Source organism: Tsukamurella sp. USMM236 (assembly GCF_037148755.1).
Taxonomy (GTDB): domain Bacteria; phylum Actinomycetota; class Actinomycetes; order Mycobacteriales; family Mycobacteriaceae; genus Tsukamurella.
In genome coordinates this window covers 225,937-283,607 of sequence record NZ_JBBCSS010000001.1, presented here as the reverse complement: position 1 = coordinate 283,607, position 57,671 = coordinate 225,937, and the positions used below count along the sequence as shown (strand labels likewise).

The window sequence follows — 57,671 nt, the reverse complement described above, 5'->3', positions numbered from 1 at the left end:
GCGGTGTTGTCGGCGCCCACGTACACCGTGATCGCGACGGACCGGGCGGCCCGCGCGGGCGCCGCGGCACCCGCCGGCTTCGACGGTGCGGGCTTGGTGGTCGCGGCCTTGGCGGTCGCGGACTTGGGCGCGCGCTTCACCGCCTTCGGCTGCTTGGTGGCCCGCAGTTCCCTTGCCTCGTAGGGCAACTGATCGTCGATGCCGGTCGGCTTGACGGTGACGACGACGCCGTCGACCGCGACCACCCGGGCGGACGCGCCGGCGGCGAGCCCGAGGCTCGGCACACCCTCGACGAGGTAGACCAGCGGCTTCTTGCCCTCGGCGAGCGCCGTGGCGTACCGCCCGAGGTCCTCGGCGGTCAGGGTCTGCTCGGCCATCACTTGACTCCCTTCACCAGTGCGGGCACCACCGACTGCTCGATCGTGTCGATGGCGAGCGGCCCCCCGTACAGGAGCGCGTCCACGCCGTTCGTCTTGTCCAGGATGATGATCGGCACACCGTAGGTCAACGACGACGGGACGCCGTCGAAGCCGCCGTTGCCGCCCGCCGCGTCGGTGCGCGCGACGACGGTGCGGTCCACCTCGCTCGAGTTCACGGCCTTGTAGATGTCGCCCGACGCCAGGGTCAGCCAGGATCCGGCCCCGTCGACCGGGGTCTGCGTGGAGAAACCCAGCAGGCCCAACAGCTGGAGGGCGTTCGCCGACCGCGAAGCGAGCTTCGTCGCCTTGCCGTCGAAGTGCACGACGTCCACCTTCTTCCCCGAGAACTCGGGGTGCGCGGAGCGCAGCGCGGTGATCCGACCCTCATACGTCTTCGTCACGGCATCCGCGCGGTCCTTGGCACCGAGCGCCTCCGCGATGAAGGCCAGCTGCTGCTGCCAGGTCCACCCGGCCTTGCCCTCCGCGGAGACCGCGATCGCGCGGCCGCCCGCGAGCGACTTGAGGTCCTTGACCTTGTCGGACGCATCCGGGTCGGTGTCCAGGATCAGGTCCGGTTTCGCCTTCTCGATCACGGACGTGTCGGGGTTGGTCGAGGTGCCGGCGCTCGGCACGCCGGACAGCGCGGAGACCCACGCGGGCAGCTCCGACTTCGGGCCGTTCGCCCCGGCGACCACCTCGAAGCCCAAGGCGGAGACCAGTTCCGCGTCGCCGGCTCCCAGAGCGACGATCCGCTGCGGCCGGTCGCTCAGCTCCGTCGTGCCGTTGACGTCCGTCACCGTGCGGGCGCTCCACGCGTCCAGCGCCGGTCGGCCGTCGTCGTCGCCACCGCCGCTGACGAGGACGATGCCGAGCACCACCGCCAGCACCACGACGAGCGCGGCCGCGCCGCCGATCAGCAGCTTCTTCCGATTCGACGACGGCGATCCCGCCCCGCCGAGCACGGGCATCGACGGCGAGCTCGGCCCCATCGGGCCGCCCTGTCCCATCGGACCGCCCGGTCCCCGCGGCCCGACGGGGCCGAGCAGCCCCGTCGGCGCGCCCGGGGGCAGGCCCGGCCCGCCGGGGACCGGCGACATCGGGCCCGGCTGGTTGTGGCCGGTCGCGAGCGCCGGGTTCGACGGCGTCCCCTGCCAATTCACGCCCTGCGGCGCGGTGGGCGGCGCCATGCCCGCGGCGCCCGACATGCGGCGTGAGGCGGCGGCCAGGGCGTCGGAGAACTCGCCGGCGGTGTTGAACCGGTCCGCGGGGTTCTTCGCCATGGCGCGGCCGAGCACGTGGTCGACCTCCGGCGAGAGGTCGGGCCGCTTGAGCCGGATGCTCGGCGGATTCTGGCTGATGTGCGCCAGCATCAGCTGGCCCGAGATGGTGGTGGTGAAGGGCGGCGCGCCGGTGAGCAGGACCACCGTCGCGCAGGCCAGGGAGTAGACGTCGGCGCGGTGGTCGACGGGGTGCCCGAGCAGCGCCTCGGGGGCGGTGTACGCCAGGGTGCCGACGACGGTGCCCGCCTGCGTGTTCTGCCCGACCTCGGTCTGGGCGGCGCCGATCCCGAAGTCCGCGAGCTTGACCTGCTCGCCGCGGCGGCCGCGGTCGACGAGGAAGTTGGCGGGCTTGACGTCGCGGTGGAGGATGCCGTGCTGATGCGCGTAGTCCAGCGCGTCCGCGACCTGCTCGATCACGGCGACGGTGCGGTCCAGGCTGAACGGGCCCTCCCGCTGCACCGTCGAGGCGAGGTTGCCGCCCTCGACCAGCTCCATCGCGATCCACAGGTGCCCGTCGGACTCGCCGCGGTCGTAGACGTCCACGATGTGCGGGTGCTTGAGCCCGGCGATCAGATCGGCCTCGCGGTCGAACCGTGCGCGCACCGACGGATCGGCCGAGAGCTGGGTCTGCAGCACCTTGAGCGCGACGGACCGGGGCAGCGTGCGGTGCCGCACGCGGTACACCGTGCCCATGCCTCCGGTACCGAGGATCGACTCGATCACGTACCCCGCGATCGATTCACCGGGTTCCGACGCCACGAACACACCTCCGCTCCTGTACGTGTACAGCGGTAAGAATCTACCGCGACGGAGGTTGTCCGCTGCTTAACGCGAGGTTGGCGGCTCGTCGGAGGGGCCGCGCTCGCCCGTCTTGCCCCACCGGGGCGCGCTCGGCGGCTGCACCGGGCGGCGGCGCGGGCCGTGCTCGTCGTGGCCCTGCGAGGGCCGCACCCAGCGGTCCCCGCCCTGCTTGCGCTGGGCGCCGGTGCCCCGCTCGTAGGGCGGCGGGGGCAGCGGCCGCACCGGGCGGGGCGACCGCTGCGGCGGCACGGGCGGCGGAGGCGCCTGGTACTGCGGGACGGGCTGCGGCGGCGGAACCGGGGCGCCGGGCGCCGGGGCGCCCGGGGCCTGCGCCGCGGGGGCCGGGTAGGACACGCCCTGCGGCGGGACCGCGGGCTGCGCATGCCGCCCGGTCGGCGGCGCGGGGACGCGCGGCGGAACCGGTGCCTGCGGCGCCACGGGCGGCACCGGCGCGGCCGCCCCCGGCGCCAGGCGCGGCGGCGCGGGCACCTGGCGCGGCTGGCGCTGCGCCGGCTGCTGCAGCGCGGGGGAAGCGATGGGCTGCGCCTGCACGTCGCAGTAGCGCAGCTCCTCGTCGGTCGGGTTGAGGACCACCTCGAACGGCGCGCGACGACCGATGCGCACCCCCACCACCGACGGCGAGACCTGCGCGACGACGAGGTCGGCGTTCGCCCGCTGCGGGGCGCTGCCGGGCGCGCGCAGGGTGAGCATGGTGCGCTCGGGTACCGCGTCGGCGGGGGCACCGTCGAAGACGGTGATGTCGGCCGGGCGACCCCCGGGACCGTCGGCGATCCGGAAGCGCGCCGGGTCCGCCAGGGTCGCGGCGAGGGTGGCCCACTGGGCCGGCCGGTCGGTGTGCACCGCGACGGACGCGCCGGCGCCGACGGAGCGGAGCAGCACGAGTTGCAGCGGGATCAGCTCGGTCGCGAACTCCACCACGAGCGTCTCGGGGACGGGCGAACCGTCGAACAGGGGCAGTGCCACCGCGTCGGTCCCGGAGACGCCCCACACGGGACCCGCGGGGCCGACGGGGATCTCCACGGCGCCGAGGCCGTCCAGGGGCGCGGAGGGCAGGTCGACGACGCTGGACCCGCCGCCCGGCAGCGTGCCGCGGGCGAGCTCCATCTGGCGGCCCGGCATCGGGACGAGCGCGTCGTCAAGGTTGTCGACGATCGGCACGGCGGTGTCGTAGCGGACGAGTCCGCTGATCTCCACGGGCGCCTGCGCGTCGGCCTTGCGCATCCGCAGCACGACGGAGGTGCTGTCGCTGTCGAGGCCCCACCACCGGTCGAGCTTCTCGGTGGAGGTGCGGACCGGGTCGATCAGGTAGGTGGTGGCGAACTCGGCGCCGTGCTCGATGTTCTGCCAGGTCTCGGTGCCGCCGAGGGGATCCGCGCCGAAGGTCATGCGGGCGTCCAGGCCGGCGAGCTCCGCGGCCGGCAGCACGCGGGCGCGGATCAGGCGCTCCTGCAGCCGCTGCTCGAGCCGCCGGGTCGCGGCCATGAGGGCCTTGGGGCCTGCCGTGCGCGACGGTCCGCGGCGCACGATCCCCGCCAGGTTGCGGCGGGTGTTGACGCGCAGGATGAGCCAGGTGGAGCGCTCGGCCATCGCCGCGTAGAACCGGACGCCCTGCGAGTAGGAGGCGCGGTAGGCCGGGCCGGGCGGCACGCGGCGGCCGACGGAGGCGACGTCGATGTCCACGTCGAGGCCGTACTGCGTCATCATCGTCGCGAGCAGGTCCAGCGGCACCGTCTCCGCAGCGAAGGCGCGGCCCTCGCGCAGCCGGGTCTCCGCCGGGTCGGCGGTGAGCTCGATCGCCGAGACCAGCTCGAAGCCGTCGCCCTGCCGCACGCCGACGCCGTCGACGTCGATGACCCGGCCGGGGATGCCCCCGGTCGCGCGGCGCCGACGACGCAGGTACCGCGCGCGGGCGCCGATCTTCTCGCTGAGCACGGTGCCGTGCACCGAGACGAAGGCGATCAGGGCGCCCAGCACGATGAGCGCGATCACCGACCACAGTGGCCAGACGCCGCCGACGAGCGCGAACAGGCTCGCCGAGAGGACGGCCCAGACCAGCGCGCGGCGCAGCGAGATCCGGATGCCGACGGGCCGCCGCAGCCGCGCGACCTCGGGGTGCGTGGGGACCTCGGCGGCCGCCGCCGGCGCCCCCGTCGTCACGGTCTCCGTCATCACGACCTCCGCTTCCGGCCGGGGCGCGTCAGCGCGACCACGCCGCCGATCACCAGCAGTGCCACCGCCCCGGCGCCCGCCACGATCGCCGCGGTCCGCCGCGGCCGCGTGTCGGGGTCGGGCGGGGGCGGCGGGACCAGCAACTTCTCCACCGACTGCGGGTCGATGTCCGCGTCGATGTCGGGCACCTTCGCAGTGAGGGCCGCCACCGGATCGATGAGCCCGCGGCCCACCTTGTTGTCCGTGCCGCGGCCGGGCGCGTGCGCCGTGGCCACGAGCCGCGCGGCCGCCTGGGTCGCCGAGAGCTGCGGGTACCGCGCGCGGACCAGGGCCGCCGCGCCCGCGGCGTAGGCCGCCGCGAACTCGGGCCCGGCGAAGGGCACCAGGTTGCGCTCGACGGGGGCGCTGTTGACCACGCCGTCGCCGCCGCGCGAGTTCAGCGAGACGATGCCCGCGCCCGGCGCGGCCACGTCGAGCCAGGGACCGTTGAGCGATCCGGGCAGGGGCGTGCCCTCCGCGGTGGTGGCGCCCACCGACAGGACCTGCCCGTCGAACCAGTTCGGGGTCGCGACGGTGGTCACCTGCCGCCAGCCGCGCGGGTCGTCGGGCTGGCCGGGATCCGGGTCGGGATTGGCCTTGCAGTCGTTGGTCCCGACGGTGCCGCCCTGGCGGTCCGTCGCGCCCGCGCCGGCCACGACCAGCGCGTCCTTGGCGCGCAGGGCGTAGGCGACGGCGCCGCCGATCTCGCGCTGGCGGAACTGGTTGTCGGCCGCCATGCAGACGGGCTCGGGCACGACGATCACCTTGGCGCCGCGGTTGGCGGCGCGCACGATGGCGCGGGCGATGCTGCGCGCGTTCACCGCGGCGCGGCCGAGGTTGGGGTCCGCGTCGTCCGCAGGGGTGTTCTGCAGGGAGAAGCCGGCGGAGTCGACGCGGATCGACAGGATCCGCGCGTCCGGAGCCACGCCCACGACGCCGTCGCCCGCCGCGGGCTGCGCGCCGATGATGCCCGCGACCAACGTGCCGGTGGAGTCGCAGTCCAGCAGGCCGCGGTCGCCCGCCACCATGTTGTCGCCGGCGCCGTCGAGGCCGCGGAGGCGGGCCTGGGGCCGGACGCCGGTGCTCAGCACCGCGACGGTGACGCCGGCGCCCGTCGAGAACTTGTGCGCCTCGTCGATCCGCAGGGTGGTGGCCGGCGCGGGGGCCGCGGCCAGGTTGGAGTTCGGCAGGACGCCGGGCTCGACGCAGCGCGGATTGTTGTTGCGCAGCGGGCGCTCCGGGCCGTCGGTGTCGGGCGGCGCGCCGCCGATGTCGGCGACGGGCGGCACCACGGCGCCGGAGACGGCCGGAGCCCAACTTCCGGCGACGACGACGGTGACGGTCGCGGCCGCCGCAGCGACCGCCTTCGGGAATCGGCGCACGGTCCCTCTACTTCAGGAACGACAGGTCGAGTTCGCGCATCGCGGCGAACAGGCGGGTGCACCAGAGAGCGAGCAGGACGACAGCGAAGATCGCCAGCTTCTCGCCGGCCTCGATGCGGCCGAGGAGTCGCGCCGAGAGCGGGCGGCCGTGGCCGCCGCGGTCGGTGGAGACGCGGTCCGCGAGCAGCACGCCGCCCGCGCCGAAGCCCGCCAGCACGGCGGCGCTGAGCACGATCACGACGAGCCGGCCGAGGTCCGAGTCGAGCGCCCCGACGAGGACGATCGCGAGGCCCGCCGCGATGACGAAGCCCGCCACGAAGAAGACCGTGGCGTGCACCCGGTCGTCGAGGGTTCGGCCGCGCAGCACGCAGATCACGGAGGTCAGGGCGGCGATCGCCACCTCGCCCCAGAAGTAGTGGCTGTGCGGGACGATCACGGTGAGCGCGGAGACCACGAGGATCCCGGCGATCGCGACGTAGAAGCCGGTGAGCAGCTTGGCCGCGGTACGGGCCTTGCGCTCGAGGCCGGTATTCTCCTCGGCGCGCGCCAGCTCGGTGGTCATCTCGTCGTCGAAGGTGTCGACGTGGTACGCCGCGTCGAGCTCGGTGCGGTCGATGTCCTCGCCGGGCGGCGGGAGCGGGTCCGGCCGGACGCGGGCGAGCATGAGGGCCCAGCCCTGCGCCCAGTTCGCCAGCAACAGGCCGCCGATCACGCCGATCGCGGGGATCGCGGGCCGGCCGAGCGGGGTGTACGCGAACAGCGCGCTCGCGACGACGACCGCGGCCGCGGTGAGCCCCAGCGCGGCGAGCACCGTCGCGCCCAGGCCGCTCGCGCGGCCGAGCACGACCACGCCGATGAGGGCGAAGATCGATCCCGTGAGGACGTTCGCGGCGGTGAACGCACCGTCGACCCCGCCGTCCGGGGGGATCAGCACGAACCCCGCCGAGAAGAGCACCGGGAAGGCCGCGAGCTGCAGCGCGTACGCCACCTGCGGGGCGCCGTACTGCCGGTCCGCGGAGAGCGCGGCGAGCACCACGGCGATCGAGGCCAGGGCCGCCACCGGGAACCACCACAGCACGCTGGAGTGCGCGAACCAGGCGATGAGCACGAGCGCGGCGAAGACCGTCGCGCCGAGCACCAGCGCGAGCAGTCCCAGCGCCCGCGCCGTCGCCGATTCGAACCGGCGGAAGCGCTGGCGGCAGAACTCCTGGATCGCGTCGGCGGTGCTCTCGATGAGCGGCCGGAAGGTCTGGGTCGAAAAGGTCTCGGCCAGGATCAGGCGGTCACCGTCGAGCACCCCCGCGTCGGCGAGCGACTTGTCGCGGGCCAGCGGCGTGCCGCCCTCCCGGGCGAAGGTCCAGGCTCCGGTGGTCGAGAAGTCGTGGTCCGGGAAGATCTGCTCCAGCCCTGGGACCACGGAGTCCATCACGACGGACAGCCGCCGGCGGGCCAGCAGGCTCCGCTCGACGGAGTTCTCGCCGACCTCGACCAGGACGCGCACCTGTTCGGGGACGGCGGATCGCCCGGGGCCCGCGTTGTCGGTTCCGGCGGGCTCCGGGGTGATCGGGAAGACCATCTTGCGTCAGCGTCCCTCTGTCGTGCGCACCTGCAGCTCGGCGAGCTTCTGGGCGGCCGGCGGCTCGTAACCGGAGTTGAAGCCGTCCGCCAGGTCCGCCGCCAGCTCCTCGAACGCACGCACGGTGCGTCGGCGGAGCAGATCGATGTCGATCGGCTGGTCCGAGTCGAGGTGCGGGTCGTACGGGATCTCGTGCACGCGCAGCTTCTGCCCGGCGCGGAAGAGCTCGTCGAACTGCTCCACGGAGACGCTGCCCCGGCGCTTGGTGTGGTTGATGACCACGATCGTGTTCGCCAGCAGGCCGTGCCAGCCGTGATGCCGCAGCCAGTCGATGGTCGCGGCCACCTTGCGCACGCCGCGGGTGGTGGCCGAGGCGGGCAGGATCAGCGCGGAGGAGATCTCCAGCACGCCGGTGCCCGTCTGGGTCTGCAGGCCTCGGCCGGCGTCGACCAGCGCGAGGCTGTAGTGCGGGCGGAAGATCGAGTACAGGTCCAGCACGTCGTCGTAGTCGGTGACGTCGCGGCCGTTGAAGCGCCACGGCGTGGGCAGCACGTGCAGGTTGGTGGGCGTCACCGCGAGGTGCTTGTCCACCTGGTTGCGGTCCGAGAGGTCGCTCTGCTGGATCAGCGTGCGCGCGGTCGAGCCGCCCTGGTGCCACGCGGTCACCTGGTCGAGATCGCCACCGTCGGGGTCGAGGTCGAGCGCGACCACGTTGTCGGCGCGGGTGCGCTCGAGGATCTGGCCGAGCACGCCCACGAGCAGGGTGCCGCCGGCGTTGTCGGCGAACACGCTGGTCACGTGGAACTTGTTCTTAGGGACGCGGATGCGGTGCACCAGCTCCGCGTGCTCCTGATCGTTCGCGCTGGGGCCCACGTCGAGGCCCATCTTGCGCAGCCAGGCGCGCCAGCCCGAGACCCGCACCGCGGCGTCCGAGAACCGGATCTGCTGGTTGAAGGACGACGAGGCGGTCGACATCGGCGCCGACAGCGACTCGCCCATCGGGCGCATCGGGGCCTGCTGGTGCTGCGGCACCATCGGCGCGGGCGCACCCTGCACGGGTGCGGGCGCCTGGCCGAAGGGCTGCGGGGAGGCGGGGCGATGGATCTGGCCGGAGGCCTGCGGCGACTGGAACTGGCCGGTCGGCGGGATGCCCTGGAAGGGGGCCTGCTGCGCCTGCGCAGCAGCGGGGACGAAGCCGTTCTGGCCGCCCTGCCACTGCTGCTGGGGCTGCTGCGGCTGCGGCACGGGGGCCGGGGCGGGCACGGGCTTGGCCGCCTGCGGGGTCGACGGTGCCGCGGGCTCGGTCTTCGGGGCGTCCGTCTTCGGCGCGTCGGCCTTGGCGGCGTCCGCCTTCGGGACGTCGACCTCGGGCGCGTCGACCTTGGGCGTCCCGTTGGTCGGGGCGTCCGTCTTCGGCGCGTCGGCCTTCGGAGCGTCCGTCTTCGGCGCGTCGAGCTTCGGCTGGCCCGCCTTGGGGGCGTCCGCCTTCGCGGCGTCGGCCTTGTCGTCGACGATCGCGGGCTGCTCAGCGGTGGGGCGCTCGTCCGCGGCGACGATCACCGGCGGGGCGACGGGGGCCGTCGGCACCGCGGCGGATCCGTCGAGGTCGTCGACACCGGGGAGCTCCGGCTCCTCCCATTCGCCGCTCACGGGCTCGGACAGCGGGCCACCCGTGGGGACGGACGGTCGGACCACCGGGACGGCAGAATCGGTCGAGGGCAGGATCGCCGCCGCGGGGTCAGCCTCGTGACTGCTTTGCGGTACGAAAGGCACCCGAACGTTAGTAGCTGCGTCGCTCATGGACTGCACCTCTCTTGCTGGAAGAATCTTTTGCAGACTAATACATACCCAGGTCAGACGACCAGTGGGGGTGAGCTATCAGTTTGTTGTATCGAACCATCCGCGGCAACCGCCTCGCTCGACGAGCGCGCTGATCCCTTCGGAGAATCGCCGCCGGGTACCGGGACTGAGGGTCACGTCGACCACGCCTCGCGAGCCGCGGTCGGTGGTCGACAGGACGCGGCCGGCGGCCGTGTCCATCACGCCGACCGCCCACGTCGCGTGCGTCCGCACGCCACTGGAATCGCTACGGTGATAGACGATTTCGGCTCGCCGACCGGTGTAACGCCCCGCGTCGACCAGGATGTCGACGGTCTTCTGGGACAGCTCGTGCTCGCGCAGCCGGCTACGGACCTCCCGCTCGCCGCGGGGGCCGGTGACCTGCGGATCGAAGCTCGCGACGATCTCCGCCAGTTCGCCCGCCTCGAGGGTGAGGGACTCGAAGTCCGCGGGATCACGCGCACCCAGGACCCGCCACAGGGGTTCGACCACGGTCGATTCGAAATCCTCGCGATCGGTGCGGAAGCCCTGAACGGTGAACTGATCGTCGTTGCGGAAGGCGACGGCCACCAGGTCATCGCGGCGCACGACCGCCCCGCGGAGCACGGCGTCACCGTCGAAGACGCGGATCGCGACCTCGGCGGCCGGGGCCTGCAGGGCGCGCAGCCACTGCGCCACCTGCTGGTCGACGGTGCCGTTCGCGTCCACCAGCCCGGCGTCGACCAGCCCGGGCAGGACCGCGAGGTCCACCACCAGCTGATCGTCGGGCCGGTACACGTTGGGATGCACGGCCAGCACCACGGGCGCCAGCTCGCCGACGTCCGAGAGCCGCATCAGCAGCAGCAGCTCGTCGATGTCGGCGGCGAAGGCGGACAGCTTCGCCACCGGTTCCTCGCGCAGCACGGCCATGCGCCCCTCCCCTTCCGACGCGGCCCGGCCCCCGCGCGTGCGGTGGCCGGGCCTCGTCTCATCGTTCTCAGACTCCGTAGAGACCCGCGGCCTGCGCCTGGCCGGCCTGGTGGATCGTGGCGGCCGTCTGCAGGTTCACACCGGTCTTACGGATCGCCATGGCCAGGTTCTCGTTGGCCTTGAGGCAGATCTCGTGGACGTGCTGGTAGCTCTCCTGATCGACGCCCACCCAGTTGCCGGCGTTGAGGTTCGCGGTGTTGTTGGCCGTCAGCTCGGCGATGTTCGCGTCCGCGACGGCGGAGGCCTTGGCGAGGCCGGCCGACGTGGCGTCGTAGCTGGCGTAAGTGACTGTGATGCGCTCGGCGGAAGTCATGCTGTTACCCCTTCAGTGAGATCTGCGGTCTAGACGACGTAGCCGGTGAACAGGCCGCCGGCGTCACCGTCGGTGCTGGTGATGAGTCCGCCGTTGCGGCCCAGGGCCTCGGCGACGGCCTCGAGCTTCTGCTGCTCGGCGTTGCACACGGCGATGAGCTCCTCCATGTGGACGGTGGCCTTGTTGGCGGTGTCGCCGTTGTTCGCGGCGCGGTAGGCCTCGGCCGTGGTGCGGACGAACTTGATGTTGGCGAGGGTCGTCGCGGCCACGTCGTGGGTCTTCGCGGTACCGGCGGCGTGCGAAACGGTGTTCAGGTCGTAGATCTGCGGGGGCATCAGTGTTCCTCCAGTTCAGTGGTGGTCGTGGTGGGCCGAGCGGGTGGTGGGAATCAGCGCCCCTCCCCACTCGACGGGACGTCGACGGGAACGGACTCGTACTCGGGCACCGAGTCCTGGTAGATGGGCATCGCTACCGTATCGGGCACGACGATGCGCTCGCGCTGCTTGCCCTTCGACCGCGCGACCGGCGCGCTGGCCGAGGTCGGGACGATCGGGCGCAGCGGCTCGGCCGCGACGCGCGGAACCGGCGGGGGCGGCGGCGCGACCGTGAGGCCGTCGGTCGACCAGTTCGCGGGCGCAGCCACCTGCGGCAGCGCGCTCGTACCGGGCTCGACCCGCAGCGCGGACGCGGACCGCTGCGCCTGCTCGCCGCGGGACATCCGCTCGAGGGTGGGCGAACCGGGGCGCGCCCCGAAGTAGCCGACGGAGCCGGTCCGGTTCTCGGGGTTGACGCCGGAGAGCAGGGCGCTCATCGGTTGGTAGACCACGCCGCCACCGGTGCTCGCGGTTCCCACGCTGACGCCGGTCTGCAGCGCCTGCCCGCCGCCGGACATCCCGACGCCGACCACGCCGCCGGCCACACCGGCCGCCGCGCCGCCGGCCCCGCCGAGTTGCTGCACCAGGCTCTGGCCGAGCTGCTGTCCGGCGGCGGGCCGGACAGCACTGTTCTCGCGCGACTGGGAGGCGGCGGTCGCCCCGTTCGATGCGGCCTGCTCGACCCGCTGGGCGTTGACGAGCAGGGTCTGGCCGAGCTTCGTGGTCGTCAGGACGCCGCCGGCTGTACGCATCCAGAGCATGCTGGCGACGGCCTGCGCACCCTGCGCGGCGAGCGTCATCTTGGTGACCACGGCGTCGCCGACCGAGGCCGCACCCGCGGCGGCAGCGGGGATCGGCACGCCGATGGAGGTGGCCATGGGCTTCGGCGGGAGGAAGGGCTCGAAGGCCATGTTCGCGGTGGAGTTCGCGAGGTACACCGCCATCATCGCGGCGTTCTGCGCCCACATCGCAGCGTACTGCGCCTCGTTCGCGGCGATCGCCCCGGTATTGACGCCGAGGAAGTTGGTGGCGTTGAGCACGGCGTTGGTGATGTGGTTCAGCGCGATCTCGGGCAGCTGGGCCATGCCCGCCAGGGCCGCCGAGTAGTCGGCCGCCTGCTTCGTGTGGCGGGTCGAGGCGAGCAGCGCCTGCGTGCGCAGCGCCTCGTTGTGGGCGAGGTAGATCGCGACGTTGCGGGTCATCAGCGCCGTCTCGGGCGCCTGCCAGGACGCCGCGAGGCGGGGCAGCAGCGACTGCAGGAAGACCGACCGCGCGCTGACGGAGGCCGCGACCGAGGCCCAGGCCGCCGCCGCAGCGGTCGCCGGCGCCGGGCCCGCTCCCGACATGAGGCGCCCCACGTTGACCTCGGGGGGAAGCGCTGGGAAAGTCACGACGCCACGCTCGTCAGAACTGCACGGCGTTGTCGGCCATGATGTATGTGGACGCGACAGCCGAGAGGCTCACGGCGTACTGCGCGACCTCCGCGTGATCGACGATCGAGGTCGCCAGGAAGTTCGCCGCGTGCGCCGCGGAACTGGCCGAGACCAGCAGCGATACGTCATCGGCCCCCGCGGGCACGATCGCCCCGATGGCGCCGGCCGCGCCACCGATCAAGCCCGAGGTGGTGGCGACATTCGCCATGACCTCGTTGGTTCCCGCCAAGAGTTGAATAGGCGCCACGTTCAGGCCCACCTGCTATCCCCTTTACTTGATTTTCAAGTTGCAACTAAAACAGAATTGTCAAATTTCGTCAATCCCTGGTTGTCCGAAATTCTCATCCCCAAACCTCGTCGTCGGCCTCCGCTTCGTCCCTGCGTACGCCGTTCCAGGCGACCTGGACGATGTCCGACGGTGCCCCGCGCCCGGGATGGAATCGGCCCCGGCCCGGGATGCCGAAGCGCTGCCCGCGTTCACCTGCGATGTTCACGTTGAACTTGTCCGCGGACAGTGCCAGCGCCATGGAGCTGTGGGTGTCGAGGTACTGGATCAACGGGTCCGAACTGGCCTTGTAGAGGTACTCGGCGTCGTTGAGCACCACGATCACGTGGAAGCCGCGAATGACACCGTCGTTCATCAACTTCGCGGTCTGGGTGATCGGGTTCGTGCGGTCCCCGCGCGCGACCACCGCGTCGTAGTCGTCGATGATCAGGAAGACCTCGGGACCGGTCCACCAGTCTCGGCGCGCGAGCGCCGAGCTGTCGGCGGCGTCCGGCACCTTGCGGTAGGTCACCTTCTCGGGGTCGGTCTCGCCCTCGCCCATCCAGTCCACGAGTTTGTCCTGCCAGCGACGCAGGAAGTCGTAGAGGTCGGAGCCGTGCAGCCCGAGGTTCTTCGGGTTGGGCGCGAAGGCGCCGCGGTGCACGCGCTTGGGGTCGAGGAGGGCGATGGCGCCGTCGTCGATCGTCGGGTACCGGCGGCTGATCGCCTCGATGAGCGTGTGTACGAAGGCGGACCGCCCGGAGCCGCTCTCGCCGACCACGTACATGTGCGCCTCGCGGCCGAAGTCCGCGACGGCGGGGCCGGCGTCGGTCTCGCGGACGCCGAAGGGCAGCCGGACGCGCTCGCGCGCGCTCGCCTCCGCGGGCAGGACCGAGAACAGGTCGCTCTGCAGGACCACCTCGGGCAGCGCCAGCAGCTTCGGCGCCTCCGCGCCGGAGGTGTTGGCGCGGCGGATCCGGTCCACGACCTCCTCGATGCCGTCGCTGAGGGTCTCGGGCGAGGCGTCGCCGTCGGCGCGGGGCAGCGCAACGAGGGCGAGCAGCTCCCGGTCGGTGGTGATCACGTGGCCGGCCTTGTCGGGCACCGCCTTGTTCCGCTGCGAGTTCACGACGGACATGTCGTAGCTGGCGGTGGAGACGCGGCCCTCGATGATCGTGTGCATGTGGCTCGCGAGGCCGCGGAGCACGGTGTTGCGGGCGGTGGTGATGACGAAGTGGATGCCGTAGTTCAGGGCGCCCGAGGCGAGCGCCTCGAGCACGGCCACCTTGTCCTCGAAGACCCCGCCCTCGGTGACGGCGGCGTCGAAGCCGTCGATCACGATGAAGACGTCGCCGAACGCGTCCTCGGTGGTCACCTCGGCCCCGGGGTCGCTGCGCAACCGCCGGTACTCCGCCATCGAGTTGACGCGGTACTTGCGGAAGAGCTTGACGCGCTGGTCGATCAGGTCGGACATCTGGGAGACGATCCGGTTGATCGCGTCCTCCTCGGAGCGCGTCGCGATCCGGGAGACGTGCGGCAGGTCCTCGAGCCGCATCCAGCCGCCGCCCGTGTAGTCGACGACGAAGAACTGCACCTGCTCGGGCGAGTGGGTCAGGGCGAGCGAGGTCACCAGCGTCATCGCGGCGGTGGTCTTGCCCTTCTGCGGCGCCCCGTAGATGAGCACGTTGCCCTGGCCGCCCGAGAGGTCCAGCTCCCACACCGGCTGCTGGTGCTTGGCCGGGTCGTCGAAGACGCCGAAGGGCGTCTTCAGGGTCGCGGGGGTGGTCACCGTAGGCGCCACCCACTCCTCGGCCCCGAGCGACGGTGCCAGGATGTCCAGGGTGGTGGAGGTCAGCTCGGGGAGCCACGGCTTGTACGCGGGGCGCGCCGGGGCCTTGGTGAGCAGTTCCTTGACGACGGTGAAGACCGTCGGCGCGGCGAGCAGTTCCTCCTCGGTGCGCACGATCTCGTCGTCCTCGACGATCTCGGCCTCCAGGTCCGGGATGTCCACCCGGCGCGCGGTGAAGCCGCGGGAGGAGAGGTCGTCGGCGGTGGGCTGCACGATCTCCCGCACGACGGGCTCCGGCGCCGCCTCGGGCGCGAAGTAGGGCTTGCCCGTGAATCCGGCGTAGAACCGGATCAGGTCGTCCTCGTGGAGCGTCTTGATGAGGCCGTTGCCGGGCTTGCCGGGCAGGTTCTTGGCGTCGGGGACACCGATCACCGCGCGCGAGTCGCCGGCCGTGCCCGTGCGAAGAGCGATGTGGTAGTGGATGTTCGACTCGAGACCGCGCGAGCGCGCCATCTCCGCGTTCTGCGAGGCGAGCAGCAGGTGCACGCCCACGGACCGGCCGACGCGGCCGATCTGGCTGAAGATGTTCACGAATTCGGGCTTGGCCTCGAGGAGCTCGGTGTACTCGTCGATGAGCACGAGCAGCGCCGGCATGGGCTCGAGGTCGGGGCAGTGGCCGGACTCGCGGGCCTTCTCGTACTCGGTCAGGCCGATGATGTTGAAGGACGGGTAGCGCGCGGCGGCGCTGTCGAAGAGCTGCTGGCGCCGCTTGAGCTCGCCGGTGATGACCTCCATCATGCGGTCGACCATGCTCTCGGACTTCTCGAGGTTGGTGACCACCGCGGCGACGTGCGGGATGTCCTCCATGCCCTGATAGGTCGCGCCGCCCTTGAAGTCGACGAGCAGCAGGTTGAGCATCGACGGCGGATGGAACAGGCAGGCGTCGAGGACCAGGCAGCGCAGGAACTCCGACTTGCCGGAGCCCGACGTGCCGATCATCTCGCCGTGCGGGCCGGTACCGCCCTGGCTGGCCTCCCGCATGTTGAGGAAGATGCGCGTGCCGTCCGGCCCGAAGCCGATCGGGAAGTTGAGCCGGCGCGGATCGTCGAACCGCTTGATCCGCTGCCAGAAGTCGACCACCTCGATCGCGCCGGGATCGTCGACCTGCACCAGGTTGGCCCAGTCCCGGCCGGTGTCCTGGCGCTCCTTCGACAGCAGCGACGCCGTGGTCTCGAGCTCCCACCGGGCGAGCTTGCGCGCGTTGGTGTGCGCGTCGACGGCGTCGAGGTGGTCGGCGCGCGCGATCTCCTTGGGCGCCTCCAGCGGGAGGTCCGAGTCCCACCGGGTCACGATGCCCGTCGGGTCCACGTCGAGCAGTACGGCGTGCGGGAACGAGTCGATCACGCCATCGGGCGGCGACATCAGGATCCACGTGACGTCGGCCAGCGAGGCGATCGCCTGGTCCGTCATCCGTGCGCGCTCAGCGGATTCCACGATCACCACGGTGTGCCGGGTGCGCCCCGTCGCCTCGGACTCGGTGGTGAAGGGCCGGGAGTAGTCGACGATGCGGTCCGCCTCGGCCGCCGGCTGCTCGTCGCCGCCGGCGAGTTCCTCGAGGAAGTCGGTCCAGTTGCCGTAGATCATCCGGCGCGAGCCCAGTGCGTCGATCAGCGACGGATGCTGCGCCTGCGGAAGCCATTTCAGGTACTCCCAGCGGCCGCCGTCGGGGGTGTCCGCCACCACGGCGAAGCGCAACCGGTCCGGGCCGTGCGTGATCGCGAGGTGGTTCAGCATCGCGCGCACCATGCCGGCCGACCGCTCGGAATCGCCGCTCACGCCCAGCACGGGAACGGTGCGCAGGGTGAAGGCGAGCGGCATGTCCGCGATGGTCGAGTGGGTGTGCAGGAACTTCACGGTCTCGGTCCACTGCACGGGGTCGAGGAACTCGCCGTCGGGCGCTTCCGGCGTGAGCAGCTTCGCCTTCGGCACGATGCGTCCGCGGCCGTAGCGGGCCGCCGTGAACCGGGTCTTGCGTTCTGCGTCGCCGCCGTTCACCTCCCACATCCGCTCGGTGCCGATGAGCGACGCCGCCACCGACGGATCCGGGTAAGCGTGGGCGAGGGCGTCGAAGTAGTTGCGGCCGCGGGAGAGCGCCTTCTCGCGCGAGGTGCCGATCGAGCGGCTGGCCTGCTTGCGGTCGTGGAGCAGCTGCGCCTTCGACTTGTTGCCGCTGCCGCCGGGGCCGCCGCCCATGTACGCGAACATGCCGAACAGAAGCATCATCGGCATGAGCAGCATGACCGGGTTGAAGCCCCGGTTCATGCGGATCATCATGAACAGCATGCCGAGGACGGCGACCACCATGATGACCGGCATCATCACGGTGCGCCACTTGCCGGGCGGGTCGACCTCGTCGATGGTGTCCGGGGTGCGGACCTCCACCTCTTTCTTGACGACCCGGGGCTCCTTCTTCGGGTGGAGCGGGGGCTCGAAGACCTGCCTACTCACTACTTCCCCTTCGGGTCGAACTTCGCGACGACGGGGTCGTCGGCGCCACCGTCGTGCTTGATGGATGCGCTGGCCTGCGAGAGCGTGGGACCCTGCGCGAACAGGCTGATGATCGTCCACGGCGCGGGCACCGGGTTGCTCAGCCCCAGCGCCTTCGCTGACGAGCCCGGGTCGTTCGAACCCTGGTCGTCGATGCCGTACCGGATGCCGGTGTCCGCGATCCAGAACTCGCCGCTGTGCTCGCGCGAGTCCTTGGCGGAGCCGGTGGCGTAGACGTACCGTCCGCTGTTCGCCGGCAGGTACACGTCGTCGGCGATGGTGCCCGCCGAGCCGGGTGCGCCGATCAGGGCGATCCGGGCGGCGCTCTGCTGGGCGGTCAGCGGCAGCGTGCCGGCGACGAGGACCTTCTGCTCGGCGGTCGGCGCGTCCCCGTCGTGCGACCAGGTCATGCAGGTCACGGGGTCGCTCGTCGCATCCTCGATCCGCACCTTGCCCGTCGGGAAGTGGTCGACGGCGATCCGCCCGCCCACCTTGGGCCACTGGTTCGCCTTCGACGCCTCGGTCTCGACGACGCCGCTCTTGACGGGCGAGACGGTCTGCAGGACCGCCGCGGCGGTCTGGCTGACCTGCTGGATGCCGTCGGCGGCCACCACGTAGTAGGTCCAGCCGCCGTCGACGGTGGCGACGCGCAGCGTGGTGCCGACGAGCAGCTTCTCGGTGTTCGCGAAGCGCACGGGCTTACCGAGATCCGTGATCTGCGGGACGTCGATCGGTTCCCGCGCAGCGAGCGCGTTGAACAGGCCGGGCGACATCGGGATGACCCGCTGGTCGATGCCGATGCCCAGCGCCTCGCGGATCGCGGAGTTGCCCAGGTCCAGCCGCGAGCGGGCCACGACCCCGTCGTCGGAGTAGACGAGCCAGGTCTGGTTGTCGAAGGCGACGACGCGGGCGCGGTCGCCGGTCAGCTCGTCGGTGCCGTCGGCGGGTGTGAGGGCGCCGCCGATGATCGTGACCTTCACCGCGGAGGTGGCGGTCGTCGGCAGCCCCGTCGACGGGTCGAGCGGCACGGCCGAGCCGGTGGCCGTGCTGTCGCAGACGGCCCACTGCGACATCCGGCTGGTGGAGTTGCGGATCACGGTGGGGGCGTACGGGATGCCCACCATCGGGCCACGCGGCAGCTTCTCGATCTCCCCGGACTTCGCCAGCACCGGCTTGGCGGGCGAGCCGATGATGAGCTGGCCGGAGACCACGTTGGGGATCGGGCTGAGCGCGTCGCCGACCTTGACGTACAGGGCACCGGTCTGGCTGTCCTGGATGATTTCGCCGTCGCCGACCTTGCCGGCGGGGAAGATCACGGCGCCGATGACGCAGCCCAGGACGACGACCAGGCCGACGGCGAGCGCCATGTACAGCGGCGAGCCCTGGAACTTCTTCACGTCGTCGATCCAGCGCGTGTCGCGGCGCACCAGCGCCTCCTCGTTGCGCCGCTGCAGGTAGGCCTCGCCCGACTTCTGGTACTTCGAGGTCAGGCGGAACCCTCGGACCCGCTCCTGCAGGCCCGATTTCGGGTTCGACGGATCCGGCGTCATCTCAGCCATTCGATTCCTCGTGCCAACTCGTCTCCAGGAGATGCCATTGCGACCACGGGAAGTTCGGCGACACCCGCAGGGTCTCCTCGTAGGCCAGGCGCACGTCCTCGAACTCGAGGGTGCGCAGCAGCGTCCGCTTCTCCTCGGACGAGAGCGACGACCGGTCGATCGCGCTGACCCGGAAGTCGCGGAAGCCCCGCGCCGAGGAGATCACGGTGCGCATGAACCTGGCGTTCGACATCAGGTCGATGCCGGAACACAGACGGCCCTTGAGATCGAGGGCGCTGACCTCGGCGAGCCGCTTGTTGTGCTCCTCCAGGTAGCCGCGCACGCCCACACCGAGGTTCTCCCGGCTCTTGGCGGCGACGGACTCGGCGATCTCGACCAGTTCCTCCGCCGTGAACGAGCTGAACGAGATCCGCGTCGGGAAGCGCAGCGGGAGTCCGGCGTTCACCTGCAGCAGGCGGTTCATGTCGTCGTCGTAGCCCGCGAGCACCACGACCACCTTGTCGCGCAGGGGCTTGTCGCCCTCGTTCTCGATCCGGGCCAGCAGCGCCTCGAGCGCCTCGCGGCCGAACCGGGAGGCCTGGTCCTCGCCGTCGCCGGCGACGAGGCCGTACGCCTCGTCGAGGAAGAACAGGCCGCCGCGCGACTCGTCGACGAGCTTGTTGGTGCGGATGCCCGCCTGGCCCACGTAGCCGGTCATCATGTCGCTGGGTTGGTGCTCGTAGACCTCGGGCTTGGCGATCACGCCCAGGCCGTAGTACAGCTTCGCGAGGATCCGCACGCCCGTCGTCTTGCCGGTGCCGGGCGGGCCGGTGATGATCGCGGAGAGGCGCATCTCCTCCTCGCTGTACTCCTCGCCGAGCTCCTCGCTGAGTTCCTTGCGCTCGCGGTCCATCTCGACCTTCGAGGCGAGGCGGCGGATCTGCGACTTCACGTCCGGGCTGCCGACGAGGGCGTCGAGCTCGCGCCACGCGTCGGCGAGCACGACGTCGCGCTGCCGGTCGAGGCTCTCCTGCTCGATCTCCTGCGCCGTGGTGCCCGATGTCGGGTCCCACGGGTCGGTGCGGGTGTTCATCGATTGCGCGGTGACCACCTCGAGGGAGCCGCCCGCGGCGGCGTGGTCGAGGTCCGGGCGCGAGGAGATCCAGGCGCGGGCGTCGCGCAGCAGCTTGGCGGCACCGTCCTCGTCGCCCGTCGCCCGTAGCGCGTAGGCCTGGGTCACCAGGAGGCTGGCCTGCACCAGTTTGAAATCCTCTGAGGCGAGCGCGGTCTTGGTCGCGGAGAGCGCCTGGTGAGCGTCGCCGGTTCCGACGAGGGCGCGCGCGGTCAGCGCGGTGACCCCCAGCTGCCAGAAGCGGACGGCACCGTCGGACTCGGCGGACACCCACAGGGGCTCGCGGCTGTCGGCCACCGTCGAGAGCACCTCGGGCCAGCGATGCGCGAGCCCGAGCAGGCAGATCCACAGGTACCGCAGGTAGTTCCGCTGCGCGGGCGAATCCGCGCTCACCTCGCGCTGCAGCCTCGTCAGCTCGTCGGCGGCCTCTGTGAGCAGGCCCGCCTGGGCGAGGATCACCGCGGCGCCCGCGCGCGCGTAGATCACGTCGGTGACGGGCATGCCGAGCTCGACGACCCCCATCTGCACGGGGATCTTCAGTCCGAGAGCACCTTCGGCAGGGTCGACGACCATGCCGTTGCGGCGGAGTTCCACGCCGAAGTTGCGGGCCGAGTTCAGCAGGCCGCGGGCCGCGGCGGGGTCACTGAGCTGCGATCGGTCGACGGCCATCAGGCCGATCCACGCGTCGCACATCGTGGGGTCGGCTTCGACGGCCAGTCGGAAGGCCTGGGCCGGTTCGCGGGTGTCGGTCCGGGCCGCGAGCGATCGCAGCCCGAGCGAGAAGTACCGCTGGGCAGTGGGATTGGAGGTCGTCATCGTGCTTGCTCGGAGTCCTGATCCTGGCTCGAGAGGAACCGCGCGTAGGTCCAGGCGTACACCGCCGACTCGATGTCGTGGTACGCCGCGGCGAGGGTGGCGACGAGGATCGCCCGTTCCAGCATCCGGTCGCGCAGGCGGGCCGCGTCCGGCGCGGGCGCCGTGAGGTCCTCGGCGGAGGCGGGCGTCCGGTCCAGGATCAGCGCATCGCCGAGGGCGCGCTCGTCGGCGTGCAGTTGCTCGAGGACCGCGGGCGGCACCTCGTCGCGCTCGTCGAGGAAGCAGCGGGCGTCGATGCGCGCGGCCTCGATCCCGATCGCATGCTCGGGGGCGATCGGCTGCGTCTCCAGGTCCCGGATCAGCGCCCGCGCCTGCCGTTCGGCCTGCTCGCGGTCGAGCGAGCGGATGTGCTGCAGGCGCGCGGGCGAGACCGTGGCCTCGAACCGGCTGCGACCGCCGGGGAGCACCGCGCCGGGCCGCAGCACGCCGACGACGTTCTCCTCGCCCACGACGGGGACGTACGCGCGGCTCGGGTGCGTGGTCGCGACCGCGGTGAGCGTGTACCCGTCCTGCTCGGCGTAGTCGATGAGCTGACGCACCGGGTCGTCGATCGACGCCCAGCGGTAGCCCGTGGGCATGTTCCAGAGCACCCGGACGCCGGCGGGGATCACGACGCCGGGCGGCAGCCAGCCGGCGTCCGACGTGGTGACGGCCATGATCGTCTCCGCGTCCTTGACCAGAAGGCCCGCGGCCCAGTGCAATCCCGACTCGGGACCGTGCGGGCCGCCGCGCAGCGACCCGAGGATGGACGCGACCGCGTCGTGCACCTGTTGCACGACCGGCGACACCTTCTTCCGCAGCACCAGCGGCTCCGTGCGGCCGAGGATGGCGGGTCCGGTGGCGAGCACCGGCGCGGGCTTGGCGGGCGCCTTGAGCTCCTCCGGCTGCTCCGCCTCCTCCGTGGGGGCCGAAGGGGTGAGCTCCGCGGTCGTCGCGGACTCGTCCGCGAGGGCGGCGGGCGCGTCCGCGTCGGGCTCGCTCTCCGGGATCACGACAGGGTTCTCCGCCGCCGCCACGAATGCGACGGGCGCCATCTTGGCTGGTTCGACCTTGCCGGCGTTCGCAGCCTTGAGCAGGTCCGAGAACTTGACGGGGCCCGACTTCTGCACCGGCCGGGCCGCCGCGGCCGCGAGTGATCGGAGCGGCTCGGCGGGCGCCGCTGCGGGCTCAGCCGGTGCGGTCTCGTCATGCTCGACGTCGTCGGTCTCGGCCTCGTCCAACTCGGCCTCGTCGACCTCGTCGAGCTCGGTCTCAGCGGTTGCGGCGGAGGATGTTTCACCGTCGACCGGCGCGCCGGAGTCCTCCGCCGAACCTTCGCCGACTGCCTCGTCGGTGACGTCGCGCTGGTCGGTGTCGTCAGGCTGTTCGGTGTCGGCGAGCTCGTCGGTGTCGTCCGGCTCGTCGGTGTCGTCAGACTCGTCGGTGTCGGCGAGCTCGTCGGTATCGTCGGCGACGTCGGTGTCGTCGCTGTCGTCGCTGTCGTCGGCGACGGCCTCATCACTGCCGTCGGACGCCTCGTCGGAGTCCTCCGACACCTCGCCTGCGAGGTCCTCGTCGGCCGGCGCCTCGTCGGCGGACGCACCTGTCGCGACGTCCTCTTCCAGCGGCTCGTCGGCGGCCGCGACCTCTACGGACTCGGCGCCCGACTCCACCACCTCCGCGGGCTCGTCCGCCGCGGATTCGCCGGTGCCGATCTCCTCGGTCGCACCCTCCGCATCCACGGACGGCGGATTCTGGTCGGAAGAAGCCTCGTCGGAAGAGGTCTCGTCCGCAGAAGCCCCTTCGGAGGACGCGTCGTCCGCAGAGTTCTCGTCGGCGGGAGTCTCGTCGACGTCGTCCTCGACATCGACGAGGACGTCCTCGTCCTGCTCGGCCGGCGCTAGAAGCTCGTCCGCCTCGGCGTCCAGCTCATCGGCGAAGTCGACGTCGGCGTCGGCGTCGGCGTCCGTCTCGTCCTCCAGGAGCTCGTCGTCGGCATCGTCGAACTCGTCGGCAGCGGAATCGTCGAGCTCGCCGATGACCAGATCGTCGGCATCGTCATCGCGCTCGTCAGCGACGTCGGTCGCGTCGTCATCGACGTCGGGGACGTCGGGGACGTCGGGGACGTCGAGGGTCGGCGAGGTCTCGACGTCGGTGGAGTCCGCCACGTCGGCGACGGGCTCGTCCGCGACGCGCTCGCGGCCGCTCGCCGTCACCGGAGCGGCCTCGGGCGCGGTGGGCACCGTCGGCAGGACGCCCGAGCCACCCCAGCCGCCGCCGGGGACGCGTCCGAACGAGAGGAAGCCGTCGTCCATCGCATCCGCACGGGTGGTGTCCTCACGATCGGGCAACGGGCCGGCGATCGCCCCGGACAACGTCATCGGGGCGCCGAATTCGGCGCCCTCGGCCTCGCCCGCTTCGCCGGCCACGATCTCGGCGGGCGTCGTGGGGAGAGGCAGGAACTGAGTCGGCGCGGCGACGGGGATCGGACCGCTGCTCGGCCCCTGTACCGCGGCCTCGCCCGCACCGGGCGTGCGCCCGAGCGCCAGGAAACCGTTGAGCAGGGGCTGCGGCACCACGGGAACCGCGGCATCGTCAGCGGGCACTGCTATGGAAGGTGCGCGCCCCAGGCCGAGGAAGCCGTTCGAGATCACGGGCGTATCGAGGTCGGCCTGCTCCTCGGCGAGAGGCTCCGACATCGGGGCGGCGCCCTCGACGCTGTTCTCCACGACGGGCTCGTCGTCGACCGCCCCATCCGCGGCGGTGGCCGCCTCCCCGGCGTGGGGAACGGCGCTCGCAGGAGTGCGGCCGAAGGACATGAATCCGAGGTCCATCGTGGCCTCGTCGCCGGAGTCGGCGAAGGCGTCCTGCGCGGCGGCCGCGGCGTCCTTCGGGGCCGGAACCTCACGCTCGGCGGACGTATGGCCGTTCACGGAGTCCTGACCGTTCGCCCCGGCGTGTCCGTTGACGGCCTCCAGGCCGTTGACCGCCTCGTGACCGTTCGCGACCCCGTGGCCGTTAGCGTCGGCATGGCCGTTCTGGTCCGCGCGGGTGTTGCGGATCGCGTACCCGTTGCGGGCGTGACCGTTCCGGGCGACACGGCCGTTGCGCTCCGTGGCCTCGGCGCTGGCGCCGGGCACCCGGCCGAAGGCCATGAACCCACTGACCAGGCCTGCGGCGGGCTTCTTCGCGGAACCCGTGGTCTCCGGCGTGACCATCTTCTCGGCCACTTCGGCCGCCCGCGCCCGGGCGCTGGCGATCAGCTCGGCGATCCGGTCCGCGGGATCGATGCCGGCCTGCGCGGATTGGAGCTGCGCGGCCTCGATCTCGGCCTCGACCTGGTACACGATCTCCGACTGCTCGAGGTTCACCTGCTGCAGGCTGCGGGCGAGCTCGCCGAGCGCGTGCGAGACGTGGACCAGCGACTCGCCCACGCGGACGATGCCGATGAAGCTCTGCGCCCACTTGCCGGTCTCGGACTCGAGGAACTCGGAGACGTCGACCTCGGCCAGCTGCGCGGTGGCGGTGGTGCCCTCACTGGCGACGCGGAACGCGTACGACGAGGCCTGGGCGGCCGACAACGCGCGCGACGCGAGATCGTCGGGCGTCACCTCGTCCTCCCAGATTCCTTCCAGGAGGACGTCGGCGTGGGGGGTATCAGGGCGATCGATCACTTCGACACCTCAACTTCATGCCGGGCGCGGCGCAGCGGCCGCGACGAACGACGTGCTCACGACGCAGCACTCACGGTCGACGGGGTCTCGACCCACAGCGACGAGCGCGACGCGGAACCGCTCGCGGCCCCGCGGCCCGACTTCCCGGCCGCGGTGAGGGCCTCGGCGGCCTCGAGCTCGGGCATGACGTCGTCGACGAGGTCTTCGATCGTCTCCACGATCCGTTCGCCGTGCGAGCTCGTGCAGCCCACCGAGGAACTGATCGACGTCACGGTCGATCGCAACTGCGCCGTCGCAATAGCTGCGCGCGCCTCGATGGCCCGCGAACCGGCGCTCTGGCCGAGGTTCGCACCGGCGTCCTTATCGGAACTCAATGCCACCCTCCCGTCCTGCCCAGCCAGACGGCACACACGTACCGACTGAATTCGTTGTCGCAAAAGAATGTACCACCCACATTGCAACTGCACTTCTTTGAAGTCACCCTTGTTCGATTGCAAGACGACCAGGTCAGGCCCCACAGGATCGCGATCGACAATTCCGGTTGTCGATCACGTTGTGCACGGTCACAGGTCGATGCCCTGCGCAGCGATCCCGCGTCTTCGCGCACCGTCGTGGCGTCTCCATGCGAATCGGCTAGAACATGTTGCAGCGGAATCGAGTTTGCGAGAGGCGACCTGGTCGGAGTAGGAATCGCCCCCGCCGCCGATGCCGGACCGGGCGCCACCCCAGCTCCTCGCGCGAGTCTTTCGTGAGAGTTCACACCGACTTCGAGAATTCAATTTCAGTAATATCCGGCGCTCCGCGCTCCGGACATGACGGCACCGGCGTCGCCTCGGACTCCGCGCCGCGGGGCTGTGCCAAGCTGTCCACTATGAGGAGATTCCGGCGGATCCCGCTCGCCGCGCTACTGACCGCGGTCCTGACCGTCACCGGATGCGCCACCGTCGTCGACGGCACCGCGCAGCCCGACCCGAGCGCGGCCGCCCGCCTAGACACCGGCGGCTACCCGACAGCGCCACGGCAGGTGCCGGAACGAACCGATCCCAACGACCGGCGCGTGCAGGCGAGCTACGAGTTGTCCGGCCACCTCATTGCTCCGCCCGAACTCGACAAGACCTTCAACTGGCCGGCAGCGGCGTCGACGCCGGTCCTCCCGTCGACCGTCGCACTCGGGATGGTCTTCGGAGTCCCGCTGGTGAGCGCACTGTCGCAGAACGAGAGTTACGTCGGCGGCGCCGTCTCGGCACGTCAGACCGCGCTCATCGAACGCGCGCAGCCGAACACCGCGCGCATGAGGACCGGCGTCATCCGATACCGGACCGCCGACAACGCGACCGCCGCGGCCCGGGCCGTGCGCGAGGCCGTCGGCTCCAATCAATCCGCGCCCATCGCCGACCACGCCGACGCCTTCCTCGGGACCAGCCTGCTGGACCACGACCTCACGAAGGTCTGGTGGATGCCCTTCCAGGACTACCTGCTCGTGATCGGTTTCGGCAATGTCGCGGACACGACGGCCGAATCCCTCGCGAAGTCCTGGATCGACCGGCAGACCACGGCGCTGCGGGCGGTCACCGTGACAACGGAGCAGATGCTCGCGCTACCGCCGGACCGCGATGGCATCATGTCGCTGACCCTGCCGGACGTCGTCCGGACGGGCGACGGCGCCCAGCTCGCCCTCGGTTACCTCGCTCCGCAGGCCTGGGCGAACGCCGCAGCCGACGACTGGCTGGCCACGAAGACGCTCCTCGAGCGCGCCGGGGTGGATCTCATCGCTGCCGCCGGTTCCACGGTGACGCGCACTCGGAGCGCGACGAGCGCTCGGTACCTCGCCGACGCATACCGGACGGGCGAGGACGGCGGGTCTGGCAACGCGACCGAGGAGCGAGGCGCCGCGGGCGTCCCCGATTCGCGCTGCGCCTCCTCCATCACGCGGGCCAACGGCGACCCGCGAAAGGCTTACACCTGCAGCTTCACGGCAGGTCGATACTACGTCGCGACCGGCGCGGTCAGCACTCTCACCCAGGCGCACCAGCAGGCGGCCGCGAGCTACCTGATGGTCAAGGACGCGAAGTGAAGGATCAGGCGACTACGCGGGAGACTGCGCCCAGCGGATCGGTGTAGACACCGTCGAGCGCGGCGGCGCCGGCGGCCTGCTGCTGCACGCGCCCACCCGCGCCACTCACCCGGACGGCCCGGCCGGGCTCGGCCGAGGTGGCCTTCAGCGCGGCGGAGACGTGCGGGAGGATCGCTGTGTGGTCGGTGAAGGCCTGGCCGCCCAGGATCAGCCGGTCCGGGTTGAAGATGTCGGCCACCAGCGCGGCGGCCTCGCCCAGCACCCGGCCGCGCTCGGCGACGATGGCCCGTGCGGTCTCGTTGCCGCCGTCGGCCAGCTTGTGCAGATCCGCGATGGTCCGGACCGAAAGCTTCTGCGCGCGGGCGGCGTCCACGACGGCGGTGTCGGTGACGGCGTCCTCGAGGCGGCCGGTGCGCTTCGGATCGAGCAGCTCGACGTTGCGCGTCGGCAGGTGACCGATGGTGTGCGGGCCCGACTTCGGCGAGTGCACGGCGCCGTGCAGCGCCAGCGCGACGCCCACGGTCTCGCGACCGTAGAAGTACAGCGTGGAGCCCTGCGACTCGTACTCCTCCGAGAGGTGCAGCTCTGCGGCGGCCATCGCCTCGACGTGCGGGGCCACCGTCACGGGCAGGCCGATCGCGCCCGAAAGGCGTTCGCCGAGAGCGACATCCTTCCAGCCGAGGCGCGGGTGGTCGGCGACCACACCGCGGTCGTCCACGCGGCCGCCGATGGCGACGCCGGCACCCAGAACGGTACGGCCGTCCCAGCGGGCGAGGAAGCGGCGCGCGCTGGTGGCGATCACCGACAGCACCTCGCCGGGCTCGCCGCTCTCGGGCGTGGGGATCTGGATGGCGCCGATGACCTTGCCGGCGACGTCGTGCATGGTCACCGTGCTCACGCGGAAGCCGATGTGGATGCCCAGGGCGACGGGGCCGTTCGGGTCGACCTCGAGCGGCAGGCGGGGCCGGCCGACGACGCCGCTGGCCGCGCGGTCGGCGCGCTCGCGCACCAGACCGGCCTCGATCAGGGCCGTGACCTGGCGGTTCACGGTGGCGGCTGACAGCTGCGTCTCGCGGACGATCTCGTCACGGAGCACGAGGCCGCCGCGGCGGATCACGCGGAGGACGGCCGCCGCGGGCTTCTCCGAGACCCGCAGCTGCGGGGCGAAGACGCGGGCGGGGGCGGCGGTGCGGGCCGGACGCTCGCCGGCGACGGGCCGGGCGAGGGGGTTGCGCGGCCGGGCGACGCGGGCCTGTGCGGGGCGGGCCTGCGGGGCGCGGTTGGCGGAAACGGCGGGGAGATCAACGACGGTCATGGTTCCTCGAAGTGTGTGCGTACGCCGCGACCTCCGGGGCTACCCCGGGCGCTGGCGTGAAATGGAGTTGTCGAATGAGATCAGCCCAGGTGAAGGGGCCGGCGGAATTGCGAGCGGGAACGCTCAGCAGCAACACATTCGACAGTGCACGCGAACCATGGGGAGACGGCAGCCCAGCGCGACGGTCTCATAACCGACGCGCAGATGGGCCTCAAGACTCCCGGACATGTGTTGAAAGTAGCACCCCGCACCGCCGGGCGCACAAGCGCAACGAGCCGAATTGCGACGCACGTCACACCCGGCGGCCGCCCTTCTTCCGAAACCGGTCCGTTCCGGGCTCTCGGCGAAGTATTCGCGCCGCGACCTGCCCCGACGCCGGTTTCAGAACCGGTGCCGCGGAAAACCGGTGGCGCGCCGCACGCGGCGGCTCCTATACTCGGCGCCATGCTGTCCTGAGACGTCCTCGGCCCTGCCGCATGCCCCGGTGTGACCACTCCACCCGTCGCGGCCCCTGACGACCTCAAGGAGCATTCATGGCTACCTCTCTCGCTGTCTCCGCACTCTCCCTCCGCTGGCCCGACGGCACCGTCGTCTTCGACGATCTGAGCTTCACCATCCCCGCCGGACGCGCCGCGCTGGTCGGCGCCAACGGTGCCGGGAAGAGCACCCTGCTGCGCATCCTCGCAGGTCGAATCACCCCGACGGCCGGTTCGGTGAGCGGCACGGGCGTCGTCGGCTACGTGCCGCAGCACCCGCAGGCCCGACCCGAGGACACCCTCGCCGACGCGCTGGGCATCGGCGGCACCGTCGCCGCGCTGCGCCGCATAGAGGGCGGCTCGGCCGAACCCGAGGACTTCGAGGCCGTCGGCGACGACTGGGACGTCGAGGAGCGCGCGACCGCGGTCCTCGACGGCCTGGGCCTGCGGCTCGGGGCCCTGGACCGCACCGTCGGCACGCTGTCCGGCGGCGAGGCCACCCTGCTCGCCATCGCCGGTCAGCTGCTCCTGCGGCCCGACACCCTGCTCCTCGACGAACCGACGAACAACCTCGACGAGCGCGCCCGCGGCCTGCTCACCGAGGCCCTGGAGCGGTTCGCCGGCACGGCCGTGGTGGTCAGCCACGATCTGACGCTGCTCGAGCGCATGGATTCGACGGTGGAGCTCTACCGCGGTTCCGCGCGCGTGTTCGGCGGTCCGTACTCGCACTACCGCGAGGTGCTCGACGCCGAGCAGGCGGCGGCGGAGCAGGCCGTGACCACCGCGAAGGGCGACCTCAAGTCCCAGCAGCGCGACCTGGTCGAGGCCCGCACCAAGCTCGACCGGCGCAAACGGTACGCCGACAAGGCGGAGGCGGAGAAGCGCGTGCCGCCGATCCTCGCGGGCCTGCTCAAGCAGAAGGCCGAGGTCTCGGCCGGGAAGCACCGCGTCCTCCACGAGGGCAAGGTCGACTCCGCCCGCGACGCCCTCGACCAGGCGCGAGAGGGCGTCCGCGACGACCGCTCCGTCCGCATCGCCATGCCCGAGCCGGGGCCGGGCCTGCACCGACTCCAGCTGGACGACGGTCCGCTGCAGGTCGTGGGCCCGGAGCGGATCGCGCTCGTGGGTCCCAACGGCGCCGGCAAGACGACGGTGCTGCGCCGCGCCATCGCCGCCGCCCGGGCCGCGGAGCCGCCGACGGTGATCGGCTACGTCCCGCAGGACGTCCGCTTCGGGCCCGCGGAGGAGGGCTCGCTGCTCGACGCGGTGCGCGACGCCCATCCCGACCTCGACGCACAGCACGCCCACGCCGCGCTGGCCCGGATGCTGTTCCGCGGGCGGCAATCGGAGCGGATCGTCAGCACGCTCAGCGGCGGCGAACGTCTGCGGCTCGCCCTGGCGATCGCCCTGCTCGGGGATCCGGCACCGTCGCTGCTGGCGCTGGACGAGCCGACCAACAACCTCGACGTCCCGTCGGTGGAGCTGCTGGTGGAGGCTCTGAAGTCGTGGGAGGGGGCGCTCGTCGTCGTCTCGCACGACCGCGCGTTCCTCGACCTGCTGGGGCTGACCCGCGAGGTCGAGATCACCCGCTGAATTCGTCGTGAAACCGGCCGATTCAGGCGTTACGAAGCCCATATCGGCCTCGTACGCCAGGATTCGGCCGGTTTCACGAGCGCCGGTCTCGATAAGCTGCACGGATGGATCGGGCGACGATGATGGGGGCGATCGCGAACAGCGTCCTCGAGGGGTGGGCGCCCGCACCACTGGATTCCGAGCGGCTGCTCGCGCTGGCGGACGGCGTCGTCACCCTCGACGAATACCTCGCCGGCGCGATCGACCGCGCGCTGGCCGGCGCCGAGATCGGCCCGCCCGACTGCATCGACGTGCCGCTCGACTTCCCGGACACGTTCTATCCGGGCACGCGGATCCTTCGCAATCGCTTCGGGATCCGCGATCCGCACGTGCTGCGGCAGCTGGAGTTCGAGGTCGGGGCCGCCCAGCAGTACGGCATCGAGACCGGGCTCGTCACGGTGCCCGCCACCTTCGACGGTGCACATTTGATCGCGATCCACCGCACCCTGTTCGGCGCGATCTACCCGTGGGCGGGCGTCTTCCGCCGCTACGACATGGGGCTGCGGGACCAGACCTTCGGGGCGGCGCTGATCGACCGCTACCTCGACGATGCGACGGTGATCATGCAGCTGCCCCACCACCCCTTCGCGCAGGCCGCGCCGGGCGAGAGCGCGCGGCGGGCCTACGCGCACCGCGCGGCGACGGCGTACGCCTACCTGAACTGTGCGCACCCGTTCCGCGAGGGCAACGGGCGCGCCGCGAAGACGCTGCTGCAGCTCGTCGCCGCGCGGGCCGGGTACCGGTTCGACTACGCCGCCGTCACGAAGAAGATGTGGGACGGCGCCTCCCGCCGGTCTGCGCCCGACCCTGGCCACTACCGGCCCGACGCGCACGCCCTGTACCGCGTCTTCACGACGATGACCGCGCGCAATCACGTGTAGCGAATCCTCATGCGCGTATGCGCGATGGCAAAGGTCGCGCTAGGCTCCGGCTGTGGGATTCGACTCGCAGAAGGACCGGCGCGTGGCGATGGTCGCCGCAGGTGGCCTGGCGTTCGTCGTACTCGGCACAGTCTTCCTCGCCGCCTACCTCATTGTCTTCGGCCTCTGCTTCGCCGCCGCCCGTGCTGCACTGAATTGGGGCTTCGCCGGCTCTGCCGATACGTCGTCGGCATGGAGGAACGTCGCGGCCGCGATCCTCGCCGTGTTCGGAACGGCGCTCGCGGGACGCGCCTTCGACCGCACCGTTCTGCTCGTTCGACGACTTCGCGGCAGAAGTACGTCGGGCAGACACGCCACCACCGTCCGGCAGGACATCGGCCAGATGATGGTCGGTGGGGTCAAGTGGGCCGAGCTTCTTACCTTCATCGCGATCGGCGTACCCGCGGTACTCGCAGCGGTTTACATCGTCAGATACGCCAAGGCCTGGTTCGACCTGACGCCGTTCGCGTCCAAGGTGCTCGTCGTGGTCCTCGCTTTCGCTATCGCCTACCCCGCGCTCCGTGTGCGGGACACGATCGCCGGCGCCATGAATGACCGCCGTGCCGAACCCTGACGCTGCGGATCAGAGCCGGTAGGACTCCAGCCCCAGCCAGCCGGCCATCTCGGCGACGGTCTGCTCCAGCGCGGCCTCCGACGCGGCGTCGCGGCCGCCGGGCTCCCAGGTGGTCGAGTGGATCAGCAGCTCTCCCGCCGCGCGATCCGCCTTCACGTCGCAGCGCGCGACGATCCGATCGCCGAACACGAAGGGCAGCACGTAATAACCGTGCACCCGCTTCTCCTTGGGCGTGTAGATCTCGATCCGGTAGAAGAAGTCGAACAGCGCCTCCGCGCGCTCGCGCTGCCAGACGACGGGATCGAAGGGCGAGAGCAGCGCCCGCGCCGCGATCGCCCGGGGCCGCTTGGCCTCCGCGTGCAGGTAGACGGTGCCGGGCCACCAGTCGGCCTCCACCGGCAGCAGTTCGCCTGCGGCGACGAGCTTCTCGATGGCGGGCGCGGCCTGCGCGGTGGACAGCCGGAAGTAGTCCCGCAGGCAGCGCAGCGTCCCGATACCGTGCGCCTTCGCCGACTGGCGCAGCAACTCGACGAACGCCTCCTCGTCGGACACCTCGTGCTCGGCCAGCTCACCCAGCACCGACGTGGTGGGCGCGTACAGCCGCTCGAACTGGCTGGTGCGGCCGGCGCTGGTGACCTCGCCGGCGTGGAAGAGCACCTCCAGCCCCTCCTTCACCGACGACCAGTTCCACCCCCAGTGCGTCTTCTCCACCACCTGCTCGTGCTCCAGGTGCGCTTCGAGCGCGCGGGCGGTGAGCGGCGGCAGCTCGGCGAGTGCGCCGCGCAGCCGGTCGAGTTGGCCGGGATGCCGGGAGTCGTAGCTCGCGAACCGTTGCGACACCCGGTCCGCGGTTCGACGGTGCCGCAGCAGCGGCCAGGTCTCGGGCGGCACCAGCGAGGCCTCGTGGGCCCATGCCTCGACGAGCCGCCGCGGGTTCTTGTCGCGGGCGCGGTCGAGCAGCGCGGTGTCGTAGTCGCCGAGGCGCGCGAAGACGGGCAGGTACTGGCTGCGCGCGACCACGTTGACGCTGTCGATCTGGATGAGCTTGAGGCGGTCGATCGTCTTCTGGACCTGCCGCATCGTCGGCGCCGAGGCGCCGGCGAAGCCGGGCTCGAATCCCTGGGCGGCGAGGGCTATCCGCCGCGCCTGGGGCTGGCTGACCCTCATGCGCTGGGGGCGCCCGCCAGCCGCGGGAAGAGGTACTGCTCCAGCATGGGGGCGATGGTCAGGTCGCCGTGGTCTGCGGGGTCGATCCAGCGCGCCTCGGCGATCTCCGCCGCGGCGCGCGGCTCCACGCGCAGCGCGGTGGCGAAGACCGTGGACTCGATGTCGGTGTTCGCCTCGTTGGCGGCGGGGCCACGCCAGGACACCAGGTGCGTGAGGTCGTCCGTCGTCAGCGCGACGCCGAGTTCCTCGTCGATCTCGCGAACGGCGCAGTCGATCGCGGCCTCCCCCGGCTCCAGCTTGCCGCCGGGGAGCATGAAGGCGTCGGTGCCCCGCTTGCGCACCGTGAGCACCCGCCCGGCCTCGTCCCGGAAACACACCGCAGCCACCGTGAGCACGTCCATGCCGCCACCCTAGCGACGGCCACCGACAGGTTCTTCGTTCAGCACTCCGGCACGTTGACGGCGAGGCCGCCGAGGGAGGTCTCCTTGTACTTCGACAGCATGTCGGCGCCGGTCTGGCGCATCGTCTCGATGGCCTGATCGAGCGAGACGCGGTGCGTCCCGTCGCCGTGCAGGGCGATGCGGGCGGCGTTCACCGCCTTCACGGAGGCGATGGCGTTGCGCTCGATGCACGGGATCTGCACGAGTCCGCCGATGGGGTCGCAGGTCAGGCCCAGGTTGTGCTCGATGCCGATCTCGGCGGCGTTCTCCACCTGCGCGGGCGTCGCGCCCATGACCTGCGCGAGCGCGCCGGCCGCCATCGAGCACGCGGAGCCGACCTCGCCCTGGCAGCCCACCTCGGCGCCGGAGATCGAGGCACGCCGCTTGTAGAGCACCGCGATCGCGGCAGCGGTCAGCAGGTAGTCGCACACCACCTGCTCCCGTCGGGCGGCCAGCGACGAGCGGAACTTCAGCGCGTAGTACAGCACCGACGGCACGATCCCGGCCGCGCCGTTCGTCGGCGCGGTGACGATGCGGCCGCCGCAGGCGTTCTCCTCGTTGACGGCCATGGCCGCGACGTTGAGCCAGTCCATGGCGTCGGCACCGTCGGAATCGACGAGCCGGCGGTACAGCCCCGGCGCGCGCCGCTTGACCCCGAGCCCGCCGGGCAGCATGCCCTCGGCGCGGAAGCCCCGCTCGATGCAGGCCTCCATGACCTCCCAGATGTGCAGCAGCCCGGCGCGCACCTCGCGTTCCGCCACGTCCGACGGTCCGCCGTGCAGCGCGATCTCGTTCTCCAGCATCAGCTGCGGCACGGTGCGGCCGGTGCGCGGGCAGGTCTCGAGCAGCGCGGCGGCGGTGTCGAAGTCGTGGGGCACGCCGGGGGTCCCGGCGAGCGGGTTCACGGTTTCGGCGCCGGACTCGCGCTCGACGAAGCCGCCGCCCACGGAGTAGTAGACGGCCTCGTGCTCCGTCCCGTCGGCGAGCTCGGCCCGGAACCGGATGCCGTTGGTGTGCCGCGGCAGCACGGTGAGCGGGTGCAGCACGATCTCCTCGGCGCACAGCGGCACCTCGTCGCGCCCGCCGAAGGCGATCCGGCGGGTGGCCTCGATCTCGGCGCCGCGCTTCTCCACGTAGTCGGGGTCCACGGTCTCGGGGCGGTTGCCCTCGAGCCCCAGCAACACCGCGGCGAAGGTCCCGTGCCCGCGCCCGGTCGCGGCCAGTGAGCCGTACAGATCGACGTGGACGGCGCGCACCGTCGACGGGGCGGACCGCAGCTCGTCGGCGAAGTCCGCGCCCGCCCGCATGGGGCCCACGGTGTGGGAACTCGACGGGCCGATGCCCACCGAGAACAGCTCGAACACACTGATCGTCACCCTTCCACCCTATGCCCCATACAGTGGACTCATGGGCGACGCCGAAGATCTGGACATCGACGGTCTGCTCCTCCCGGGCGAACGCAAGTACACCTTCCGTGAGCTCGCCGAGCAGGGCGGCATCGACGTGGAGGACCTGCGGGTCTGGTGGACCTCCGCGGGCTTCGCGGACCTGCGCGACGACGACCAGAAGGCCTTCACGCAGGACGACGTGGCCATCGTCCAGGACCTGTCCGACCTGTTCACCCTCGACGTGATCGACCGCGAGGCCGTGCTGCCCGGCGCGCAGTCGCTCGGCCAGGCGATGTACCGCCTCGCCGAGTGGCAGGCGGGGATCGTGAAGATGTACCTCGACAGCGCCCACGACGCGGGCGTGAAGGATCCGTCGGCGGGGGTCGCGCAGGTCATCGACAAGATGGAGAACCTGCAGTCGCACGTGTGGCGGCGGCACCTGTCCACCGCGACGCAGCGGCTCGTGACCCTCGAGGACGCGGACGCGCTGACCGCGCGGATGGCGGTCGGCTTCGCCGACATGGTCGGCTACACCCGGCTGAGCCGCGGCCTCGCCGTCGAGGAGCTGAACACGCTGGTCTCGACGTTCGAGGCGCGGATGCAGGCGGTGATCTACGGCGGCGGCGGGCACATCATCAAGGGCGTCGGCGACGAGGTCATGTTCGCGGCCGACGACCCGTCGGCCGCAGCGCGCATCGCGCTGGAGCTGCAGGCTCCGCACGAGTACCCCGAGCTCGACGTGATCGAGATCGAGTTCCCCCAGCTGCGGGTGGGCCTGGCGTACGGCGAGGTGCTGCAGCGCTACGGCGACCTGTTCGGCAGCGTGGTCAACCTGGCCGCCCGGCTCACCAGCGCGGCCCGGCCCGGCACCGTGCTCATCGACGACAACTTCACCCAGGCCATTGCCGACGATCCGGACCTCGACACCCGCAGCCTGCGCGCCTACCGCGCCCGCGGCTTCCGGGCCGTGCACCCGCACCTGCTGCGCTACAGCAAGGACGCCGTCGCCACGATGGAGGCCGAGGCGGCCGAAGCCGCGGCCCAGGCCGAGCCCACCGAGACCGACGCGGCGGACCAGCCGGCCGAGAAGTAGCTCAAGCGGCGGCGAGCGCCACGGGGCGCGAGCGGGCGCCCAGCAGCTCGCGGTGCACGCCGCCGACGAACTCGATCATCGAGCCGCCGAGCGCATCGCAGACGCTGGCGAGGACCTCCGACGAGGCCTCCTTGCGCCCGCGCTCGACCTCGGAGAGGTACTGCGTGGAGACGCCGGCGTCGCGCGCGACCTCGGCCAGGGTGCGCCCCTGGCGGGTGCGCTCCTGCCGCAGCACGCGACCGAACACCTCGCGCAGCAGCGGGGGGCGCTCGGCCTCGGCCGAGTCGTGCGTCTCGATGCTCGTCACCCCACTCGTCATACGTCCGACCCTATCCGACGGTGCGCTCGCCGGGCGGAGCGTTCACGGTCGGCGAAACCGGCGCGTCGCCGTGGGCCCCCGCGTCGGCGGCGAGCGCCGGCCCCACCCCGTCGGCATCCTCGTCGAGGTCGTCGGCGTCGTCGTCGCGCAGCGGGTGCTCCAGCTCGTCGCTCGGCATCCGGGCGGCGAGGATCGCGATCACGGCGAGCGGCACCGGGATCAGCGCCGCCAGCGTGAAGGTGGCGGTCAGGCCGATCGCCTGGCTCACCGGGCCCGCCAGCGCGAAGGACAGCGGCATGAACACCAGCGAGACGAAGAAGTCCAGGCTGGAGACGCGCCCCAATAGCCGCCGCGGCACCCGCCGCTGCAGCAGGGTCCCCCAGATCACCACCGGCGCCTCGAACAGCACGCCCAGCACGAAGCCGGCGATCACCATGGGCCAGACGCTCTCGGCGATGCCGAAGACCAGCATCGGCAGTGAGGCGACGCCCCAGAAACCCATCATCACCGTCAGATAGCGGCGGGGCATCCTCCGGGCCGCCATGAGCAACGCGCCCGCCACGCCGCCGAAGCCGTACGCGGCCAGGATCATCGAGTGCTCGCTCGCGGCGCCGTGCGCCTGGTCCTTGATCGCGAAGGGCAGCAGCACGTCGATCGGGCCGACGGTGACCAGCACCATCAGGCTCGCGAAGAGCAGGGTCGCGAGCAGCCAGGGGGTCCGCCGCACGTACTGGATGCCCTCCCACAGATCGCGCAGCGGCGAGCCGGGCTCCTCTGCCTCGTCGGCACCGTCGGGCTCCGGCACCCGGATGCGGACCACCCAGAGCGCGGCGAACAGGCAGATCGCGCCGGCCACCAGCAGCGCCGCGCCGGGATCGGCGACGGCGATGATCCACGCCGCGACCGCCGGTCCGACCGCCATCGCCGCGGCGGGACGGACCGCGGACTCGTAGCCGTTGACGGCCAGCAGCTCGGCGGCCGGCACGAGCCGGGGCACCAGCGCGGAGTAGGCGGGGAAGTAGAAGCCGGACACCAGGCCGAGGGCGAGGGAGCCGGCCATGAGGATCGGCACGGTGATCGCGTCGGCGACGATCAGCGCGCCGATGCCGCCGATGACCGCGACCTTGAGCAGCTCCAGCACGAACAGGATCCGCTGCTGCGACACCCGGTCCGCCAGGACGCCGCCCGCCAGGGTGGAGACGAGCAGGCCGATGGAGGCGGCGCCCGAGACCAGCGAGACGCTGGTGGCGGAGCCGCCCATGTCGATCACCTGCCACACCACGGAGACCAGCCACATGCCGTCGGTGGTCAGCGCGCAGAGCAGGGTGACGAAGAGGAGGCGGTAGTCCCGGCGCAGCAGCGGCCGCAGCATGCGGGGCACGCGGCGGGAGCTGAGGTCGGTATGCACCTTTCCACGATGCCGCCCCGGGCCTTTGCGATCAACCGGTTTTCTCGGTTGACCTCAACCATGGTCGACGTATTAGCGTCCGAGCAATGACCATCGACGAGAGCGTGCGGACCGTCGCCGATCGGGGCCGGCTCCGCTGGTTCCTGATCGGGTCCGTCGCGCTGATCTCCTTCTCCGCCTTCGAGTCCCTGGCCGTGGGCACCGTGCTGCCGCGCGCCGCGGAGGAGTTCGGCGCCACCGCCGAGTACTCCGTGGCGTTCGGCGCCGCCTTCGCCGCGATGATCGTCGCGATCGCCTGGGTGGGGCCGTGGGTGGACCGCAGCGGCGTGAAGCCGCCGCTGATCGCGGGCGCCCTGCTGTTCGCGGCGGGCCTGGTGATCGTGGGCGCCGCGCCGGGCATGAGCGTGCTCGCGCTGGGCCGCGGCGTGCAGGGCCTGGGGTCCGGCCTGATCAGCGTGGTGCTCTACGCGATGGTCGGCCGGTTGGTGCCGCCGGAGGGGCGGCCGCGGGTCTTCGCCGCGTACTCGACGGCGTGGGTGGTCCCGTCGCTCATCGGCCCGGCCATTGCGGGCCTCGCGGCCGACACGGTCGGCTGGCGCTGGGTGTTCCTCGGGCTCGCCGGCCCGTCCCTGCTGGCCCTGGTGGCGACGCTGCGGGCCACCGTCGGCCTCGACGAATCTCCGTACCGGAACGACGATCCACCGGACCGCGGGCTGCTGATGGCCGCGCTGGCGGCGGGCGCCGGCACGGCGGTGGCGCAGTTCGCGGCGCCGAAGGGCGGCGCGGTCTTCCTCGCGATCGCGGCGGCCGGGCTCGCGATCGGGCTCCTCGCCACCCGGCGGATGCTGCCCGCGGGCGCGCTGACGGCGCGGCCGGGCATCCCGCGCCTCATGCTCGCGAACCTGCTCATGGCCGGCGCCTTCTTCGCCGCGGAGATCTACGTGCCGCTGTACCTCGTGCACATCGACCGGCTTTCGCCCTTCGCGGCGGGCTCGGTGATGACGGGCGCAGCCCTGCTGTGGGCGCTGGCCTCGCAGGTGCAGGCGCGGATCCCCGCGACGGGCCCGGTGCGCGACCGGCTGCCGCTGATCGGGTCGAGCCTGCTGGTCGTCGCGCTCACGGCGGTCGCCGCGTCCTTCGCGCTCGACGCCCCGTGGCCGGTGATCTTCGCGACGTGGGCGATCGGCGGGTTCGGCATGGGCCTGACCTACCCGACGCTGTCGATCCTCATGCTCGCGCGCAGCGCCGACGACGAGCAGGGCACCAACTCCAGCGCCCTCAAGCTCTCCGACGCCGTGGGCACCGCGCTCGCGATCGCCTGCGCCGGTGCGGTCTTCGCGCAGGTGCTGGCGTGGGGCCACACCGGCTTCGCGGTCACCCTGCTGGTGCCGCTCGCCTCCGGCCTCGCGATGGTGGCGGTGGCCTCGCGGCTCACGGCCGACTAGCGGTGGTGGCGGCCTCGCGGAGCAGGTGCATGGCCCTGCGCACCACGGGGTTCCGGCACTCGGAGTCCTTGACGTAGGCGACGATGGTGCGCCGCGGCGCGGGGTTGCAGACGTCCACGGCGACGGTGCCGGGCGGCAGCTCGGTGGCGCCCAGCCGCGGCAGGACGGTGACGCCGACGCCCCGCGCGACGAACCGCAGCGCGGACGGGTAGTCGGTGGTCTCGACCACGAACCGCGGCGTGAATCCCGCTGCGGCGCAGGCGTCGAGCACGGCCTGACGGCAGGCGCCGCGCCGCACGTCGTTGTCGATCCAGCGCTCGTGCTCGAGCTCGGCCATGTCCACCAGCTCGCGGCCGGCGAATTCGTGGTCGGCGGGCACCACGGCGACGTAGGACTCCACCACGAGGTCCTCGGCGGAGAAGCCCTGCACGGCCGTGGTCTGCCCGTGCTCCTGCCGGACCGCGACGGCGAGATCCGGTCGACGGGCGGCGATCTCGGTGACCTCGTCCTCGATGCGCAGGCGCAGGCGGGTGTCGGGGAACTCGGCGCTGAGCGTCTGCACCACCGAGGGCATCCAGTGCGTGCCGGCGGTGGCGAAGACGTTCATGGTGATCCGGTTGGCCTTGCCGGCCCGCAGGTCGTCGACGGTGGCGCCGAGGTCGTTGAGGCTGCTGAGCACCCCGTCGGCCTCGGTGGCCAGCACCCGTCCGGCGGGGGTGAGCTCGACGCCCCGTCCGACCCGTTCCAGCAGTTTGAGCCCCGTCTCGCGCTGCAGGGCGGCGACGTGCTGCGAGACGGCCGACGGTGTGTAGCCGAGGCTGGCCGCCGCCGCGGCCACGGAGCCCGTGGCGGCGACGGAGCGGAAGATCATGAGCCGGTGTGCGTCGAGCATGGCGCCCTCCATTCAGTTCTACTGAATGATAATGCAGAAATATGCGCTTGTGCTTACTCGGGTGCGGTCGCAGAGTGAGGTCATGACGAAACGACTCCCCGCCCTGGCCCTGGTGGCCGTGATGTTCGCGTGGGCCTCGGCCTTCGTGGTGATCCGCGGGATCGGCCCGCACGTCTCCCCGGTCGCCATGGCGGAGGGCCGCCTGCTGGTGGGCGCCGCCGTCCTCGGCGTGATCTGGGGGATGAACGCCCTGTACAACGGCGGTGTCCGGCTGCCGCGCGGCAGGACGCTCGCGCTCACGATCGGGTACGGCGCGCTGTGGTTCGCGCTGTACACCGTGCTGGTCAACGCGGCGGAGCAGCACCTCGACGCCGGCACCACGGCGCTGCTGGTGAACATCGCGCCGATCATCGTCGCGGTGCTGGCCGGCGCCTTCCTGCAGGAGGGCTTCCCGCCGCTGCTCGTAGTGGGCATCGCGATCAGCTTCGCCGGGGCCGCCGTCATCGCCTTCACCGGCGACGGCCGGCGCGACGGTGCCGGCGTCGCCCTGGCGGTCGCGGCCGCCCTGCTCTACGGCATCAGCGTGGTGGCGCAGAAGCTGGTGCTGCGCACCGTCGACCCGCTCACCGCGACCGCGCTCGGCGCGGGCGTCGGCGCGATCGTGCTGCTGCCCTGGGCGCCCCGGCTCTTCGACGAGCTCGCGGCCGCGCCGATGTCGAGCACCGTCGGCGTGATCTACCTGGGCCTCGTGCCCACGGCGCTCGCCTTCCTGCTGTGGGCCTACGCGCTGGCGCACACCCCCGCCGGGGTCACGGCCTCGTCGTCCTACGCGGTGCCGGGCCTGTCGATCCTGCTGAGCTGGGCGCTCCTGGCGGAGACGCCCACCGCGTGGGGCCTGCTGGGCGGCGTCCTGTGCCTCGTCGGCGTGGCGGTCTCCCGGCTCAGCCCGCGACGTCCCGGAGCAGGACCGACGGCCACTCCTGCACGTCCTGCGGAGTCCGAGCGACCGACAGCGTCGCCCGCGGGAGCGTCCTGCTGAGCTCCTCGGCCGTCGAGACCGGGTGCGACGGATCGTCGATCCAGGCCAGCACGGTGACCGGCACGTCGATGCGGGCGATCTCCCCGAGCGCGGGGAGATCGCTCGCCGCGGCGCCCCGGAAGAGCGAAGGCAGGAGCGCCTCGGGGACGTCGGGTCGCGTCGGCGGGTGTTCGACGGTGGCCGGCGGCGCGACCGCCCCCTCGCCCGCGGCGAGGAACTCCTCCAGCCCGCGCTCCTCGATCAGCGTTGCGGCGGCGCGGTACTCGGCGGCCTTGGCGATGCGCGTCGCCCAGGCGGTGGGCGGCACCATGAGCGTGAGCCCGCTGAACCGGCCGGGCTCGCGGACCGCGGCGTGCAGCAGCGTGCCGGTCCCCATCGACGGGCCGACGCCGTGCACCTGTTCCCCGGGGAACCAGTGGTCCAGGAGCCGCAGCAGGTCGTCGGCGAGGTTCGGCCAGCGGTAGTCGTCGGGAACGGCGCGGCCCGTGGAGAACCCGTGGCCGCGCGCGTCGTAGCGCAGCAGGCGCGTGCCGCTGAGGCCGCGGCCGAGGTCCAGGTCCAGCACCCGGTCGCGGGCGCGGCTGGAGGTGAGGCCGTGCAGCTGCACGACGGGGCGGCCGTGCTCGTCGCTGTACTCGGCGGCGAGCCGCGCCCCGGGGACGTCGAAGCTGGTCATCCGGCCTTCTCTCGCCGCGCAAAGGGGTCGTCGGAGGGCTAGGGTACCGCCCATGCGCCTGACCAACGTCGCCCACCTGCGCCTGCCCTTCGGCCGGCTGTACGGCTACGACGTCGCGGTGTCGGAACCGGGCGCGACGCTGCCGGTGTCCTTCGACCAGGCACGGCACGTGGGTGGCGGGGACCGGCCCGGGTCGTGGATGGCGCTGTCCTTCCGGCTCACCGAGCCCGTGCCGCGCGAGCAGCTCGCCGCCGCCTGGCTGGCGGTGATCGCCCGCCACGGCACGCTGCGGACCGCTTTCCTCCCCGGACCCGACGGGCCGACCCTGCACGAGATCTCGGTCCGGCCGGGGAACTGGGTGGAGCACGCGATCGGCCCGGGTCAGGCCGTCAACGACGCGCTGCGCGACGTGCTCGACGACGCCTGTTCCCCGTATCGTCGTCCGGCACACCGGCTCTGCGTCCTCGAGACCGCCGCCGGTCCGACGGTGATCGTGGCCGCCGACCACTCGCACACCGACATGTGGTCGATGCTCGTGATCGCGCGCGACCTGCTCGCCGCGCTCGAGGACGTCCGGGCGGGGCGCGCACCGTCGACGGAGGCCGTGCCGCCCTTCGTCGACCACACCCGGGCCCTGGCGGACCGTCCCGCCGCGCCGGAGGACGTGCGGCGTCGCTGGACCGAGATCATCACCGCCAGTGGCGGAGTCATGCCCCTGTTCCCCCTGCCGCTCGGCACACCCGAGGCGCACCGGGAGCGCGTGGAGGTCCGCGACGTCTTCGGCACCGACGAGGTCGCCGCGTTCGCCGCGGCGGCGCGGGAGGCGGGCGTCTCCACCCTCTCGGCCACGGTGGCGGCGCTGACCCGCGTGACACTGGACCTCGCCGGGGCTCCGCTGCGCGCCGTGTTCCCCGTGCACAGCCGCTACGACGAGACGTGGCACGACTCGGTGGGCTGGTTCATCACGAACTCGGTGCTCGACTCCCCCTCCGCGGAGCCGGCCGCGGCGGCCGAGGCGGTGAAGGAGGCGGTGCGGCTCGGGTCGTGGCCGCTCGCCGACGTGCTCGAGCAGTGGGGCGGGATGCCCGAGGCGCCGGGCATGTTCGCGATCTCGTGGCTGGACCTGCGACGGCTGCCGGTCCGGGTGGACGCGACCCGGCTCGACGCGCAGTACGTCGGCGCCACCATCCGCACCGACGGGGTGATGCTCTGGTTCATCCTCGACGAGGCGGGGCTGCACCTGCGCTGCCGCTACCCCGACACCCTCGAGGCGCGCGCGAACGTCGGGGCGTGGCTCGACGGGGTGGTCCGCGAGTTGCAGGCCCGCGCCTCGGTGGGCGGGGTGCTGCGCGGCGTCGGCGGCACCTACCGGGTGGAGCGCGCGCGCCGCGACGACGTCCCCGCGATCGTCGCGCTGCTCGCCGACGACGAGCTCGGCGCGACCCGCGAGGTGGGCGACGCCGCCGAGTACGACAGCGCCTTCGAGCTGGTGACGCGCGACCGCTCGCAGTACCTCGCCGTGATCCGCGACGCCGTCGGCGACGTCGTGGGGACGATGCACCTCACGGTGATCCCGGGCCTGTCCCGCAGCGGCTCGACGCGGCTGCAGATCGAGGGCGTCCGGGTGGCCCGCGAGCACCGATCGCAGGGGCTGGGCACCGCGATGATCGAGTGGGCGCACCACCACGGCCGGACCCACGGCGCCGTGCTCTCGCAGCTCACCACGGACGCCTCCCGCGACCGGGCGCGCGCCTTCTACACCCGGCTCGGGTACCGCTCCGAGCACGTGGGGCTCAAGCGCACGCTCTGAGCCTCACTCTCTGAGGCTCGCCCGGGTCAGCCCGCGGCGCGCTTGCGGGCGGGCCGCTCCGGCTGCGCCTCACGGTTCTTCACCGACGCCTTGAGCGCGGCGAGCAGGTCGGCGACCTCGTCGTCCTCGGCCTCCTCCTCGGGCGCCTCGGGGAAGGCGGTGCCGCCGGTGGCCTTGGCCTCGATCAGCTGGCGCAGCTGCACCTGGTAGTCGTCCTCGTACTGCTCCGGGTCGAAGTCCGTCGCCATCGAGTCGATGAGCGAGGCGGCCATCGCCAGCTCCTGCGGGCGGATCTTCACGTCCTCGGTCAGCGCGGGGAACTCGGGCGTGCGTACCTCGTCGGGCCAGAGCAGCGTCTGCAGCACCATCACGTTGCCGACCACGCGGAGCGCACACAGCCGCGTGCGGTTGCGGAGCGTGAAGGTGCAGATCGCGAGCCGGTCCGTCTCCTGCAGCGCCTGCCGCAGCAGCACGTAGGCCTTGGGCGACTTCGACGAGGGCTCGAGGAAGTAGGGCTTGTCGAACATGATCGGGTCGACGTCCTCGCGCGGCACGAACTCCGTCACCGCGATCTCCCGGTGCTTCTCCACCGGCATCGACTTGATGTCCTCCTTGGACAGCACCACCGTGTCGCCGCCGTCGGACTCGTAGGCGTTCGCGATGTTCGCGAACTCGATCTCCTCGTCGGTGCCCTCGCGCACGCGCTTGTACCGGATGCGGACCCCGTCCTTCGAGTCCACCTGGTGCGACTTCGCATCGTGGCTCTCGATCGCGGAGTACACCTTCACGGGCACGTTCACGAGCCCGAACGACAGCTCACCCGTCCATATCGCGCGCATGTGACCATTGTGACTGGTGAGGAGTCATATGGCGAGGGGAGATGCAGCAGCCGTCTCCGGGCTCCGAACGGGTCGCTTCTCGCCCGAGAAGGTGATGCGCGCTGCGCATCACCGAGACCCTGCAGGTCAAGCGCCCTTCGGCGGGCGGGGCGATGCGGGTGGCGCATCGCCGGTCGCGTTCGCCTCTCCGGCGCCCGACCGATAGGACTTCCGCCGCCCGCTTCCCGCGACGAGGGGGCGATGCACCCGCCGCATCACCGGACGTTATCGCCCCAGGTCAGAGGCGATGCGTCCGGCGCATCACCGTTTCAGCGACACAGCTCCCCCGTTTCGGCGCGGCGGGTTCGATAATGGGGCCGTGGCGCAGATCCGGGAGAACCGCGAGGTCGACGGCGTCGGCGTGCAGCTGACCAATCTCGACAAGGTGCTCTATCCCGCCACCGGCACCACGAAGGCCGAGGTCATCGACTACTTCCAGGCCATCGCGCCGTTCGCGCTGCCGCACCTCCGCGATCGCCCGCTCACCCGCAAGCGCTGGCCCAACGGGGTGGACAAGACCGCCTTCTTCGAGAAGCGGCTGCCGAGCCACGCGCCCGCCTGGATCCGCCGCGGCAGCCAGTTCCACTCCGACGGCGAGTCCCAGTACCCGATCATCGAGAACGCCGCCGGCATGGTGTGGCTCGGCCAGCAGGCGGCGCTGGAACTGCACGTTCCGCAGTGGGCCTTCGTGCCCGACGATGCCGTGCCCGACGGTGCCGATCCCGACCGCCCGGAGGTGCCGGGCCCGCCGAACCGTCTCGTGCTGGACCTGGATCCCGGCCCCGACGTCACGCTCGACGAGTGCGCCGCCCTCGCGCTGCGCATCCGCGAGCTGCTCGCCGCGATGGGCATGGACGGCTACCCGGTGACGAGCGGATCCAAGGGGCTGCACATCTACGCGCCCCTGCCCGGCGGCATCTCCGCGCAGGGCGCCCGCAAGGTCGCGCACGCGATCGCGTCGCAGCTGGAGGCCGAATCGCCCGAGCTGGTCACCGCGTCGATGGCGAAGGACCAGCGCGGCGGCCGCGTCTTCGTCGACTGGTCGCAGAACAGCGCGTCCAAGACCACCGTCGCGCCCTACTCCCTGCGGGGGCGGGACCATCCGTGGGTCGCCGCGCCGCGCACCTGGGACGAGCTCGCCCGGCCCGGCCTGCGCCAGCTGGAGTTCGGGGAGGTACTCGCGCGGGCCCTGGCCGAGGGCGACCTCCTCGCCGGCCTCGACGGTGCCGACGTCTCCGGTTCCGACGGTGCCGGGGCCGCGCCGTCGGGACCGTCGGCGCCGCCGCCGGAACCCGTCGACCTCGGCGAGTACCGCGCCAAGCGCGACGCACGGAAGACGCCCGAGCCCTTCGGCGGCGCACCGTCGACCGGCGATCCGATCTTCGTCATCCAGGAGCACCACGCGCGGCGCCTGCACTACGACTTCCGGCTGGAGCACGACGGCGTGCTCGCCTCCTGGGCCGTGCCGAAGAACCTGCCCGACGACCCGGAGATCAACCACCTCGCCGTCCGCACCGAGGACCACCCGATGGACTACGCGGCCTTCGAGGGCAGCATCCCCAAGGGTGAGTACGGCGGTGGCGACGTGACCATCTGGGACCACGGCACCTACGAGCTGGAGAAGTGGCGCTCGAGCGAGGTGATCGTGACGCTGCACGGGAATCGCCTGCAGGGCAAGCGGTACGCGCTGATCCGCACCGGCGAGAAGAACTGGCTCGCGCACCTCACCAAGGACAAGTCCGCGCCCGCCAAGCCGACGGCCGCGCTCGCGCCGGATCCGATGCTGCCCACGGACTCGGCGATCGACGGGCTCGCCGCCGCGGACTGGGCCTTCGAGGGCAAGTGGGACGGCTACCGCATGATCGCGACGGTGCGCGGCGGCACCGTCTCCCTGCGCACCCGGTCGGGCCGCACCGTGACCGGCGAGTTCCCCGAGTTCGAGTCGCTGGCGGCCGATCTCGACGGGATGGACGTGGTGCTCGACGGCGAGGCGGTCGTGCTCGACCCGGACGGCGTCCCGTCGTTCCACCTGATGGCGGGCGGCGACACCCGGGCCGGCGCGGTGCAGCTGTACCTCTTCGACGTCCTGTCCCTGAACGGCGTCGACCTGACGAAGCGCCCGTGGACGGTGCGCCGCCAGGTACTGGAAGGCCTTGCGCCGCTGCTCGAGCACGACACGGCGGTGAGCGTGCCGCCGCTCGTCGACGCGGCGACCGGCGCGGAGGCCGCGGCGCTCAGCGCGGAGCTCGGCTGGGAGGGGATCATCGCGAAGCGGCGGGACTCGCCGTACCTGCCCGGGCAGCGGGTGCGCGCGTGGCTCAAGCACAAGAACTGGCGCGATCTGCAGGTCGCGATCGGCGGCTGGAAGCCGGGGAAGGGCTCGCGGGCGAACGGGATCGGCTCGGTGCTGGTGGGCCTGCCCGCGGAGACGGGGCTCGTCTACCTGGGGTCGGTGGGGTCGGGGTTCAGCGACCGCGACCTGGCGGCGCTCGCCGAGGAGCTGGAGCCGCTGCGCATGCGCCGCTCCCCGTTCACGGCCCCGATCGACGATCCGGAGGCCCGCGACGCGGTCTGGGTGCTGCCGAAGGTGATCGGCGACGTGCGGTACTCGTCGCTGCGCCGGGGCGGTCACCTGCGGCAACCCAGCTGGCGGGGCTTCCGTCGTGACCTGCTCCCCGGCGACCTGCCCTCCGCCGACGAGGCGCCGTGGGAGGGCCCGAGGAATAGTTAGTGCACTATTGATTCGTGCACTACTCTTCTGCTACCGTCGGGACATGACAGATCCCGACCCTCTCGCCCTGGAACGCCAGGTTTGCTTCGCGCTGGCCGTCGCCAACCGCGCGGTGCTCTCGGTGTACCGGCCGATCCTGGCGCCGATGGGGCTCACCCACCCCCAGTACCTCGTGATGCTCGCGCTGTGGGAGGCGTCGCCGCGGTCGGTGAAGGAGATCGCCGAGGCGCTGCAGCTGGACTCGCCCACCCTGAGCCCGCTGCTCAAGCGGCTCGAGGCGCAGGGCCTGCTCACCCGCGGCCGCTCCGCGGACGACGAGCGCCGGATCGACGTTGAGCTCACCGAGGCCGGCCACGCGCTGCGCGAGCAGGCCCTCGCGGTGCCGCCCGCCGTGATCGACGCCCTGGGCGCCAGCCTCGCCGAGCTCGAGGACCTGCACCGCGTGCTCACCACCGTCAACGCCAAAGCGCTCGCCGCGGGCGCACTGAAGGAGTCCCGATGAACGCCGTCCACCGCCCCGATCCCCTGCACTACCTCGCCTGGGTCTACACCGGCTCGCTGCCGGAGCGGAACCGGGAGTGGGTGCGCCGCAACCTCACCCGCCGCAGCTGGGCGTTCCGCCACCTGATCCGCGGCCAGCTCGCCGTGCTCCCGGTGTACGCGCTGCTCATGCTGCTGCCCGGCCCGCTGGCGCTGCGCGGCGCCACGGTGCTGCTCGGCGCGCTGCTCGCGGTCTTCTACAACGCCGCCTACATGCGCCCCAACCGCGCGCGCCGGCTGGAGAAGAACGGCCTCGACCCCGAGCTCGAGAACCCCGCCGTGGCCGAGCGCCGCGATGCGACCCGCGCCGCCTACGAGGCCGCGTACGCCCCCGCCCGCGCCTGACACCCCGCGCCCGACCCGCCGCCACCCGCGCGCGACGGCACCGTCGTAGCCTGGGAGCATGCCCGTCGTCCCGAGCGTCACCGTCCCCGGCGTCCGCGTCGGCCACTTCACCGACGCGGCGGCCCGCACCGGCTGCACCGTCGTGACCTTCCCCGACGGCACCGTCGGCTCCGGCGAGGTGCGCGGCGGCGCCCCCGCCTCCCGCGAGTTCGACCTGCTCTCCCCCGAGCGCTCCGTCGAGGAGATCCACGCCGCCGTGCTCACCGGGGGCTCCGCCTTCGGCCTGGCCTCCGCCGACGGGGTGATGCGCCGCCTCGAGGAGGAGGGCCGCGGCGTCGAGACCGTGGCCGGCCGCGTGCCGATCGTGCCCACCCTGGGCCTGTTCGACCTCATGGTCGGCGATCCGACGGTCCGCCCGACCGCCGAGAACGGCTACGCGGCAGCAGCTTCCGCGAGCACCGACACCGAGCTCCACGGCCTGATCGGCGCGGGCACCGGCGCCACCACCGGCAAGGCCCGCGGCCTGGAGAACCTGCACGACGCCGGCCTCGCGTACGCCGAGGTCCGCGCGGGCGACGTGGTCGTGGGCGCGCTGTGCGCCGTGAACGCCTTCGGCGACATCCTCACCGGCGAGGCCGGGGCCCCCGACTTCGGCGGCTACGAGCCCTTCGGCGGCAACCGGCAGAACACCACCATCGGCGTGGTGATCACCAACGCGAAGCTCACCAAGATCGAGTGCCTCATCCTGGCGCAGGGCGCGCACGACGGGCTGGCCCGCGCGATCGACCCGCCGCACACCCGCTACGACGGCGACGCCTTCATCTCCGCCGCGACCGGCGAGGTGGACGCGAAGGTCGACGTGGTGCGGGCGCTGGCGATCTCCGCCGTCGCCGAGGCCATCCGCTCGCGCGCCTGACGACCTACGCTGAGTCGATGACCGTCGCCCGCCGCCCGCTGCGGGCCGTGGCGTGCGCGGTGTCGCTCCTCCTCCTCGGCGGCTGCGCGGTGGTCCAGCGCGACGAGGTCGCCGCGCCGGAGGCACCGTCGAGCCCGGCGGTCGTGATCACGACGCCCGTCGTGCAGCCCTACGATGTGGTGGCGCCCGGCCTCAAGCCCGCGACGGCGCCGCAGCCCACCACCGGGTCCGGGATCACCACGTACGCCGACCCGTTCGGCGTGTACGCGAGCGTCTGCACCCTGGGCTTCCTCGCCCGCTACCCCGGCGGCCAGGTCGTGGCCTTCACCGCCGGGCACTGCGCCGAGCTGGCCGGGAAAGCCCGGCCGGGCCGCAATCCCGTCGCCCGCTACCTGACCCCGGACGGCGGCAGCACCCCGTTCGGCGAGTACATCAAGGCCACCCGCAGCACCCGCGGGCAGGACATCGCGATCATCCAGCTCGCGGGGAGCGACGTGGCGCCCGTCGCGCGAGCGATCGGCCCCGTCCGGGGCGTCAGCCGCACCGAGGACCTGCGCGCGGGACGGCCCGAGATCTGCGTCGTCGGCGCGCGCACCGGCAAGCACTGCGGCGTGCTCGACGACGTGACCGGCACCCGGGTCACCTGGGCCGGAATCCCCGCCGTCGAGGGGGATTCGGGCGGGCCCGTCTACGCCCGGTGGCCCGACGGGACGTTCACCGCCGTCGGCGTGGTCAACACGGTGCACACCCGGCCCGACGGGACCGGGACCGGCGGCGGCACGGGCACCCTCATCGCCGCGGACATCAACGCCAACGAGATGACGCTGCTGGGCGTCTCGTGAGTGCGGGTCAGCGCGTGAGGCTGGTGCCGAAGACGCGCAGCGCCCGGTAATCCACCCGGAACCGGGCGCGGGTGTGCAGTTCGCCCGCCTCGCCGTCGTGGGCCACGCGGAAGGGCTCGTCGGCCTCGATCGTGACGACCGGGGCCTGCACCTCGCGGTAGACCCTGGAGTTACGGATGCGCCCGCTGATCCAGGAGCCGAACAGGCGCGCCGTCGCATTACCGTGCCCGTCCTCGAGGTACCGCACGTCGAGCACCCCGTCGTCGATCCGGGTCCGCCGGCCCGGCACGAAACCCGGTGCGCCGTACATGGAATTGCCCAGGAAGAAGAAGGAGACGGTGACCGGGCGGCCCTCGATCCGCACGTCCACCGGGGCGGTGTGGCGGAGCACCCGGCGCAGCGCCCGCACCGTCGCGGTGACCCGGCCGATGCGCCGCCGCTGGTACCGCGTGCGGGCGCGCACGAACTCCGGGTAGGCGCCGATGCTCGCGGTGTTGAGCAGCAGCTTCTCGTCGTTGAGCCACACCACGTCGACGTGGGCGAGGCGCCCGGCCCGGATCGATTCCACGACGGCGGCGACGGTCTCGGCGCCGATGTCCTTCGCGAAGTGGTTGAAGGTGCCCGCGGGGAAGACGGCCAGGGGCTTGTCCGCCGCGACGGCGTGCGCGGCGAGGGTCGCGACGGTGCCGTCGCCGCCCGCGACGCCGAGGAACTCCGCCCGCTCCGCCACCTCGGTGGCGACGGCCTCGATGTCGGAATCCTCATCGAGCTCGACGATCTCGGCCTTCGGTAGCGTGCTGCGGATCTCCTCCGCGACGCGGGTGCCGGTGCCGTCGCCGGACGCGGGGTTGAGCACGACGACGAGGCCGGCGCCGTCCGGGTCCGTCGCGATCCGCTCGACGGTGGGCTCGGGCGTCATGGTGCGGCTGTCGTCGACGGGCGGCACCAGGCGGGCGCCCGCGACCGCGACGCCCGCGCCGACGGCGAACCCGGCCAGTACGTCGCCGGGGTAGTGGGCGCCGGTGGCGACCCGGGAGAAGCCCACTGCCCCGGCCAGGCAGGCGAGCGCGTAGCCCGCGGTGCGGTTCTCCAGGCCGACCCCGATCGCGAAAGCGGCCGCGGCGGCGGAGTGCCCGGACGGGAAGGAGGTCGACGTGGGCTGGCGGCGGGCCCGCTTGGCCGGCACCCCGTCGTGCACGGGGCGGCGGCGCGGATAGATCCGCTTGAGCCCCTGGTTCACGATGAGGCTGGTGACGGCCAGCGTGGCGACGCCGCGGACGGCGCCGCGGCGCGACGACAGCCCGCCCAGGCCGCCGAGGCCCGCGGCGATCACCATCCACAGCTTCGAGTGGTCGGCCGCCGCCGACAGCGGGCGCATCGTCAGGTCCAGCAAAGGACTCGGCGAGACGGCGACCGCGTCGAACAGCCGGCGGTCGAGGTCGCTGAGCCCCTCGTGGAGCGTGCGGAGCGGGTGCGGCGCTGGATGATCCGGCATGAGCGCCAAGGTACTCCCGCCCCGGGGAGTCCGCGAGGGATCAGCGCAGGTGGACGGCGGCCGCGGCGTGGATCGCGTCGGCGAGGTGCTCGGTCGCGCGGGTGTGCAGCCGCCAGGACTGCCAGTACAGCTTCACGTCGACCGTGTCGTCCGTGAGCCGGATCAGCGCGCCACGGTCGATGGCGTCGCCGATGTCGGCCTCGGGCAGGCTGCCCCAGCCGAGACCGGCACGCACCGCGTAGGTGAAGCCCTCCGACGACGGGATGCGGTGCATCGGCGGCGACTCCTTCACGCCGCGGCGCTGCAGCACCTTGTTCTGCAGCTCGTCCTTGCGCAGGTCGAACTGCACGACGGGCATCTCGCGCCAGCGCCAGCGCCCGCCGGACCGCCAGCGCTCCGCGTAGCCGGGGGTGCACACCGGGAGGTAGCGCATAGTGCCGAGGTACTCGACGGCGCAGCCCTGCACCGGTTCCGGGTCGGTGGTGACGGCGCCGAGCACGGTGCCCGCGCGGAGCAGAGCGGCCGTGTGGTGCTCGTCGTCGACGACGAGGCGCAGCAACGGACCGTCAGGCAGGGCGGCGACCGCGGCGATCACGTCGCGGAACCACGTGGCGAGCGAGTCGGCGTTGACGCCCACGTCGAGCACGGCCGACGGTGCTCCGCCCGCGAGCCGGCCCAGCGCGTCGGCCTCGAGCGAGGCGACGCCGCGGGCCAGGCCCAGCAGCACCTCCCCCTGCGCGGTGGGGCGGCACGGGCCCTCGCGCGTGACGACCACGTGCCCCACGTGCTGCTCCAGGGCGCGGATCCGCTGGCTGACCGCCGACTGCGTGATCCGCAGGCGGGAGGCGGCCGCGCCGAAGCTCTCCTCCTCGACCACCGCGACGAGGGTCTCCAGGTGGTGCCCGCTCAGCATGAAGTGATTCTAATGGGTGATCGCCTTTTCGTATTGGCGCTAATGGTCGCCACGGCCCTAGCGTCGACGCCATGACCTCTGCACTCCTCGCCGGCCTCGGCCTCGGGCTCTCCCTGATCGTGGCGATCGGCGCCCAGAACGCCTACGTGCTGCAGGTGGGCGTGCGCGGGCGCGGCCTCGGCGCGGTGGTGGCGGTGTGCATCGCCTCGGACGTGGCGCTGATCCTCGCCGGGGTGGCGGGCCTCGGCGCCGCGGTCTCCGGCCGGCCGCTGCTCATGGAGGTGGTGAAGTGGGCGGGCGCCGTGGTGCTGGTCGGCTACGGCCTGCGGTCGCTGTGGTCGGCGCGACGGTCGGAAGGACTGGTCGCGGGTGGCGACGGCGCCGCCTCGGTCGCGGCCGTCGTGACCGGGGTACTCGTGCTGACCTGGCTGAACCCGCACGTCTACCTGGACACCGTGCTGCTGCTCGGCTCCGCGTCCACCCGCTACGGCGCCGACCGCTGGTGGTTCGCGCTCGGCGCCGTCGTCGCCAGCGTCGCGTGGTTCTGCCTGCTCGGCTTCGGCGCCCGCCGAATGTCGGGCGTGCTCGGCCGGCCCGGGGTGTGGCGGGCCATCAACGCCGCGATCGGCCTCCTGCTGCTGCTCCTGGCCCTGCGGCTCGCGACGATGCCCCTCGGCGGCTGACAGCGCTCGAGTCTGCACTGGGTGGGCGTGGTCGCGAGCCGCGCGGGGCCGAAACGGAGGTCTGTCCTCGCAGAACAGTCATGCGTGGCACGGATGGCTGTTGCCTTCACTGGTCAGCGGCGTGTCCTCGTGACGAGGGCATGCGTCGCATGCATGCCCTCATTGCAGCGATCCTGTGGGTGGCGGCGGGCGGAATCGGGCACGCCGCCGGAGCGCGTACGTTGGGATGCATGGCAGCTGTCACGATCATCGGTGGACACGGCAAGATCGCGCTCATCCTGGCGCGCGTCCTGAGTTCCCGGGGCGACGCGGTCACCTCGTGGATCCGCAACCCGGAACACGCGGGGGACGTCGCCGCGACCGGGGCGAAACCCCTGGTCCTCGACGTCGAGCACGCGTCGCGCGAGGAGATCGCGGCGGCACTCGCCGGCTCCGACGCCGTGGTCTTCTCCGCGGGCGCGGGCGGCGGCGACCCCGACCGCACGTACGCGGTGGACCGCGACGCCGCGATCCGCTCCGTCCAGGCCGCGGAGGCGGCGGGGGTGAAGCGCTACGTGATGGTCTCGTACCTCGGCGCCGCCCCCGATCACGGCGTCCCGGAGACCGACTCCTTCTTCGCCTACGCGGAGGCGAAGGCCGCCGCCGACGTCGCCGTGCGCGCCTCCGACCTGGACTGGACCGTGCTCATGCCGGGCCGGCTCACCCTCGACGAGCCCACCGGGCGGGTGGATCCCGCGGCGGTGCGGGCCGCGGACAACCCCGGAACGTCGCGCGCGAACGTCGCGCTGGTGGCCGCTTCCGTGCTGGACCGGCCCGACACCGTCGGGAAGGACCTGCCCTTCACCGACGGCGACGTGCGCATCGAGGAGGCCTGGACCTAAGCCCCCGCAGACGACGCGGGCCCGGCACCGTCGAAGGACGATGCCGGGCCCGTGTGCTGTCTGCGTCAGTGCATCGCGGCGAGGATGTCCTGCACGCGGTCCTTGGCGTCGCCGAAGAGCATCGCCGAGTTGTCGCGGAAGAACAGCGGGTTCTGGACACCGGCGTAGCCGGCGGCCATCGACCGCTTGAAGACGATCACGTTCTCGGCCTCCCACACGGTGAGCACCGGCATGCCCGCGATGGGGCTGCTCGGATCCTCGGACGCCGCCGGGTTGACGGTGTCGTTGGCACCGATCACCAGGACCACGTCGGTCTCGGGGAAGTCGTCGTTGATCTCGTCCATCTCGAGCACGATGTCGTACGGCACCTTCGCCTCGGCGAGGAGCACGTTCATGTGCCCGGGCAGGCGGCCGGCGACGGGGTGGATGCCGAAGCGGACCTCGACGCCCTTCTTCCGGAGCTCGCTGGTCAGCTCGGCGACGCCGTACTGCGCCTGCGCCACGGCCATGCCGTAGCCCGGGGTGATGACCACGGACTTCGCGCCGGTGAGCAGCTCGGCCACGGCCTCGGCGTTGACCTCGCGGTGCTCGCCGTAGTCCTTGTCCTCCGCCGGGCCGGCCTCGATGCCGAAGCCGCCCGCGATGACGGAGATGAACGAGCGGTTCATCGCCTTGCACATGATGTAGCTCAGGTACGCACCCGAGGAGCCGACGAGCGCACCCGTGACGATGAGCAGGTCGTTGCTCAGCAGGAAGCCGGACGCGGCCGCGGCCCAACCGGAGTAGCTGTTGAGCATCGAGATGACGACGGGCATGTCGCCGCCGCCGATCGACGCGACCAGGTGCCAGCCCAGGAAGAGGGCGAGCGCGGTGATCACGCCGAGCAGGATCATCGAGGTGTTGTCGCCGTGGGTGTCCCGCGAGACGTAGACCGCGGTGAGCACGATGAACACGACGATCGAGCCGACGTTGATGTAGTTCTTGCCGGGCAGCATGAGCGGCGCCGACTTCATCTTGCCGGAGAGCTTGCGGTTGGCGACGATCGAGCCGGTCAGGGTGACCGCACCGATGAAGATGCCGATCGCGATCTCGGCCTCGTGGATGTTGGTGAGCGCGCGGACGTCGGCCGGGTTCACGCCGTCGGCGTGGAAGCCCTCGAGCGCGCCGTTCCAGCCGATGAGCACGGCCGCCAGGCCCACGAAGGAGTGGAGCAGGGCGATCAGCTCGGGCATGCCCGTCATCTCGACGATGCGCGCGCGCCAGAAGCCGATGACGGCGCCGACGATCAGGGCACCGGCCAGGAGCGCCACCGGCAGCCAGGTCAGGTCGAGCTCGGGCTTGAGCACCTTGTCGATGACCAGCGCGATGGTCGCCACCAGGGCGATGCCCATGCCGACGATGCCGTAGGTCAGGCCGCTCTTGGAGGTCTCGTGCTTGGACAGCCCGGCCAGCGACAGGATGAACAGCAGCGAGGCGACGATGTACGCCGCAACGGAGATTGCAGTGATACTCATGAGTTACTCATGCCCCCTTGCTGAACATGGCGAGCATGCGGCGGGTGACCGCGAAGCCACCGAAGATGTTGATCGACGCGACCAGGATCGCGATCGTCGACAGCACCAGGACCGTCGTGGTGTTGGTGGCGACCTGCAGCAGGGCGCCGACCACGACCACGCCGGAGATGGCGTTGGTGACCGACATCAGCGGCGTGTGCAGCGCGTGCGCGACGTTGCCGATGACGTAGTAACCGATGACGATGGCCAGCATGAGCACGGTGAAGTGCTGCGGCAGCGGGTTCGGCGAGAAGCTGATCAGCAGCCCGAACAGGAGCACGCCCACGAGGGTGAGCGAGACCTTCTTGGACGCCGACATCGGCTCCTTGACGGGCTTCGGCTCCACCGGCTCGACGGCCGCGGCCTTCGGCGCGGCCGAGACCTGCACCGGCGGCGGCGGGAAGAGCAGCTCGCCCGAGCGGGTCACGGTGATCGAGCGCTGAACCGGATCCTCGAAGTCGAGCACGAGCTGCCCGTCCTTCTCGGGCGTCACCAGCTTGAGCAGGTTGACGAGGTTGGTGCCGTACAGCTGCGAGGCCTGCGCGGGCAGACGGCCCGCGAGGTCGGTGTAGCCGATGATGGTGACGCCGTTGGGCGTGACGATCGCCTGGTCCTTGACGGTGCCGCCGACGTTGCCGCCGTTCTGCGCCGCCATGTCGACGATGACGCTGCCGGGCTTCATCGAGGCGACCATCTCCTCGGTGATGATCCGCGGCGCGGGGCGCCCGGGGATCAGAGCCGTGGTGATGATGATGTCGACGTCCTTGCACTGCTCGGCGTACAGCTGCGCCTCGCGTGCCTTGTAGTCGTCGCCCATCTCCTTGGCGTAGCCGGTGGCCGAGACCTCGGCCTCCTCGTTCTGCACGGAGAGGTACTCGCCGCCCAGCGACGCGACCTGGTCGGCCACCTCGGGGCGGGGGTCGGTCGCGCGCACGATGGCGCCGAGCGAGCCGGCGGCACCGATCGCGGCGAGGCCGGCGACGCCGGCGCCCACCACGAGCACCTTGGCCGGCGGGACCTTGCCCGCGGCGGTGACCTGGCCGGTGAAGAACCGGCCGAAGACGTGCGCGGCCTCGACGACGGCGCGGTAGCCGGCGATGTTCGCCATCGAGGACAGCACGTCCATCGACTGCGCGCGCGAGATGCGCGGCACCGACTCCATGGCGAACGCGGTCAGCTCGCGGCCGCGGAGATCCTCGAGCAGCTCGGGGTTCTGCGCGGGCGCCAGGAGTCCGGCGACGGTCGCGCCCGGGCGCATGCCGTCGAGCTGGGCGGCCGACGGGGCGTTGACGCCGAGCACCACATCGGCGGCGCGAGCGTCACCGATCGACGCGCCGGCCTCGACGTAGGCCTCGTCCGCGAACGAGGACGCGACACCGGCGCCCGAGTCCACGACCACCTCGTAGCCGAGCTTGATCAGCTGGGCCACCGTGGCGGGGGTTGCGGCGACGCGGGTCTCGCCCGGCTGTGCCTCTTTCAAAGCTCCGATGATCATGCGCAGCACTCCCGCTGCCGACCCGCGGACGGAGTCATGGTCGGTCCACCGACGTTCATTGATTCGTTCCTGTCGTCCCTACCGGGCCGCGGATGCGCGCCCGGAGCTCCGGCAACGGGTCGACTCCATGCGTGTACGACCCCGCCGCGGTGTGAACGGAGGCGAATTGACGCGGAAGGCCCGGGGTCGCCGGGCATCGCGAGGGCACGCTGGTCGCCTGATGCACAGAACAGTGGGCTGACCATAGCACGGCATAACTTACTGCTCGGTAGCCTCGTGAGCCGCATCACTCCACGGGATTCCGCCCGTGATCAGAGGCCTGACGGCGGCTCCTCGCCGGGCAGATCGACGCTCATGTAGCGGTCGATCAGTGTCGCGAATGTACGCAATTCCTCGCGGGACCAATCGGCCGTCCGGGCCTCGATCCGGCGACGCCATTCGCGGTCGGTCTCGGCCAGCACGCGCTCCGCCCGCTCGGTCAGGCGCAGCTGCCGGGATCGGGGGTTGCCGGGGTCGACGTCGCGGGTGATCAGGCCCCGTCGTTCGAGTCCCGCGAGCTGACGGCTCGCGGTCGACTTGTCGATCGACACGGCCTCGGCCAGGTCGACGGCGCGGATCCCCGGCGACTCGTGCAACACGAACAGCAGCGTGAAGTCGACGTAGGAGACCTCCGCGCCCACGAACCGCGCGTCGCTGCGGATCCGCTTCGCCAGGCCGACGATGCCCCGGACGATGAGGTCGACCTCATCGGGGTCCGGCGGAGGGGGCCCCGGGGGGCCACCGGACATCAGTAGCCCCGGTCGGCGTCGATGACGGCGAGCGGCTCCATGTCGTTGGCGAAGCGGCGCACGTTGACCTCGACGCGGGCGAGCAGCGCGGGGCGCAGGTGCTGCGGCGGGTTCGCGACGTGCGGGGTGATGATCGCGTTGGGGATCGACCACAGGGGGTGGCCGTCGGGCAGCGGCTCGGGGTCGGTGACGTCCAGGCCGACGCCGCCGATCGTGCCCTTCTTCAGGGCCGCGACCAGCGCGTCCGTGTCGATCAGCGAGCCGCGCGCGACGTTGATGATCCAGGAGTGCGGCTGGAGCTGCGCGAGGACCTTCGCGTTGACCAGCGCGCGGGTCTCCGCGGTCGACGGTGCCGCCAGGATCACGTGATCGACGGCGGGCCAGACCTCGTCGAGGTGGTCGGCGGTCACCACGACCGCGTCGGAGACGTCGGTGCCCGAGCGGTTCACCGCGACGACCTTGACGCCGAGCCCGCGGAGCGCGGGGATGATGTCGCGACCGATGCCGCCCGCGCCGATGATCGCCACC

The 57,671-nt window shown here is 72.1% G+C and carries 46 protein-coding genes (2 of these 46 only partly in view); 15 read left to right on the top strand and 31 right to left on the bottom strand.

The window, feature by feature from the left end; translation table 11 throughout:
- The 16 genes from WFK95_RS01250 to WFK95_RS01175 form a co-directional block, all read right to left on the bottom strand.
- Positions 1 to 377, bottom strand: the 5' portion of a protein-coding gene (locus WFK95_RS01250; RefSeq protein ID WP_336669640.1) for a hypothetical protein. It extends 253 nt beyond the left edge of the window; only the first 377 of its 630 coding nucleotides appear in the window; its start codon is at positions 375 to 377; its stop codon lies beyond the left edge, outside the window.
- Positions 377 to 2,458 carry a serine/threonine-protein kinase gene (locus WFK95_RS01245; RefSeq protein ID WP_336669639.1) on the bottom strand — a complete coding sequence of 694 codons (2,082 nt, stop codon included), beginning with the start codon at positions 2,456 to 2,458 and terminating at the stop codon, positions 377 to 379. Before WFK95_RS01245 ends, WFK95_RS01250 begins: the two co-directional genes overlap by 1 nt.
- Positions 2,459 to 2,524: 66 nt before the next feature.
- Positions 2,525 to 4,690, bottom strand: a complete 2,166-nt coding sequence (eccE, locus tag WFK95_RS01240) for a type VII secretion protein EccE (RefSeq protein WP_336669638.1) — start codon at positions 4,688 to 4,690, stop codon at positions 2,525 to 2,527.
- Entirely contained in the window at positions 4,690 to 6,111 is a 1,422-nt protein-coding gene (gene mycP, locus WFK95_RS01235) for a type VII secretion-associated serine protease mycosin (protein WP_224651478.1), read from the bottom strand. The genes eccE and mycP overlap by 1 nt, the downstream gene beginning before the upstream one ends.
- A 7-nt stretch (positions 6,112 to 6,118) precedes the next feature.
- Complete coding sequence (gene eccD / locus WFK95_RS01230) at positions 6,119 to 7,687, bottom strand: type VII secretion integral membrane protein EccD (RefSeq protein ID WP_224651476.1); 1,569 nt, start codon at positions 7,685 to 7,687, stop codon at positions 6,119 to 6,121.
- A 6-nt stretch (positions 7,688 to 7,693) separates the two neighbouring features.
- Positions 7,694 to 9,382, bottom strand: a complete 1,689-nt coding sequence (locus WFK95_RS01225) for a MinD/ParA family ATP-binding protein (RefSeq protein ID WP_336669637.1) — start codon at positions 9,380 to 9,382, stop codon at positions 7,694 to 7,696.
- Between the two features lie 183 nt (positions 9,383 to 9,565).
- Positions 9,566 to 10,435 (bottom strand): ESX secretion-associated protein EspG, encoded by an 870-nt coding sequence (locus WFK95_RS01220; RefSeq protein ID WP_336669636.1) that lies wholly within the window; start codon positions 10,433 to 10,435, stop codon positions 9,566 to 9,568.
- Between the two features lie 67 nt (positions 10,436 to 10,502).
- The gene (locus WFK95_RS01215; protein ID WP_224651468.1) at positions 10,503 to 10,808 is read right to left on the bottom strand and encodes a hypothetical protein; all 306 of its coding nucleotides are present in this window, start codon (positions 10,806 to 10,808) and stop codon (positions 10,503 to 10,505) included.
- A gap of 29 nt (positions 10,809 to 10,837) precedes the next feature.
- Positions 10,838 to 11,143: a hypothetical protein gene (locus tag WFK95_RS01210; RefSeq protein WP_224651463.1), complete on the bottom strand. Its 306-nt coding sequence runs from the start codon at positions 11,141 to 11,143 to the stop codon at positions 10,838 to 10,840.
- Positions 11,144 to 11,196: 53 nt separating this feature from the next.
- Positions 11,197 to 12,573, bottom strand: coding sequence for a PPE family protein (locus WFK95_RS01205; protein WP_336669634.1), 1,377 nt, complete (start codon positions 12,571 to 12,573; stop codon positions 11,197 to 11,199).
- A 13-nt stretch (positions 12,574 to 12,586) separates the two neighbouring features.
- Positions 12,587 to 12,862, bottom strand: a complete 276-nt coding sequence (locus WFK95_RS01200; protein WP_336670128.1) for a PE domain-containing protein — start codon at positions 12,860 to 12,862, stop codon at positions 12,587 to 12,589.
- Positions 12,863 to 12,956: 94 nt separating this feature from the next.
- Positions 12,957 to 17,177 (bottom strand): type VII secretion protein EccCa, encoded by a 4,221-nt coding sequence (eccCa, locus tag WFK95_RS01195; RefSeq protein ID WP_224651457.1) that lies wholly within the window; start codon positions 17,175 to 17,177, stop codon positions 12,957 to 12,959.
- Positions 17,177 to 18,775 (bottom strand): type VII secretion protein EccB, encoded by a 1,599-nt coding sequence (gene eccB, locus WFK95_RS01190; protein ID WP_224651452.1) that lies wholly within the window; start codon positions 18,773 to 18,775, stop codon positions 17,177 to 17,179. The genes eccCa and eccB overlap by 1 nt, the downstream gene beginning before the upstream one ends.
- Positions 18,768 to 20,702, bottom strand: a complete 1,935-nt coding sequence (locus WFK95_RS01185; protein ID WP_336669633.1) for an AAA family ATPase — start codon at positions 20,700 to 20,702, stop codon at positions 18,768 to 18,770. The genes eccB and WFK95_RS01185 overlap by 8 nt, the downstream gene beginning before the upstream one ends.
- Positions 20,699 to 24,415: a hypothetical protein gene (locus WFK95_RS01180; protein ID WP_336669632.1), complete on the bottom strand. Its 3,717-nt coding sequence runs from the start codon at positions 24,413 to 24,415 to the stop codon at positions 20,699 to 20,701. Before WFK95_RS01180 ends, WFK95_RS01185 begins: the two co-directional genes overlap by 4 nt.
- A gap of 56 nt (positions 24,416 to 24,471) precedes the next feature.
- Positions 24,472 to 24,789 (bottom strand): hypothetical protein, encoded by a 318-nt coding sequence (locus WFK95_RS01175; RefSeq protein ID WP_224651441.1) that lies wholly within the window; start codon positions 24,787 to 24,789, stop codon positions 24,472 to 24,474.
- 497 nt (positions 24,790 to 25,286) lie between these two features.
- Here WFK95_RS01175 and WFK95_RS01170 point away from each other — a divergent pair, with 497 nt between their 5' ends.
- Positions 25,287 to 26,489, top strand: coding sequence for a DUF7373 family lipoprotein (locus WFK95_RS01170; protein ID WP_224651438.1), 1,203 nt, complete (start codon positions 25,287 to 25,289; stop codon positions 26,487 to 26,489).
- Between the two features lie 4 nt (positions 26,490 to 26,493).
- Here the strand turns inward: WFK95_RS01170 and WFK95_RS01165 are convergent, their stop codons facing one another.
- On the bottom strand, positions 26,494 to 27,804 hold the full coding sequence (locus tag WFK95_RS01165) for an ROK family transcriptional regulator (RefSeq protein WP_336669631.1): 1,311 nt from the start codon (positions 27,802 to 27,804) through the stop codon (positions 26,494 to 26,496).
- A 533-nt stretch (positions 27,805 to 28,337) separates the two neighbouring features.
- Here WFK95_RS01165 and WFK95_RS01160 point away from each other — a divergent pair.
- The 3 genes from WFK95_RS01160 (at position 28,338) to WFK95_RS01150 (ending at position 31,406) form a co-directional block, all read left to right on the top strand.
- Complete coding sequence (locus WFK95_RS01160; protein WP_224651742.1) at positions 28,338 to 29,873, top strand: ATP-binding cassette domain-containing protein; 1,536 nt, start codon at positions 28,338 to 28,340, stop codon at positions 29,871 to 29,873.
- Between the two features lie 104 nt (positions 29,874 to 29,977).
- On the top strand, positions 29,978 to 30,793 hold the full coding sequence (locus tag WFK95_RS01155; RefSeq protein ID WP_224651741.1) for a Fic/DOC family protein: 816 nt from the start codon (positions 29,978 to 29,980) through the stop codon (positions 30,791 to 30,793).
- 52 nt (positions 30,794 to 30,845) lie between these two features.
- Complete coding sequence (locus WFK95_RS01150; protein ID WP_224651740.1) at positions 30,846 to 31,406, top strand: hypothetical protein; 561 nt, start codon at positions 30,846 to 30,848, stop codon at positions 31,404 to 31,406.
- A gap of 9 nt (positions 31,407 to 31,415) precedes the next feature.
- Here the strand turns inward: WFK95_RS01150 and WFK95_RS01145 are convergent, their stop codons facing one another.
- From WFK95_RS01145 to WFK95_RS01135, 3 genes are read right to left on the bottom strand one after another with little or no spacing between them, the layout of a single operon-like run.
- The gene (locus tag WFK95_RS01145; protein ID WP_336669630.1) at positions 31,416 to 32,573 is read right to left on the bottom strand and encodes a winged helix-turn-helix domain-containing protein; all 1,158 of its coding nucleotides are present in this window, start codon (positions 32,571 to 32,573) and stop codon (positions 31,416 to 31,418) included.
- Positions 32,570 to 32,974 (bottom strand): NUDIX hydrolase, encoded by a 405-nt coding sequence (locus tag WFK95_RS01140; RefSeq protein WP_224651738.1) that lies wholly within the window; start codon positions 32,972 to 32,974, stop codon positions 32,570 to 32,572. The genes WFK95_RS01145 and WFK95_RS01140 overlap by 4 nt, the downstream gene beginning before the upstream one ends.
- A gap of 38 nt (positions 32,975 to 33,012) precedes the next feature.
- Complete coding sequence (locus WFK95_RS01135) at positions 33,013 to 34,389, bottom strand: L-serine ammonia-lyase (protein WP_336669629.1); 1,377 nt, start codon at positions 34,387 to 34,389, stop codon at positions 33,013 to 33,015.
- Positions 34,390 to 34,420: 31 nt separating this feature from the next.
- Here WFK95_RS01135 and WFK95_RS01130 point away from each other — a divergent pair, with 31 nt between their 5' ends.
- Complete coding sequence (locus tag WFK95_RS01130) at positions 34,421 to 35,494, top strand: adenylate/guanylate cyclase domain-containing protein (protein WP_224651736.1); 1,074 nt, start codon at positions 34,421 to 34,423, stop codon at positions 35,492 to 35,494.
- A 1-nt stretch (position 35,495) separates the two neighbouring features.
- Here WFK95_RS01130 and WFK95_RS01125 read toward each other — a convergent pair whose 3' ends face one another.
- Together WFK95_RS01125 and WFK95_RS01120 are read right to left on the bottom strand one after the other, a co-directional pair.
- Positions 35,496 to 35,813: a helix-turn-helix domain-containing protein gene (locus WFK95_RS01125; protein ID WP_224651735.1), complete on the bottom strand. Its 318-nt coding sequence runs from the start codon at positions 35,811 to 35,813 to the stop codon at positions 35,496 to 35,498.
- A 10-nt stretch (positions 35,814 to 35,823) separates the two neighbouring features.
- On the bottom strand, positions 35,824 to 37,221 hold the full coding sequence (locus WFK95_RS01120) for an MFS transporter (protein ID WP_224651733.1): 1,398 nt from the start codon (positions 37,219 to 37,221) through the stop codon (positions 35,824 to 35,826).
- Between the two features lie 86 nt (positions 37,222 to 37,307).
- On the opposite strand from WFK95_RS01120, the gene WFK95_RS01115 reads away from it, so the two are divergent.
- Positions 37,308 to 38,666 carry an MFS transporter gene (locus WFK95_RS01115; protein ID WP_336669628.1) on the top strand — a complete coding sequence of 453 codons (1,359 nt, stop codon included), beginning with the start codon at positions 37,308 to 37,310 and terminating at the stop codon, positions 38,664 to 38,666.
- Here the strand turns inward: WFK95_RS01115 and WFK95_RS01110 are convergent.
- Positions 38,653 to 39,558 (bottom strand): LysR substrate-binding domain-containing protein, encoded by a 906-nt coding sequence (locus WFK95_RS01110; protein WP_336669627.1) that lies wholly within the window; start codon positions 39,556 to 39,558, stop codon positions 38,653 to 38,655. The two genes, WFK95_RS01115 and WFK95_RS01110, sit on opposite strands and share 14 nt — an antisense overlap.
- 82 nt (positions 39,559 to 39,640) lie before the next feature.
- Here WFK95_RS01110 and WFK95_RS01105 point away from each other — a divergent pair, with 82 nt between their 5' ends.
- Positions 39,641 to 40,597, top strand: a complete 957-nt coding sequence (locus WFK95_RS01105; protein ID WP_336669626.1) for a DMT family transporter — start codon at positions 39,641 to 39,643, stop codon at positions 40,595 to 40,597.
- Here WFK95_RS01105 and WFK95_RS01100 read toward each other — a convergent pair.
- On the bottom strand, positions 40,500 to 41,273 hold the full coding sequence (locus WFK95_RS01100; RefSeq protein WP_336669625.1) for an alpha/beta fold hydrolase: 774 nt from the start codon (positions 41,271 to 41,273) through the stop codon (positions 40,500 to 40,502). The genes WFK95_RS01105 and WFK95_RS01100 overlap by 98 nt on opposite strands.
- 52 nt (positions 41,274 to 41,325) lie before the next feature.
- On the opposite strand from WFK95_RS01100, the gene WFK95_RS01095 reads away from it, so the two are divergent.
- Positions 41,326 to 43,083 carry a GNAT family N-acetyltransferase gene (locus tag WFK95_RS01095; protein ID WP_336669623.1) on the top strand — a complete coding sequence of 586 codons (1,758 nt, stop codon included), beginning with the start codon at positions 41,326 to 41,328 and terminating at the stop codon, positions 43,081 to 43,083.
- Positions 43,084 to 43,109: 26 nt separating this feature from the next.
- Here WFK95_RS01095 and ku read toward each other — a convergent pair whose 3' ends face one another.
- Positions 43,110 to 43,922, bottom strand: a complete 813-nt coding sequence (gene ku, locus WFK95_RS01090; RefSeq protein ID WP_224651721.1) for a non-homologous end joining protein Ku — start codon at positions 43,920 to 43,922, stop codon at positions 43,110 to 43,112.
- Between the two features lie 358 nt (positions 43,923 to 44,280).
- On the opposite strand from ku, the gene WFK95_RS01085 reads away from it, so the two are divergent.
- From WFK95_RS01085 to WFK95_RS01065, 5 genes are read left to right on the top strand one after another with little or no spacing between them, the layout of a single operon-like run.
- Entirely contained in the window at positions 44,281 to 46,692 is a 2,412-nt protein-coding gene (locus tag WFK95_RS01085) for an ATP-dependent DNA ligase (protein WP_224651718.1), read from the top strand.
- A 43-nt stretch (positions 46,693 to 46,735) separates the two neighbouring features.
- The gene (locus tag WFK95_RS01080) at positions 46,736 to 47,194 is read left to right on the top strand and encodes a MarR family winged helix-turn-helix transcriptional regulator (protein ID WP_224651716.1); all 459 of its coding nucleotides are present in this window, start codon (positions 46,736 to 46,738) and stop codon (positions 47,192 to 47,194) included.
- Positions 47,191 to 47,577 (top strand): DUF5313 family protein, encoded by a 387-nt coding sequence (locus WFK95_RS01075; RefSeq protein WP_224651714.1) that lies wholly within the window; start codon positions 47,191 to 47,193, stop codon positions 47,575 to 47,577. Before WFK95_RS01080 ends, WFK95_RS01075 begins: the two co-directional genes overlap by 4 nt.
- A 58-nt stretch (positions 47,578 to 47,635) precedes the next feature.
- A complete protein-coding gene (locus WFK95_RS01070; RefSeq protein ID WP_224648047.1) occupies positions 47,636 to 48,493 on the top strand; it encodes a P1 family peptidase in 858 nt (285 codons plus the stop codon).
- Between the two features lie 17 nt (positions 48,494 to 48,510).
- The gene (locus WFK95_RS01065) at positions 48,511 to 49,335 is read left to right on the top strand and encodes a S1 family peptidase (protein ID WP_224648046.1); all 825 of its coding nucleotides are present in this window, start codon (positions 48,511 to 48,513) and stop codon (positions 49,333 to 49,335) included.
- Between the two features lie 7 nt (positions 49,336 to 49,342).
- On the opposite strand, the gene WFK95_RS01060 is transcribed toward WFK95_RS01065, so the two are convergent.
- Both WFK95_RS01060 and WFK95_RS01055 read right to left on the bottom strand, forming a co-directional pair.
- Positions 49,343 to 50,830: a bifunctional phosphatase PAP2/diacylglycerol kinase family protein gene (locus tag WFK95_RS01060; protein ID WP_224648045.1), complete on the bottom strand. Its 1,488-nt coding sequence runs from the start codon at positions 50,828 to 50,830 to the stop codon at positions 49,343 to 49,345.
- A gap of 40 nt (positions 50,831 to 50,870) precedes the next feature.
- Entirely contained in the window at positions 50,871 to 51,743 is an 873-nt protein-coding gene (locus WFK95_RS01055) for a LysR family transcriptional regulator ArgP (protein ID WP_224648044.1), read from the bottom strand.
- A 71-nt stretch (positions 51,744 to 51,814) separates the two neighbouring features.
- Between WFK95_RS01055 and WFK95_RS01050 the strand changes: the two genes are divergently transcribed.
- Both WFK95_RS01050 and WFK95_RS01045 read left to right on the top strand, forming a co-directional pair.
- Positions 51,815 to 52,426 carry a LysE/ArgO family amino acid transporter gene (locus tag WFK95_RS01050; protein ID WP_224648043.1) on the top strand — a complete coding sequence of 204 codons (612 nt, stop codon included), beginning with the start codon at positions 51,815 to 51,817 and terminating at the stop codon, positions 52,424 to 52,426.
- Positions 52,427 to 52,656: 230 nt separating this feature from the next.
- Complete coding sequence (locus WFK95_RS01045) at positions 52,657 to 53,307, top strand: NAD(P)H-binding protein (protein WP_224648042.1); 651 nt, start codon at positions 52,657 to 52,659, stop codon at positions 53,305 to 53,307.
- A gap of 65 nt (positions 53,308 to 53,372) precedes the next feature.
- On the opposite strand, the gene pntB is transcribed toward WFK95_RS01045, so the two are convergent.
- The 4 genes from pntB to WFK95_RS01025 form a co-directional block, all read right to left on the bottom strand.
- The gene (gene pntB / locus WFK95_RS01040) at positions 53,373 to 54,821 is read right to left on the bottom strand and encodes a Re/Si-specific NAD(P)(+) transhydrogenase subunit beta (RefSeq protein WP_224648041.1); all 1,449 of its coding nucleotides are present in this window, start codon (positions 54,819 to 54,821) and stop codon (positions 53,373 to 53,375) included.
- Between the two features lie 7 nt (positions 54,822 to 54,828).
- The gene (locus WFK95_RS01035) at positions 54,829 to 56,355 is read right to left on the bottom strand and encodes a Re/Si-specific NAD(P)(+) transhydrogenase subunit alpha (protein WP_224648040.1); all 1,527 of its coding nucleotides are present in this window, start codon (positions 56,353 to 56,355) and stop codon (positions 54,829 to 54,831) included.
- Between the two features lie 311 nt (positions 56,356 to 56,666).
- The gene (locus tag WFK95_RS01030; RefSeq protein ID WP_224648039.1) at positions 56,667 to 57,143 is read right to left on the bottom strand and encodes a MarR family winged helix-turn-helix transcriptional regulator; all 477 of its coding nucleotides are present in this window, start codon (positions 57,141 to 57,143) and stop codon (positions 56,667 to 56,669) included.
- Positions 57,143 to 57,671, bottom strand: the 3' portion of a protein-coding gene (locus tag WFK95_RS01025; protein ID WP_224648038.1) for a D-isomer specific 2-hydroxyacid dehydrogenase family protein. 392 nt of this gene lie beyond the right edge of the window; the window shows 529 of its 921 coding nt (coding positions 393-921); the start codon falls outside the window, past its right edge; it ends in the stop codon at positions 57,143 to 57,145. Before WFK95_RS01025 ends, WFK95_RS01030 begins: the two co-directional genes overlap by 1 nt.

Excerpts from the sequence above, each read along its gene's own strand:
- WFK95_RS01095 (WP_336669623.1), top strand. The coding sequence starts at position 41,326 with ATGCGCCTGACCAACGTCGCCCACCTGCGCCTGCCCTTCGGCCGGCTG.
- eccB (WP_224651452.1), bottom strand. The coding sequence starts at position 18,775 with ATGGCTGAGATGACGCCGGATCCGTCGAACCCGAAATCGGGCCTGCAG.
- WFK95_RS01055 (WP_224648044.1), bottom strand. The coding sequence starts at position 51,743 with ATGCTGAGCGGGCACCACCTGGAGACCCTCGTCGCGGTGGTCGAGGAG.
- ku (WP_224651721.1), bottom strand. The coding sequence starts at position 43,922 with ATGCGCGCGATATGGACGGGTGAGCTGTCGTTCGGGCTCGTGAACGTG.
- WFK95_RS01165 (WP_336669631.1), bottom strand. The coding sequence starts at position 27,804 with ATGACCGTCGTTGATCTCCCCGCCGTTTCCGCCAACCGCGCCCCGCAG.
- WFK95_RS01155 (WP_224651741.1), top strand. The coding sequence starts at position 29,978 with ATGGATCGGGCGACGATGATGGGGGCGATCGCGAACAGCGTCCTCGAG.
- eccE (WP_336669638.1), bottom strand. The coding sequence starts at position 4,690 with ATGACGGAGACCGTGACGACGGGGGCGCCGGCGGCGGCCGCCGAGGTC.
- WFK95_RS01110 (WP_336669627.1), bottom strand. The coding sequence starts at position 39,558 with ATGCTCGACGCACACCGGCTCATGATCTTCCGCTCCGTCGCCGCCACG.
- eccD (WP_224651476.1), bottom strand. The coding sequence starts at position 7,687 with ATGGTCTTCCCGATCACCCCGGAGCCCGCCGGAACCGACAACGCGGGC.
- WFK95_RS01030 (WP_224648039.1), bottom strand. The coding sequence starts at position 57,143 with ATGTCCGGTGGCCCCCCGGGGCCCCCTCCGCCGGACCCCGATGAGGTC.
- WFK95_RS01115 (WP_336669628.1), top strand. The coding sequence starts at position 37,308 with ATGACCATCGACGAGAGCGTGCGGACCGTCGCCGATCGGGGCCGGCTC.
- WFK95_RS01125 (WP_224651735.1), bottom strand. The coding sequence starts at position 35,813 with ATGACGAGTGGGGTGACGAGCATCGAGACGCACGACTCGGCCGAGGCC.
- WFK95_RS01160 (WP_224651742.1), top strand. The coding sequence starts at position 28,338 with ATGGCTACCTCTCTCGCTGTCTCCGCACTCTCCCTCCGCTGGCCCGAC.
- WFK95_RS01145 (WP_336669630.1), bottom strand. The coding sequence starts at position 32,573 with ATGAGGGTCAGCCAGCCCCAGGCGCGGCGGATAGCCCTCGCCGCCCAG.
- WFK95_RS01105 (WP_336669626.1), top strand. The coding sequence starts at position 39,641 with ATGACGAAACGACTCCCCGCCCTGGCCCTGGTGGCCGTGATGTTCGCG.
- WFK95_RS01100 (WP_336669625.1), bottom strand. The coding sequence starts at position 41,273 with ATGACCAGCTTCGACGTCCCCGGGGCGCGGCTCGCCGCCGAGTACAGC.
- pntB (WP_224648041.1), bottom strand. The coding sequence starts at position 54,821 with ATGAGTATCACTGCAATCTCCGTTGCGGCGTACATCGTCGCCTCGCTG.
- WFK95_RS01185 (WP_336669633.1), bottom strand. The coding sequence starts at position 20,702 with ATGACGACCTCCAATCCCACTGCCCAGCGGTACTTCTCGCTCGGGCTG.
- WFK95_RS01075 (WP_224651714.1), top strand. The coding sequence starts at position 47,191 with ATGAACGCCGTCCACCGCCCCGATCCCCTGCACTACCTCGCCTGGGTC.
- WFK95_RS01140 (WP_224651738.1), bottom strand. The coding sequence starts at position 32,974 with ATGGACGTGCTCACGGTGGCTGCGGTGTGTTTCCGGGACGAGGCCGGG.
- WFK95_RS01215 (WP_224651468.1), bottom strand. The coding sequence starts at position 10,808 with ATGACTTCCGCCGAGCGCATCACAGTCACTTACGCCAGCTACGACGCC.
- WFK95_RS01060 (WP_224648045.1), bottom strand. The coding sequence starts at position 50,830 with ATGCCGGATCATCCAGCGCCGCACCCGCTCCGCACGCTCCACGAGGGG.
- WFK95_RS01050 (WP_224648043.1), top strand. The coding sequence starts at position 51,815 with ATGACCTCTGCACTCCTCGCCGGCCTCGGCCTCGGGCTCTCCCTGATC.
- WFK95_RS01070 (WP_224648047.1), top strand. The coding sequence starts at position 47,636 with ATGCCCGTCGTCCCGAGCGTCACCGTCCCCGGCGTCCGCGTCGGCCAC.
- WFK95_RS01065 (WP_224648046.1), top strand. The coding sequence starts at position 48,511 with ATGACCGTCGCCCGCCGCCCGCTGCGGGCCGTGGCGTGCGCGGTGTCG.
- WFK95_RS01130 (WP_224651736.1), top strand. The coding sequence starts at position 34,421 with ATGGGCGACGCCGAAGATCTGGACATCGACGGTCTGCTCCTCCCGGGC.
- WFK95_RS01170 (WP_224651438.1), top strand. The coding sequence starts at position 25,287 with ATGAGGAGATTCCGGCGGATCCCGCTCGCCGCGCTACTGACCGCGGTC.
- WFK95_RS01035 (WP_224648040.1), bottom strand. The coding sequence starts at position 56,355 with ATGATCATCGGAGCTTTGAAAGAGGCACAGCCGGGCGAGACCCGCGTC.
- WFK95_RS01210 (WP_224651463.1), bottom strand. The coding sequence starts at position 11,143 with ATGCCCCCGCAGATCTACGACCTGAACACCGTTTCGCACGCCGCCGGT.
- WFK95_RS01220 (WP_336669636.1), bottom strand. The coding sequence starts at position 10,435 with ATGGCCGTGCTGCGCGAGGAACCGGTGGCGAAGCTGTCCGCCTTCGCC.
- WFK95_RS01045 (WP_224648042.1), top strand. The coding sequence starts at position 52,657 with ATGGCAGCTGTCACGATCATCGGTGGACACGGCAAGATCGCGCTCATC.
- WFK95_RS01080 (WP_224651716.1), top strand. The coding sequence starts at position 46,736 with ATGACAGATCCCGACCCTCTCGCCCTGGAACGCCAGGTTTGCTTCGCG.